A 56,769-nucleotide genomic window follows, 5' to 3' on the forward strand; every position below is an offset into this window, starting at 1 on the left:
GAGCACATGTGCTGCTGATCGGGTTGCGTCCGCTGCGGAGTTTGTCTCTTGAATGGCGCGAAGTTCCGGTCATTCTCTTCAATCGACCGCGCATTTTGGTCCCACAGCGCCCTCGCTTCAGCGGGATGCGCAGTAGCCCACTTCGACGCTTGTTCTTGCTGTTGCTGGAGCTGAAGGTGATAGAGCTGCACTTCTTCGGGGGTCATTTTGTATCTATTTTGGGCGGGTGAGCAGCCCACGATCGCCAATGCCAGCAGGATGACTGCCACCGCCTTGCGCTTTCTCGAAGACATACACTTACCCCCACAGCATCATCGTTATTTGCATGGCCCTCACGAGCGCGCCGGAGATCGTTCTCGCGCTCTGCGCCGGCAATCACCAAGCCAGGTGCCAAATGATACCGATTGGTCTATCTTGAGGTCAAGTCCGAACTCCCTCCATGATTGATGTGCTGTCCTTTGCGCCTACCGCCCAATTGCCGAAGCAGAGATGTTTCGCATTGGCCTCGTCGGCGGAAAGGGGAAACTCGGCAAAGCGCCCCCGAGATTGACCGGCGGAGAGGAGGCGTTCGATTACGATCCCGTCGACCGTGCCGCGTTGCAGATTGCGATGGTGCACCGGAAACGCCGATAGGTCGTCCGTCAGTTATGCTGACGGTCATTCGGCAAATCAGAAAAAACCTGCCGGCTGCGCGGCATCGTCCCAATTAAAAAAATAATCTCTTATCGGAGGGGGTGAACAGGTGCGCCGAGGGTCGGCAGTTCCCCGGCTCCGCGCAGGTGAGTATCGCAGATGTCCTGCAACCAGCGAACGAGCGGGCACTGATAGTCCAACCGCCAGCCGACGGTGAATAGCTTCGCTAGAGAGTCTGAACCGCGAAGAGCCGAAAGTTTGAGAAAGTCGGGCGCCATGTTCGCCGATGTCCGGCCGAGTTCGGCTCGCGCCAACCAAGCGCCCTGTGCGCCGTTGGAGTCCGTCCACATCCGGGCGGACTCGACGAGATGGTCCGTACGCATCCAAGCGCCCGTACGGGCAGACGGACACTCAAGCGTCGGCTCCGCCCGGATAGCGGACTTTCAGTCGTCACTCGAACCCGCGTCGCCATCGTCTGAATCGGCGAACATTCCAGTCTTACTGACTACGGGCTGCGACTTCTGACAGGTTACGTTGCCCGCTCTTTGCAAGGATCTCGCGAAGGCGGGCGATATTGATATAGCCACTTGCTAAGTCGATGATGACATTGTGGTCGAGCGTGAGCTTCATAACTCGGACCTACTTCCGACTGGATTCTGAGCACCGAAGGATATGCACTCACCCACGGTGTGCCGACGGTGCGTCAGTCCACGAAAGGAAGCAGAGCATGACGCTCCAAATCGCGGCCCTGCGAGCGCCGGCGCTGGACCACTCTGTGCGGCACTGTCGGTCAGACAGCGCGAGTCCCCCGGGGCTTTGCAGATCTCACCTGACCGCTTTGAGCTGGCCATGCTTGCATGGCGACATCTGCGATCGCCTTCAGCTTTTGCGGGCCGCCTCCGTCTCGTGCCTGGACGGCCATTCCGCGGGTCACGGCGCTGTAGAAGGCAGCAAGTGCAGGCACGTCGGTGTCAGGCGGTAAGTCGCCGTCTTCGACCCCCTTGCGCAACCGCTGCGCCATCATCTCTTCAGCGTTTGCGCGGTGCTCGGCCATCGTCTCACGAATAGAAGCGAGTTCGGGGGGCAGGTGAGTGCCGGCCAGAGAGATCATGCAGCCCGATGGGTGGCTGTCTCGAGTGAACTCCACGACGGTAGCATCGAGAAGCTTCTTGAATGCTTCTCGCGTGTCGGCCGTGCCGAACAGTCTGCCAGCGAACCAGACTTCGGACATGCTCAGGTATGCGTCAGTCGTTTCCTTATAAAGCTGCTCCTTGCTGCCAAACGAGTTATAGAAGCTCGAGGGGCTGATCCCCATGGCATGGATCAACTGGTCAAAGGAGGCGCCTTCGTATCCCTGCTCCCAGAAGAGCTTCATGGCTCGGTTCAGGGCTTCCGTACGATCAAAGGTTGAGGGTCTGCCGCGGCTGCGCCGGGGTTGGGTATCGTTTTTTGTAGTCATGGCTCCAAAATTAATTGACATGCTGTAGAGATGAACCTATTCTGCCATAACGGAGCGATCGCTCCAATAATCATATGCTTGCGAAAGGAGTCTCTGATGCAGCGAATTGTTCACACCAACCATGGCGAGCCCGCCGAGGTGCTCACGCTGGAAGCATTTTCCGATGCCCCTTCTCTTGTGAGCGGAGCGGCGCTTGTGCGTGTGTCCGCCGCACCGGTTCATCCGGGCGACTTGCTGGGCGTCTCAGCTTCCCCCGCCTTCGGGGCGGCTCCCTTCATCCCGAGGGGGGGGCGAGTGCCCGGCGTCGAAGGTGTAGGGGTGGTGGAAGCGCTGGCCGCTGACATTGCCCCTTCACACCGGATTCAAGTCGGCACACGTGTGGCCTTCTTTCCCGTCAACGGTGCCTGGAGTTCCAGGATCGCCGCGCCTGTCCAGTCGCTGATACCCGTGCCCGATGAAGTGAGCGATGAGGTCGCAGCGCAGATGTTGGTCAACACGTTGACGGCACGCCTTGCGATGAGGGCTGGTCACAACGCGTTGCCCGAAGACAAGCGCGAAGATGTCACGGTTATTCAGACGGCTGCCAATTCCGCCGTCGGAAGGCTGCTCACTCATCTGCTCGTCGAAGCGGGCGTCAATCCGATCCTGCTCGCCGGCTCCGCGGCGAGCGCGCAAGCGCTTAAAGCTGCTCGCCCCAGCCTTTCTATCATCGCCACGGAAAACCAGGGCTGGAAGGACGAACTTCGCGCTGCGCTTGCGAACAAGCCCGTCTACGTGGCGTTCGATGGCGTCGGCGGTGCGCTCTTGCCCGACGTAGCGGGCTTCCTGGCCCGGGGCGGAGCGATCATTAGCTACGGCTCCCTGGGAGGAGCGGCGACGGACATTCGTTCCATCGCCCCTCAAGCGTTGACCATCAAGGGGGTGTCGTTGTTCAGTTGGCAATTCGAAGCTGCGACGGTACGCGAAGCGGACCTGGCCAAGGCGCTCGAGTTGGCACGCAACTTCCCGAGCCTTTTCCCAGTGGCGGAACGATATCAGGCGAGCGACTACCTGCGAGCGCTCGAACATACGTACCGCAGGGGAAGGACCGGCATGGTGCTGTTCGCGTTCTAGCGCTACGCGTCCTGCGCAATGTGAGGCGCTCCTCGTCGTGAGGGGCGGCCTCGTAGCGTTCACCCCGGTCTTTGCACGATTTCGAAATGAGCGCCGAGCGCCGAAGTATTGCCTCTCGGCTTTCCAGCCAAGCATCTTATGAAAGGACGCAAGCCATGCGTGCTATCCAGAACACCGCTTTCGGCGACCCCGTCGAGACTCTGAAACTCGTTGATCTTCCGGAGCCGGCCAGCACCGGCCCGGATGAAGTCCTGATTGCGATGGAGTATGCCCCCATCAACGGCAATGACCTGGCCGTCATCACGAATCGCTTTGCCTACTCGACTCCGCTGCCCTCGATCGTGGGCAATGAAGGCGTCGGGCGAGTTCTGCAGGTAGGCTCGAATGTCTCCAACGTGAAGGTCGGCGACCGCGTATTACCCCCGCTTTATGCGTTGACCTGGCGCGAGCGCCTGGTGATCCCGGCCAAGGGGCTGATTGCGCTGCCTGCCAGCGTCGATCCACGTCAACTGGCCATGCTGCGCATCAATCCTCCTACGGCCGTACTTCTGCTCGGGCGCTTTGTTGACCTCAAAGAAGGCGACTGGATCGTGCAAAATGCGGCCAACTCCGGCATCGGCCGCACGGTGATCGCGTTGGCGAAGAAGCGCGGCCTGCGGACCATCAATTTCGTACGTCGTCCTGAACTGGTCAAGGAACTGGAGGAAGCTGGTGGGGACGTCGTTCTCGTCGATGAGCCGGGCGCCACTGACAAAGCCAAGGCCGCGGTCGGTCCGGGCAACGTCCGTCTGGCCATCGATGGCTTGAGCGGTTCGGCTGCGGTGCGCCTGATCGACGTGCTGTCGCAAAACGGTACGCTGGTGAGCTATGCGTTCACAAGCGGCGAGCTGGTCACTCCGCTCAAGGCCGTGGACCTGCATCTTCGCGGCATCGTCGTGCGCGGCATATACATCGACCTTCCCGAATATCTGCCGTACATCATGGACGCAATCAAGGAGTCTGCCGAGCTGATGGCTCGCGGCGAGCTTGAGCTGCCTGTGGCTGCCGTCTATCCGCTTGCGGACTTCCAAAAGGCCGTCGCGCACGCAATCAAGGGTGGCAAGGTGCTGCTCGACTTGCGCTCATCGAACTGACCTGGCTGTTCTACCAGGTGCCGTGCTCCTGGACGAGCATGGCTTCATTGACTTACGTTGCCGCTGAGGTGTCGAAATGAAGATTGGTTTTATTGGAGCCGGTGCTGTAGCGCAGTCCATCGCCAGGAGTGCCATTCAAGCGGGACATGAGGTTCTCCTGAGTGCTCGTCGTGGGCCGCAGGCTTTGGGCGATGTCGTGGCCGGACTCGGTCCGAACGCGTCGGCAGATACGGTCCAGGAGGTGGCTCGGCTCGAGCTGGTCGTGCTCGCCGTTCCGTGGCTTCAAGTCCCGTCGGCCTTGAGTGGGCTGCCCAATTGGGCGGGCCGCATTTTGGTGGATACCACTAACCCTTTTACACAACTGGAGCCGGAGCTCGTTCTGGCAGACTTGGGGGGCACGGGCGCCAGCGAGATCGTCGCGGCACACGCGCCAGAGGCTCGCGTCGTCAAGGCGTTCAATGCTATCCGCATGGAGCACTACGACAAGGGCCCGAAGTTTCATGACGGAAAACGCGTCATCTTCGTCTCCGGTGACGACAAGGACGCAAAGGCGGTGGTGATCGGACTCGTCAACGATTTTGGCTACGCACCAGTGGATCTTGGCGGTCTGGTTTCGGGCGGTCGCATGCAGCAAGCGGGTGGTCCGATTGCTGGCCGCGACTGGGTCGTCGCATAGGACTGCAAGGTATGCAAACCAATGTCGCGTTATGTCGGGAAGCAGAGCGGCTGGATGTCCGGTTGTCTTTGTGATCTGCCGTTGGCGGGACGCCACTTCGACTGTCGAGGCCAGAGGGGTCAGCCGCGAGCCACCTGGTCCTCGCACGGCAGATGTGTATAGATGGATTGCGGTGATAACGCGGGTTATCGCCGCAAAACTCGCCAAGGCATTGTGGAGCAGAGCGGTGGCGATAACACCCGTTATCGTGGCAAACCTCGGCGAGGCGTTGTAGAGCAGGGCGCTCTAAGCGGTGTTGGCGCGATTTTGCAACGCGCAGGGCATGGAAAGTCTGCTGGTCGGCGAAAGCCGCCACTCGCATGTCGACGCTGGGATGCCCGCTTTCTGCGGTACAGCGGTCGTTCGACAGCAGCCATCGCGAACGACCGCTGTGACATCAACGAATGCGTACTTTCGACCCTCAACTGCCTCTCAAAAGAGGCTTCGGAAGGTCTCAACCTCGGAGTAATGCGGACGGTCGTGAGGGCGACTACGGCGGCTTCGTCAGCCGCGCTTGTCGGGAGGCTCCCTAACTCCTCGCGCGCGGATCGGCCCGGCGCAGAGCTTACGCGCCCCGCACTGTTCGCCAGATGGGCGGCTTGGAATGTTTCGTCCTCGAAAATAAGCTAGCATTCGCAGTGTCTGGTCATGCTGGCGCTGTGGGGGCACGATGGCATAACGTTGAGGACGGTCGCCGAGCGAGTGTTCCTGGCCTCCGCCACGCTCACCCTACTTCTGAAACGTCTGGAAGCGGCTGGGCGCGTCAATCGTTCACACGAATCCACTGACGAACGTCAGGTGCTGATTACCCGGGGCGAAGATGACAGAGCGCTCAAAGCAGCGGTCGCAATCATTTCGACGACTGCCCTGAGAGCCACCGGCATCAACCGTCAGTCATTTGAACAATTGTGGGCTGATCTGATTCAATTACGCCGTAGCCTTGACATCGCCATCTGATGTCGCGCACTGACGAGCAATGTCGTCTGCTGTCAGGGAATGAAGGACGCAGACTTAACATGCCGCTCCAACGTTACCTAATAACGGAGTCTCCATGAGTACAAAGAGTCCGCCTACCGATTCCCGCCCACGCAGGACTGATCCGAGCGGATCGTCCTCATCGACGATCACCTATCACCGAGCGGAAGTTGACGGTGTTGGCGTCTTCTATCGAGAGGCGGGCCCCAAAGACGCACCAACCATCGTGCTTCTTCACGGGTTTCCATCGTCGTCACGGATGTTTGATAGCCTCATTCCGCTGCTCGCGACACACTATCACCTTATCGCACCAGACTATCCTGGCTTCGGCCACAGCGACGCACCACCACCTTCGCAGTTCGCCTACACGTTCGATCACCTAGCCGAAACGATCACTGGCCTGCTCGAACAGCTTCACATCGACCGCTACAGCTTTTACCTGCAGGACTACGGCGGTCCGATCGGATTCCGAATCATGCTGGCACATCCCGAGCGTCTTGAAGCGCTAGTGATCCAGAACGCCAATAGCCACGAGGAAAGTCTCGGGAAAAAGTGGACGGCCATCAAGGAGTACTGGGCTGATCCTGCCGCGCATCCAGAAGTGTTCACCGCGTTCACATCGTTCGACAGTACAAAATATCGTCACGACGGTGAGAGTCCGAACCCCGAACGCTACAGCCCGGACACCTGGACGGACGAGTACGCCTTTCTCAATCGTCCGGACCAGTCTGAAATCCAGGCCGCGCTGCTTTATGACTACCGTACGAACGTGGCGGCCTATGGAGCTTGGCAAGAATGGATGAGAACGCAACAGCCTCCCGCGCTCATCCTGTGGGGACGCTACGACAGATCCTTCATTGCGGCCGGAGCTGCTGCCTACCAGCGTGATTTGCCAAATGCGCAGGTCCATCTGCTCGACGCAGGCCACTTTGCACTTGATGAAAAAGTGGATGACATAGCGGCACTGATGAACGAGTTTCTCGACGCGTTCTATCTGCGACAAGCGGATGAATGACCATCGACTCCGGGCATTGATCGGGCACGTCAGCACCGGCGATTGGTTGCTGACTGACTAACCGCGGGGAGTCGGCGCGGATGCCGGCGGCATGCTTGAGGTGCGCGCCGAGCGTCTAATGCAGCACCAGTGAGAACTCAGTTCAGGGGTAGCAGGTAGCTGGACTGGTCCCACCAACGCGAGGGCTTGGCCACAGAAAGGTCTGCACCCGCAAACAAGTCCACAAATTATCTGGCGCAAGCCCCGAGAAGACAGCTTGCAGCTTATCAGCAGACGTTCACCGGCCCAACCCGAAGGGCCCTTCTTGGCCGATAGCGCCAGTTCGATAAACGTGCCACCGTGAGGACGCTGGAATTGTCAATGGCAGCTTTCCGGCGGTATGTGCGGACGCGTAGTGCCGGCCACGAACAGACGTCCGTCTAAGTATGTCGAACGACCGAAAAGCATTCCGCAAACAGCCATTCAGAAAATCCGGCGATAAGGTGAGTTTGCCGCGCAGTTGGCCCGACGCCGTGCTTTCCATAGTATTTCAGTAAGCTTTCGACTGTATATCTGGCTGCCGAGATTCCAAGTCGCCCGTCGCGAAATTTGTATTGAATCGTGTATAAATACGGAGACCGCAATACGACATAACAACCGATTCATTTGCGCGCAGGACGATGGGCAAACCGATAGACGATATTCCTCTCGCACAACGTAGGGCTCTTGCCGCCAGGCTTCTGTTGAGCGGTGATGGTATTAGCGAAGTTTCCAGGAAGGCTCGACTGAGTCTTCCGACCGTGAGCAAGTACAAGGACCTGGTTGAAAGGGGCGGGGCTGACGCCCTTGCTCGCCTTCGCATCCACGGGGGGCCCTCGCGACTGGATGATGCTTCGCAAAGCTGGCTCGTCAGCGCGATCAAACACTCACCAGGGCTTCACGGCTATCCAGGGCCGACCTGGACCATAAGCCAACTGCGCGAATTGATCTTTCGGCATTTCGGCGTCCAGTTTTCACCTTCGCATGTTGGCTACCTCGTTCGGGGTTATGGCCTCGCCTATCGACTCACCTATTCAACTTCAGAAAAGGCGTCACCTGCTACCGCTCATAAACCACCGAGCGACGTCCATGCCGCGCGCCGAAAGGTTGCTGCGAAAATGTTGCAGCATGGTCGACGTTTTGCGAAGCTTCGAGCCACTCACGCTGACGCGTCATCGCGGCGCGCACCGTTATGACGTCTTCAGTCCGAAACTGGGGCGACGTCTGGCGCTATACAGACGCAGCGCTTTCGATGCGGACTGAATTCTGTACGCGCGAGGCCCCGTCGGTCTGGAAGCGGTGATCAGGACGCTCGCACGCATCTCGTCAATTGTGACCGACGCGGGAACACATTATGAATGCTCAAACAGGGAAAGTTTCTTCGTTTTGACCAAGGATCTGACTTTCGACACGAACGAAGCGTGCGGGTCCAGGGTGCAGGCTTCCATTACGGTCTCTCCCACAGGATGCGCAGTATCGACTACCAGCGTGTCTGTTTCCTTGACGCCGAGTTTGTCGACGCCGGCAACCCAGTAAACCAGGGCCGGTCGATACGCTTCGTCGACTGCAACATAGTCGGCACAGCTCATTTTCGCGGGGCTTACTTTTTTCTCCTGTGCGCACGCTGCTTGAGCAGCGGCTAAGCAAATCAAAACCATGAGAATTTTGGCGGATTTCATAAAACACTCCAAGAAAGGAATAGGTCGAGCCCGTCGCGAGGCTTGCGACTGACGAGATGAAAGACCGACGAATGCGCGTCTGAGCCGACAGTCCTGTGTATCCTAGAGTTCCAGAATTAGGCCAGCGTTAACCGGCGAAGATTTGCCTTCGACCGTGTTGCCCGACTACCTGAAGCTTCGGCGCGCGCTGGTGGTTTGAGTCATGAATCCGGCATGTTCAGGACACACTCAAAAATTTACAGTGGAAAGATATTGACGACGTGGTTGCTTGCTGTCATCATCTTTCCACTGTAAAGCTTATTTCGCGCTGCACGCCGTTGAGCGGACGTGGACGCAAGGTCCGCGGGTAGAAACAATCGTTGCGCTCGGCAAGCCGCATTGCATCGAGGTCCGATCAGGACCCGTCCGCATTTTCCATGCGGATCGGAATGATGCTCCGAAGAGATTCGCTCCAACACGGCGCCAGGTAGCGGGTCGCGCCGATGACGATTGGTCAAAGGAAGATTGCGGTCTGACCAGACAAAGTCATCAAAGGCATTAACGAAAGCTCCGCCGGTATTCAACACCTTAGGAATGCGATGCGATGTCGAATTGAATTTCGACGGAATCGTGTCGCCTGTACGTACGCCAACACATTCTTTCCGATTTGACAGGACATCTCATGTTGAGCTCCAGATTCTTTTCCTCCAGCAGCAACATCGTTCCGTTTCCAATGCGGGCGTGTACGGCGTCAATCCTTCAGTCGTTCGCGCTTCTTTCCATCGCCGGCGCTAGTGCTGGCCTGTTCGCTGTCCCCGCCTTTGCACAAGGCGCATCTGCCAACTCAGCGGCCGCTTGCAGCCCAGCCAGCGGCACGCCATACCAGATCATCCTGTGCGGTAGTGGCGGAGGCAATAGTCAAACCGGACAGTCACCTTCCCCAATCGTTGTATCGGTTACTTCGCCACAGACTTTGACTGCGACGCCCACGTGGGGCGCAATGCAACTGGAGACGTATGGCGGAGCGGGAGGCTCAGGCAACACAGACGGCAGCGACGGCGGCGCAGGCGCGGCGGGAAGCAGTATCACTGCCGCCGTCGGGGCAAGCGTCAACGCGTCCGGGGCGAACCCGGGCGGCATTCTGCAATTCATCTCACAGGGCGGCGCCGGTGGCGGCGGGCAAGGCGCCAAGATTGGAACGGTTGGAAAGGGTGGCGCGGGAGGTGACGGTGGGCAGATTCAGGTGACGATGAACGGTTCTGTTTCTTCCACGGACGCCTCTTCACCAGGGCTGACCGTGCTCTCTCAAGGCGGATCGACGCTGTACGGCGACGACGGCAGCCTTGGCTACTATCCGTCGAAGTCCGGAAACGCTGGAGGTAGCGGGCCGGTGAGCGTTGCGATTGGCGGAGTGATCTCGACGGTCGCGACCGGTGCGATCATTGGAGCCTTCGGCGGCACCGGCGTGAAGGGCGCGGACGATAACGCAGGCGTCCTGTCGGCGGCAGGCAGCAATGGGGGCGATGGCGGCTCGTCCAGTTCGCCCGTAGAGGCTAGCGTGACGGGCACCATTCAGTCCTCGGCCGGGGATGGCATTGACGTCCTTGCGCAAGGTGGCACCGGCGGCCAGGGCGGTTTGGGTCAATATTCGTCGGGAGCAAGCGGTGGCGCCGGCGGGGGCGGCGGGTCGGCTCCGCAGAGCACCCTGACTATATCGGGCAACGTCAGCGCAGCGACACGTCTCTATCTGGGTGTCGTACCGTCCAACGGCGCGCTGGTGCGAAGTGCTGGCGGCCAGGGCGGCGACGGAAATACGGGAAACGGAGGTGACAGTGGTACCGGCGGTAACGGTGGCAACGGCGGTCAAGGCGGTAACGCTACGTTGACGCTTCAGTCCGGAGGATCTGTTACTGGCGGAGTAAATGTTTTGAGCGCAGTTTCAGTCGGCGGAGACGGTGGCGCCGGCGGTGATGCATCTGGCACCACGACAACGGGCGGCAATGGAGGCCTGGGTGGCGTCGGCGGCAATGCAATCGTCGACGTCGGGCAATCGCCCACGGGCGTCGCGGGCGCCGCGACGTCCGTGACCGGCGCGCCGCATCAAGCGACGGTAGGGGTCTCAGCGATCAGCTATGGCGGCGCAGGGGGGGCGGGTGCGTGGGCGGCGGGCAGCAATTATGCGGGAGGTGGCACAGGCAATACCGGGGGACAGGCGGGATCGGCATCGGTCACCATCGAGAGCAACGGCATTGTCATCACTCAAGGCGACGATACACCTACCACTTCATCCACGGTGGCTCCAGCGGTGCTGGTTCGCTCGAATGGCGGGGTGGGCGGGGCGGGCGGCAAAGGCGCAGCGATTGGTACCAACGCCGGTGACGCGGGTCAGGGCGGCGCAGGCAGTACCGCAACCGCCGTTATCAATGGCGCAGTGAGCACGAGTGGCAGTTTCGCGGATGGCGTGCTGGCACAAAGCGTCGGTGGCATGGGCGGTAAGGGTGGCGACGCGAGTGGCATCTTTTATTCGCGCGGCGGCGCAGCCAGCAATGGCGGTGCGGGCGGTGAGGTCTACGTATCGGGCAGTGGCGGCAGCATTACCACAACCGGTACGGGCGCTGATGGCATTCTTGCGCAGAGCGTAGGGGGCGGTGGCGGAAGTGGCGGGAACGCCGCCTCACTCGGCAACCTGGCATTCGGTGGCAATGGCGGTGCCGGCGGCGACGCACAAGCCGTCACGGTCGGCTTCTCAGGCAGCGACTCCAGCTCTGCGGCTCTCAACGACACCATTATCACCCGAGGCGACTCCGCCGCCGCCATTGTCGCGCAAAGCATCGGCGATGCGGGTGGCAACGGCGGCAATGCTTTCGCGGCAGGCATCATCGCGCCTACCCTTGCCATCGGTGGCGACGCCAAGGGCGGCGGTAGCGGCTCGACTGTCACCGTACAGAACGATGGCCTTGTCACGACCTTCGGTCAGCAGTCAGGCGGCATCGAGGCACAGAGCATCGGCGGCGGCGGCGGCAACGGCGGCACTGCCGTTGCGCTCAATGCCGGTGTTCAGGTCTCCACGTCTTTCGCGCTTGGTGGCTCCGCAGGCTCCGGGCAATCCGGCGGCGCGGTGACGGTGACAAACAATGATCAGGTCTCGACATACGGCGCCGATGCTTATGGCATCAAGGCCCAGAGCATCGGTGGCGGGGGCGGTCAAGGCGGTTCGGCGCTGGCAAGCGCCGTCGCTTTGAGTGGCGATCCTGAATTTCCGACGACCTCGGTCAGCGTCGCCATTGGCGGCGGCGCGGGCGCAGGCGGAGACCAGACCAAAAGCCCGGTCACAGTCAATAACGCGGGCCTCGTCACGACCGCCGGAGATGGCGCGATCGGCATCATCGGGCAGAACATTGCCGGCGGCGGTGGCAACGGCGGCGACTCGACTGCATCGTCGTATGCGAAGGCGTCAAAAGACGGCACCAGCATCTCGGCGAGTTCGAGCGTTGGTGGCAAGGGCGGAGCGGGCGGCAGCGGCGGCGCGGTCACCGTCAACGGAAGCGGAGGCCTGGTTGCGACGATGGGTGCTGACGCATACGGCGTCCTTGCGCAGAGCGTGGGTGGCGGCGGTGGCGTAGGCGGCACCGGCGACTCGACGGCGTCCACTAGCGGCGGGACTCAAAGCTTCAGCACGTCGATTACTGTCGGGGGCTCCGGTGGCACGGGCGGCAGCGGAGGTTCCGTCAACGTCAATAACAACGGCAACGGTACCGGCACCAACATAGTTACCGCGGGCGACGGTGCAAATGCCATCCTCGCGCAAAGCATCGGCGGTGGCGGCGGCGCGTCAGGCGGCGGTACGGGCGCGGCAAATGGCAGCAACAATAGGCTGAAGCTGGCCGTAACCGTGGGCGGCAACGCCGGCAAGGGCGGGACCGGTGGACAGGTGACGGTCGACAATAGCGCAGCCTTGCTGACGAAGGGTGCGGATGCCGATGCCATCATCGCGCAAAGCATCGGCGGCGGCGGCGGTAAAGCGGGCAAGGGCGCCTCCACGACCGGCGGCGCGCAAAACCCCGAAACGGTGATCAACAACATGACGAATGCGCTTGCCAACGGGTTGGGCTTCGGCTCGGGCGGTGCGACCAAGGTTGCGGATGGCGTGTACCAGATCAGTAACGACGTGCTGAAAGGCATTAAAAACATCTCGCAGTTGAACTCGGCGATCACCGGCGGTGATTCGGGCGGTGTTCAAGCGGTGCGTGATAGCGATGACGATGACGACGCCGGCTCGGCCGGTAGTCTCACCCTGCAGGCGACGATTGGCGGAAAGGGCGGCACTGGCGGGATAGGCGGAAGCGTCAGCGTCGCCAATACGAACGCCATCGAGACGGACGGCGTTAAGTCCGACGCCATCTTTGCACAGAGCATTGGCGGCGGCGGTGGCGTGGGCGGCGCGACGACCTTTTCTGGCAGCGCTAACGGTGGAGACACCGGAGACAGCAGCAACACTAGCGCGGGACTCACGCTTGGCGGCAACGGCGTAAGCGGCGGCGACGGTAACTCGGTCACCGTCGCCAACAGCGGCTCTATCGTGACGAACGGTGTTTCATCGTATGCGATCGATGCGCAAAGCGTCGGCGGTGGTGGCGGTAAGGGCGCCGTCACCGGCTCTCAGGACGGCGCGCTGAAGAATTTCAACGTGACCGTTGGCGGATCGGGCGGCGCGGGCGGCAACGGCAGCACCGTCACGGTGACCAATGATGGTGTGGTTGCCACCTCCGCAAACGAATCGTTCGGCATTCTCGCTCAGAGCGTTGGCGGCGGCGGCGGAACGGCCCAGGTGCTGTCCAGCGACGTGGGTGCATCGGATAGTGGAAACAACCCGAAAATCAGTGTGACACTCGGCGGAAGCGGCGGTGCCGGCGGAGCAGGCAATACGGTGCAGGTCACCATGGGCCAGGATGCGCCCGGCAGCGTCACCACGAGCGGCGCGGATGCGATTGGCATCGTGGCACAGAGCATTGGTGGAGGCGGCGGCACGCTCACGACCACCAGCGCGACCAACTCGACCACTGGCGGCGTCCAGCAGACAACAATCGTACCGCTTCAAATCGGCGACAAAGATGGCGCGAGCGGCAACGGCGGTGAGGTTGACGTGACGCTCGGCGCAGCGCCGCATTCGAGCGACTCGTATGTCCTGACAACGGGAGCCGGTGCGTACGGCATTCTGGCGCAAAGCGTGGGTGGAGGCGGAGGTTTGTTCGTTGGCGCGACGCCGGGCAGCTCTCTCGCGACGCTGTTTGGCGGTACGAAGCAATCTGGTGACGGTGGCGCCGTCACCGTAAACATGAACAACACGTCCTGGATCTCGACAAGCGGTGCGGGCGCCGTCGGTGTTTTCGCGCAAAGCGTGGGCGGTGGCGGCGGCGTGATCGGCAGTATGCAAAACGTCAATCTGGCTTCCGGGTTGCAAGCGACGCCGACCGTCGAGAGCGGCCAGGGTGGCAATGTTTCGGTCAATATCGGAAGCAACAGCAGCATCGTCACGGCCGGGGACGGTGCCCATGCGATCTTCGCGCAAGCGGTGGGCGGAGGCGGTGGCGTTATCGCAGGCGCGAATAACTCAGGTTATGCGTTCGCAGGAGCGAGCCCGGCCAAGTGCAGTAGTTCGCAGCCCTGCACGGGGAACGTCAGCGTCGCGCTGGGCGGGGGCTCCATCGTTCGGACTTCAGGCCAGGGTGCGTATGGCATCTATGTACAAAGTCGCGGAAACGGCTCAAACAATACGTCGATCAACATTGGAAGTGGCGGCGCTGTCGAGTCGTGGGCCAACTCGGCGGGTGGCATCTTCGTTGACGGCGCGGGGACGAACACGATCGACAACTCCGGCACGATCGACAACGGCACGCTCACGAACAAGAACACGCCGAGTGCCAACGGAATTGTCGTGGCATCGGCATCGACGACACCGGTGGCGATTACCAACGAGGCGGGATCCAGCTTTTACGGCAATACCACGCTTGCCGATGGCAGCACGATCAACGGAAAGCCTTCCTCGACGCTGAGCGCGACGTCGCTCGACCTCGGTGGATCCCATAGCACGTTGATCAACGGCGGCACGCTTGAAGTTGGCGGTTCGGCGATCTCGTCCTTGCAGATCAACGGCAACGTCGTGCAGCAGCAAAGCGGGCAGCTCATGATCGACAGCGACCATGTCGCGGGAACGAGTGACCGCGTGACCATCACAGGTAACGCGACGCTCGCGGGCGAGGTGGTCATGCGTCCGACGCGCCTGACCAACAGCACGCTCGACGTGATGGACGTACACGGCGTACTCGACGCGTCGCAACTGCAGGCGAGCAATCCGTATCTCGTCAACTATACGCTGGCGGCTCGCAACACGCCAAATTCGCAAGACGCGGGTGAGTCGCTGTATGTCACGCCGCACGCGAACTTCGCCGGGAGCGCGGCAGGTCTGAGCGCGAGTGCACAGTCGGTGGCGAACCACCTGCAGGCGAACTTCGATTCGGGTGCAGGCGCCAATGCGCTGGGCACCCTGTTCGCGCAGTTGGCGAACGGCGTTCAGAACCACGCCGCTTATAACGCTGCGCTCAACAGGCTGGGCAATGAAACACAGCAGGCCGTAGGCAATGCAGGTCTCGTGGCAAGCCATGCGTTTGTCGAGCGCATGTATAGCTGCCCGACCTTTGATGGGACCGCAGATACGATGATGCACGAGCACGACTGCGGATGGGGGCGCGTCATCGATAACCATACGAGCGCGGATGGCTCGGACGGCCTCGGCTACAACGCCAACACCTATGCCATGCAATTCGGCGGCCAGCACGGCTTGGGCGATGGCTGGTTCATCGGCGGCAGCGTGGGATACGGCACGACGACTCTGGACGGCTCGGACGGCGTGGGCGACGTCAACGCACACGGTCCGCAGTTGGGTATCGTCCTGAAGAAGGAAATCGGCCGCTGGACGATCTCCGGCGGTGCCGATGCGGCCTATGGTTGGGACGACTCCACGCGCAACGTCACGTTACCGGGTTCTGCAGTTCAGGCGAAAGGTGACTTCAATACCTACGAGGCCGGACTGCACTCGCGCATTGCCTATACGATTCCGATGAATGACTGGTACATGAAGCCGTATCTGGACGTTCATCTCGTCCATTTCCATACGGGCAGCTACACCGAGCAGGGTGCGGGCGCGCTCGATCTCGCTGTCAACAGTTCGAGCGGCACGACGCTTTCGGCCTCGCCGATGTTCGAACTGGGCGGACGATGGGCTTTTGCCAATGGCATGGTGCTGCGCCCGGACGTCGCGGCGGGCGCGGTTTTCCACGACCGGAACCATTGGGCAACGGACGCGCAGTTCGTCGGCAGTGCGCCGGGCGTCGCGCCTTTCACCGCTGTCTCATCGGCTCCGTCGGCGCTGGCGAAGGTGAAGCTAGACATGAACCTCAGCGTTTCGAAAAACACCGAGATCAAGCTGGAATACGGCGGCCAGTTTGGAAGCGGGTATCGCTCGAACGAAGGGATTTTGCGCGTCAATCATCTGTTCTGAGGGGGTAGGTGATTGAGGCGGGCGCGGATATCGCGCGCTCGCCATCAAGACGCGGCGCGAGGTTCGCGTTCATGAGCTGAGATAGATCAGCTCACTCCTGCTACGGGTTCGCTAATTCTTCGCTCATTTTTCGAGCGCATGATGCGTCAGGTGTAATTCAAGTGTCGGGCCGCGTTGTTCGCGGGCAGCCGACGCTCCTACCCCTGCAGCTCTGAACCCTATCCCACTACCCAAGAGGTCGTCATAGAAGACAACGGACACGTAGCCTATCGGTCTTACATCGACGCATTACTCGATCAATTGAAGACGCGAACCGATCAGGGGGTGTTGCGCTATCAAAAGAGCAACGTAACGGGCGATGCGCTACGTCGCGCAATCTTTCGCTATGCGCGTACGCTTGAGGCGCTAGGCATCGGTCGAGACTCGCTTGTCGCGCAGTTTGCCTCGAACTGCCCTGACGCACTCGCGATTCGCTATGCAGCGAACCTCCTGGGCGCAGGGACGATGTTCCTGCCTGCGCTCGCGGACGCCGATCGCCGTACCGTGCTGCTTGAGCGGATCCAGCCTACGCTGCTGGTCGTCTTCGAGCCGACCGCGCAACTCGTCCCCGACGCGGTGAACACGCGCGTCGTTTACGTCGGCACCGGCTCTGAATCTGCCCGACTCGACAAGCTCGCACAGGCGCAGTCCGATCTACCGATGCATAGCCGCGCCATGGCTGACGATCGTGCTGTGATTGTCTCGTCAGGGGGCACGACGGGCGTGCCTAAAGGCAGTCATCGTTCATTTGCGGCCTATTCCGCTATGGTCGGTGAGGCGGATGCGAGAGGCAGGCGTCAACTCATCAATGGCCCGCTCGCGTATCTTTCCCAAGTGCTGGTCGACAGGACCCTCATCGGCGGCGGCACGATTGTGCTGGAGCGCCGCTACGACGCCGCGCAGACGCTCGCGACGATTGAAGCGGAACGTATCACCGATATGTTTCTGGTCGAGCCGCAGCTTTTCGAAGTCATGGATCATCCGGATGTCCGCCGACGTGACCTGTCCTCACTTCGGTCCCTCGCGCACATCGGCGGATCATCGCCCGCGATCCTGCGGCGACGCGCGATCGCGCGTCTGGGGCCTGTTCTCACCCATATGTATGGAGCGAGCGAGGCGGGTCTCGTCAGCGTGCTGCCTGCGGCCAGCTATGGGACGGCCCCTGAACTGCTAGCCAGTGCTGGCCGCGTTCGGCCGGGCGTCGAGGTGCGCTTTCGTCTCGCCAATGGAACGCTCGCGCGGACCGGGCAGCATGGAAAAATCGAGGTAAGGTCCCGCGCGGTGGCGCAAGGCTATTACAACCAGGCAGTCGAATCGGCTGAGAAGTTTCAGGACGGTTACTGCCTGACGGGCGATATCGGCTTCCTCGACGAAGCCGGCAACCTGCATGTTCTCGGTCGCGCAACGGATGTCGCCGAGGTTGACGGACGTGCGATCGGTCCCACTCCGATTGAAGAAGTTCTGTGCGAGCTTTCCGACGTTCGCTATGCAGCGGCTTTCGCGGCGAACGCTGATGCTAGCGAGCACGGATGGATCGCCGCGGTCGAGCCGTGGGACGGAAAACGGGTGGGCGTCGTGCAATGTGTGCGCGCGCTCGAAGCCACGTTCGGCGTGTTCATCGGCAATGCAGTGCGTATCTGCGTTGTTGATCGCCTGCCTCTTACTGAGCAAGGGAAAGTGGACCGCGCCGCGATTGCAAGTCTTGGACTGACACCGTGCAATGCGCACTTCAGGGAACTGGCCGAATAATGGCAGACGCGGCAGATCACGATGCACGAAGACAGGCAGGCTAACGCACCGGTGTCGCGCGCGCTGATTACCGATTCTCCGACGTTATCGACCAGCCAAGGCCCCGGACGTTCCGGATCAAGGATTGCCCGTATTTCTTTCGGATTGCATGGATCAATACATCGACCGCGTTGCTTTCAATCTCTCTGCCCCAACCATACAGTCGCTCTTCAAGTTGGCTACGCGAGAGTACCGCGCCCCGACGTTCAAGCAAGGCGTGCATCAACGTGAATTCACGCGCCGACAGCTGCGACTCGACACCATTCAGGAGAAGGGTGCGCCTTTCAAGATCGAGACCAAGAAATTCGTCGCCGATTCTCGAGGTCGCATAGCCTGTCGTGCGCCGCAGAACTGCGCGAATGCGTGCAAGTAACTCACGAATAACGAATGGCTTGAGTATGCAATCGTCGGCGCCGGTATCTAGACCGCGTGCATGCGTTTCCGGATCATCGTGTGCGCTAAGGAGCAGGACGGGAACCTTGTTGCCGGCAGCACGTGATGCCTTCAACAACGCTATGCCGCCAATGCGCGGAAGACTCAGATTAAGGAGCACGACCGCGTAATAGCTTGCTGCGATTGCAAGGCTGGCGGCACGGCCGTCCCGTACCCAGTCGACGGTGTATTCCGCATCTCTCAAAGCGCAAAAAAGACTTTGACCCGTATGCAGGTCACTTTCAGCCAGTAGTATTTTCATCTTTCTCTCGATGTTGTGCCCCAAGCGTTCCCTTTATCGGGTTCCGAACGCCGTGGGGATTAATAGCCCCGTTCCTTTTGTAAGACGATTTTTTAGATTGATTGCTTCGCTATCCGAGATCGTCTCGTTCTACCGGATAAGACAACCAGGGACTGTCGAAATGCAGTCACCCTCAAACGAGCTCAATGAGCAGAGGTCCAAGTAACGCCAACAGCACGCTTGCGATTGCATACGTGACTGCAAAGGGCACGGTCGGCACCGCGCTTTCAGACTTTTCCAACAGCTGACCGAACGCCGGATTGGCAGCACGTGAGCCGGCCAATGCACCGGCGAGCAAAGCTGAGTTGTTGTAGCGCAATACGTAGCGGCCGAATAGCATGGTAAGAAGCAACGGAAAGAGCGCGACAAAGATACCGAGTAATAAAATGGTTATCCCGCTTTGTCGGATCGTTAAGAGCGCCTGCATTCCGGAATTGAGACCGACCGCGGCAACGAATGCGGACAAGCCAAAATCCTTTAACAGTTGTGCGGCAGCCGAAGGCATTGCCCCATACTTCGGATATTTGCCGCGCACCCAGCCAAACACCAGCCCCATCAGGAGGCAGCCCCCACCTGCACCGAGCGTCAACGCGAAACCGCCGACATAAGTTACGACAAGCCCTAGTAGCAGACCAGAAACCAGACCTAGTCCCAGATAAACGAAGTCGGTTTTATCCGAGCAGGGCAAGTCATAACCCGCTACCTCGACCGCTCGTTTGGTGTTTTCAGGCGTTCCATAGAACGTAATGACGTCACCATGCTGCAACTCGGTTTCCCAAAGGAGAGGCAGTGGCCGCTCAGCCCGCGTTATGCCGAGAATAAACACACCACGACGCAGCGCCCGATCGAGTGAATTGCGGGCCTTCGAAATCGTCACATGGTTCATGCCTTTTCTGGCAAAAACCGCTTGCCGACTCTCCATCTCGACAGATATGCCCTCGGCTTCCGCGACCTCTTCTCCAAGCAGTGCCGCGGCAACTGCCACCCACTTACGCAGGCCCACAATCAGAACGATGTCGTCCTTCTGCAGCACCACGTCCGCCGCCGGATCGATCAGTCTGTCTTCCCGACGAATACGCTCGATATTGATCAAATCCTTTTGGCTTACTTCGATTTCCGCGATCGTTCGGCCTGCAGCTGGCCCCGCGCGGTACGCCCGGCCGACGAGTCCTGGCATTGATGCGCTCCGGCCGGGCCGCAGCCGCATGCCGCCGTCAGCTGCATTCTCGACTTTGATCGCCGCGTCATGCAGACCTTCGCGCATAAATCGCGGCACGATATTCACACAGACAAGTATCGCGCTTAGCAAGCCAGTCACGTAGGTCACGGCAAAGGCGATCGCCACTTCCGATTGCAGAAACTTTACTTCTGTCGGGGGCAGCCCAAGCCTCGCGATTGCGTCTCCGGCCGTGCCGACAATAGCTGACTGTGTCAACGCACCCGCCGCCAAACCCGCGGCGAGGCCTTTATTGAGGTGGAATAGCTTTGCGCAGGCAACCACGGTAAAGAGTGCCGACGCGGCAAGAAAAGCAGCCAGCGCGAATTCGCGGAGCGTCTTGCGATTGAATGACGCAAAAAACTGCGGGCCGGATGAATACCCAACCGCATAGATAAATACGCTCAGCATCAGCGCCTTGACCCCGCTGTCGATGGCGACACCGGCTTGACTGATGAGCACGGCCGCGAGCAGCGTTCCTCCCACGCCGCCTAGCTGGAAAGAGCCGAAATTGATGCGACCGACGTAATATCCGATCGCGAGCGAGAGGAAAAGCGCAACCTCCGGCGACCTCTGAAATAGGGCGTGTAACGCGTGCATTTGACCAACTTTTTAAGGGTCGCTGGCAATGTCTTCATGCCAGTTGAGGATCAGGAAGACGGAAGCTGCGCGGGTAAAGAAATCTCCACATGCGAGCAGAACAAGGCAATCCGGCACCGCTTCTTCGTGGCGGCATGCGATTCGCCCTGGCCGACCAGACTGCTGTATTCAAGGCGTATGAGCCCGGTCTTCTTCAGGATCGCCTTGTTCCATCGGATAAAAGAGCCGCGACCCGGCATCAGCTGTTTAAGGGCCAAATGGGCCGGCAGCGTTGAGGTGAGCGGCAATCTTTCCATCGGAAATATTAAGTGGGATTCTTCGTCGCGTCAACATCTTTCCAATGGGAAAATTTATTCGTCAGATGATTTCGAGGTATGGCGACCGGGTACGCGTCGATGTTCATTCGCCCCTTTCGAGGCTTCAATTGCGGCACTTCAGTGACGCGCAAATGAGCCGATCGCACGCGCCAGCGCGACCGGGTATTGATACATCATCGCGTGTCCTGCTTGCTTAACCAGCAGCAGATGGGCATGGGGCAATAAGCGCGTGAGCGCTGCGGCGTTCTCTTTGACGACGACGGCATCGTCGTCGCCCGACAGCACCAGCGTATCGATACGCACCGAGCGTAGCGCGTCGGGGGCCTTATCATCCGTTTCCCACGCTTCCAGCGCGACGGTTTGACCATCCGTGACCACGCCGGAAATGGCGGGCGACGGGTAGCCGGAGGGCTTGAACATATCCTTGGCGAAACACCGCTCGGCGTCTTTCACGCTTGATGCTGGGAACAGAACGGCCATGACGTCGTTGAACGTGACGCCAGGGCCGCCCGCCAGTTTCGCCATGACGTCCGCAGGCACCGGGGTGCCGGTTCGGCCTGGCGCCAAAGCACTCATCAATACCATTTTGCCGATTGCCTGAGGCTTGTCGATCGCGAGTTGCTGCACGATTGAGCCGCCCATCGACCATCCGACCACCGTCGCGTGCTTCAAGGCCAGCGTGTCGATCAACGCGGCGGTATCGCTTGCCATGTCGTCGATCGTGAAACTCGCCGCATTGGGCATCGAACGCCCGATGCCGCGGTTGTCGAAGACGATGACGTCATGATGTTTCGCGAGTTCGGCGAGGAACGTTGCGTCCCATTCGGACATTGTCGCGCGATAGCCGGTGACGAGTAGAAGCGGGCTGCCATGACCGAATCGGTAATAGGCGAGTGGGCCACGTGAAGTGTCCGCGATTTGTTCGTGATGACTTGCATAGATGGAGGACGTCTCGGGCGGCGCCACGCACGCCGCTTCATGCGGGTAGCTCGCGGTTCGCGCGTGAGCGGTGGTCGATAGTACGGCACACGCCAAGGTAATCGCGAGTACTGCGAATCTTAGCGGCGTATTCATGGGGAGGCTCCTTCGCTCGATGTCAGTAACGCGTCCGCCCAGAGCGCATCAAATGATATCCCGCGATCAGACCCATGTCGTAGGCGGTTTCGAGTGCGCGGACGATATCGACCGGTCTCACCGGGACGCGTAAGTCCGGCAGTTCAGGGTTTAAGGCGTAGGTATCGACATCGAAGCAATCGGTCGCAATTTCGCTCAAGATGCTCAGACGTTCTTCGGTTATCACACTCATTCGTATTCTCCTCTCTTGACTTAAGTACCCCGATACTCGGCACTGTCGCGCGAATCTATGACGTACCTTGACTCGGTTTGCTGGTCCATTGGAACGAAGAATAGGCGAGGAAAGTTAACCAGAAATTAGGCGCTAGAGATATCGATCCACGGACTCGGTTTGGGTCGTGGCTTGCCCTAATTCGCACCTCAGAAACGTGACGGACACTCTATTCCGGAAGCTCGCTTTAGATACCAAACGATGCGTTGCTTTCGATTCCCAACTGTCTGTTTGAAATAGGAGTGACTCATGTCTACGACCAACAAGCTGGATACATCCACGTCTCAAGGTATCAACGCCCTCATTACCACGCATGAAGAAGGATTCAAGGTGCCTGCGGACATCGTCACGGACGGATCGGATCTCGTTCCAACCTTGCAGTATCTGGCCTGAGGTCCAACAGCGGAGCACGTCATGGTTTTGTCGGTTTCAAGGCAATTGACGTGTCTCCGCGCTCCAGTCGCGGAGCCATCCATTCTTATGAAAACCATTTCTGAAACGTTGCAAGATCATTCCGAGTGGCGAGAGTTGGCGCTTCCGCGCCCTGGATCAGGCAGAGCGCTCCGGATAGAACTGCAGAGAAGGCTGAAGGACTCGCTTTTCAAAGTGCTGCAGGAGATTGAACGCGTCATTCCAGAACCGCTCACGCAAGAGCGCGCCCTGGTTGAGGCGCTTGATCCGTCGCGAAGATATGCGCCGGAGCCGTACTTCGCGTATTTCAGCCTGCTGGAGAGCATGGCTCGATCAGACGCGCTTGCTGTCGTTCAACGCTGCAAGGCATTGCGTGACTGTCTCCATGCGCCATATTGCGATGAGTTTGAAATCCGGCAAGGTGTCGACGACATCACGCTCTCTTTCACTCGCGCGCGCCACAACGCTGCCGAGTCCGATGTAAATCGTGCCGACTTCTCCAGTAGCGGGGTGGAGCGTCGAACACAGACCGGCGGTGATTTCTCCGCGGTTGACCCCTCAGTCGCGCAGACGGCCGGACGGCATTGTGCCGCAACGAAGACGCTCATTGCGGCCCGCTATCCCGATCTTGCAGACGAACTTGACAGTATTGTGTCGGTCGTTCAGTTGATGCCGCCGTCGTTTTCGGCGGAAGCGGCATCGAGCTTGTCGAGCTTCGGCATGATTCTCGTTCGACCGCTACAACACGCCAGCGAGCAGCATCAGCGGCTTTTCTATTTCGACCGGCTGGTTCATGAAGCGTCGCATCTTTATTTGAATCTGTTGATGACGTTTGATCCACTGGTGACGAACGGCTCGGCGCTGGCACCGTCGCCAGCGCGACAGACATTGAGACCGGTCAAGGGTGTACTGCACGCGCATTTTGTGTTCTTTCGCCTGCTTTATGCGTATCGAAGCGCACCAGAACTCGAGGGCTACGCGCACGAGCGTGGCAGGTCGGCCGAAACCGCTGCACATCTGCCCATTGGCGCGCTCCCGCTCTCTTTCCACACGCGACAAGCGGCCTACGCTGCAAGGTTCATGCAGGGTGATGCGATTCTTCGATCCCATGCCGAATTCACCGAGCGCGGCCGCATATTCCTGGAATCGATGAAGGAGGCCGTTCAGCATGTGTGATCCTCGCTTAAGTGTTGGTGACCGGCGATTGATGGAGCGCTTGTCACGATTGGAGCCGTTCCCCGCCTCCTTGCTGGAAATGGGATGCGGCGACGGGCACAAACTCGTGGCGCTAAAGCGCAGCCATCACGTCGACACATATGGTGTCGATACGCACGAACCTTCAGTGGTGTCGCTGCAAAGTGCCGGGGTGGACGCGATGGTCTGCGACATGCGACATCTGCCATTCGACGATTGCCATTTCGATTGGGTGCTGATTGCCAATTCGCTTCATCACGTTCCAAACCCCCAGGGAGCCATGCGAGAGGCGGCGCGCGTGACACGCCATGGAGTCGTTATTTGTGAGCCCTGGTGCGATCAGACCATAGCGTCACAGCGAACGACTTATACGCTCTGCCAGTGGTCGAATGCATTGGTTCAAAGTTTGGGTTATTTTCACCGCGAAGGTCTTTCTGCTGGCGAGATTCTGGATCTGGTCGACTTCGAGGCTGCGTCTGCCGATGTCAGTTACGAGTTGGGCATTGCGCGATGGGACGTCAACGAGTGGTTGAAAGACTTTCGCCCTCACATGGATCAGTTAGCCACGACACACTTTCTGCGATGGCGTCTCAAGCATCTCCTCGCGACGTTGCCAACAGAGACGGCAACTGAACCCGGGCAGGTGGTAGTTGTCATCCGGAAGTGTGCGGCATGAGCAAATTTCCCGCACTGCATTCCATTCAGATTCTGGAGAGCACATAACATGAAACAGCAAAGGCAAGCAGTTGTTATCGTTGGCGCCGATTCCAAGGGCTACTATATCGCCCCAACGTTGCAGGGGCGGGGCTATCAATGCATCCACGTCGATGTTGGCGATTTGTCGCGCAAGAAGCCCGGCAACTCCAGCTGTTTTACAACAGAGTTCCGGCTTCCCTCCGACGATGACTGGGCCATCACCGATCTCGTCGCCAAGTTGAACAGGTACAGCGTGAAAGCCGTACTGGCGGCAGGAGATACGGGCGTAGTGGCTGCGAACAAGATAGCCCAGTGTTTCGACGTTCCCAGGAATCCGGCGGGTAGCTGGCGGTTCCATCGACACAAATATCACATGATCGAAGCGCTCAGGCATGAGGGCGTCGCCTGCTCGGAACAGTTCGTGTCGAACAGGATAGACGGATTACTCTCCTGGTATCGCAGCAATGACTTTACGCGGGTCGTCATGAAGCCAAGTCTTGGCGGCTATTCGGACGGCGTGGGAATCTGTGAGAACGAGCGAGAGATTGTGAGTGTCTTCGAAAAGAATATCAACAAGATCAACTGCACAGGAAAAGTGAACGACGAATACGTGATTCAGGAATTTCTTGAGGGACGACACTATGTTGTCAACACGGTATCGGTTGAGGGAACACATTTCGTCACCGATGTCTGGCTGGATGTGAATCACCATGAGAATACCTTTCTGATTGACGAGTACTCCGATTCCGTGAGCCGACAGTCGCCGGAATTCGCCACTGTTTCGAGCTACGTCGGGGAAGTTCTCGACGCGCTGCAGATACGAAATGGTCCGGCTCATTCCGAAGTCATGCTCACTGCGGATGGCCCGCGTCTGATCGAGACAGGGGCGAGGTTGGCCGGCGGACTGGACTTCTCGATTGTTGAAGAGTGCCATGGATACAGCCAGATCTCCGTCCTTGCAGATAGCCTGATCGCCCCGCATCTTTTTTCCAGCAGGACAGCACTCTATTCAGACGCCCCGTCCAGGTTTGCGCGCTTCGTCTATATGTCCGCCGACGTCAGTGGTCGGATCAGATCCGAGATCGGTTTGAATGGATTCTTCGAGATCCCAAGTTTGATGAGCATCAAACTCGCAATCCAGGCGGGTGGGAATCTCGAAAGAACCCAGTATTCACTGGGTCACCCTGGCTATGCCATGTTCCTGGCGGACAGTCGCGAGGAGCTTTGCCGGGACTATGCCAGGTTCCGCGGGCTTGAACGGCGCTTCTTTGAAGACCTGATTGAAGAACCTGTGCGTGAAGATTCACTGACGTCTTGACTTCAGGCACGCTGATCGACGCAGTTCATCCTGCATCCAGGAGAGAAAATGATGCATACCCTGTGGCTACGCGCCGAAACCAAGCTGAACGAACGGCGAACCCCATTGATCCCCGCTCACGCGCGAATACTGGTCAAAAATGGCTATCGTGTGTGTGTTGAAGCGTCGCGGGACCGAATTTTTAGCAACTCGGCATATCGGAAGCAAGGCTGCATTCTTGTCGAAAAGGGTAGCTGGAGATTCGCCAGTAGGGACACGTTAATTCTGGGTCTTAAGGAGCTTCCGGAGGCGTCCTTTCCGCTGAGGCATCGACACTTCTACTTTGCGCATGCCTACGAGAGACAAACAGGTTCAGTTGATTTGCTCGAGCGATTCAAGAGCGGCGGTGGGTTTCTTTACGATCTGGAGCAGATCAAGGACCCCTCAGGCGCACAGCTCGTTACAGGCGGCGCCGGCTACCTGGCTGGATTGTGTGCCGCAACGGCCTGTCTGGACATCTGGAAGCAGAGGCAATGTGAACGCACAGGAGCGTATCGCGTGCCGTTGCAGTTCGCCAGTTGTGCCGAACTGGTCGCGTACGCGCGTTCACTGGTCACTGCGCATGTGCCAATTCCCAGGATCCTGGTCGTCGGACATCGTGGAAAGTCGGGCAGCGGGGTCGCGCATCTGCTCGACGAGGTTGGGCTTGGATTCGATCGGTCGCCGAAGATTACGAATGACTATATCCAGCGAAGGGCGTTGCTGCATCAGTACGACATCATATTCAACTGCATCAAGCTATCCAAAGATACGCCGATATTTTTGTCGAAGGACATGATCAACGCCGATACCCGCATCGCACTGATTGGCGATGTGAGCTGCGAGCCGACACATCCAGACAACCCGATCCCGATTTATTCGGCGCCGACTAACTTTGCGCAACCCGTGTTTCGAACGCCCGAGGGCATCGATGTCATGGCGATAGATAACATCACCGCGATGCTACCGGTGGAGTGCAGTCAAATACTGAGCGAGCAGATTTTTCCGTATCTTTGCTATTTTCTACTGGCTCAGGGCGTGCATGAGGCATCGCCGTTTGTGCGTGTTGTTGATTCGTTCAATTTAGCCTGTCGTGAGTCGCTGGGAAGAGGCAGTGACGATGTATCGGCCGGATCTGCCGACAGACCCGCACGAGCCGCAAAGCTGCCCACCCGTCACGCAAGCGCCTCATTCGGTTAGGTGATTCAGCGTATATTTTCGCCTATGCTAGGGCCAGCGAACGCGAGTTTCAAAACAAGCGTTCAACTCATATTAATCCTGCATGCCAGATAACGACGGTGCCTATGATGAATGGAAACGTATTGATTTCCGGTGCAGGCGTCACGGGACTGGCACTGGCATACTGGCTGGGTCGCGCCGGGTTTGCCACGACGCTGATCGAGCTGGCCCCGGCATTTCGCCGGGGCGGCCAGGCCGTCGACATTCGGGGCGTCGCGCTCGATGTTGTCAAGGAGATGGGATTGCTCGAGGACGCCCGTGCGTTGCGAACGCGCCTGAAGGGCATGTCGATGCTCGACGCCAACGGCAACGAGACACAACGTACCGAAGAACGCACCTTCAGTGCTGGCCGGCTCGACAGCGACGACATCGAAATTTTCCGCGATGACTTGTGCGAGCTTCTGATGGGCGCGATGAGCGAACGCGTCGAATTCGTCTACAACGACAGCATCCGCGCGATCGACGATCAGGGCGACAGCGTGGTGGTGACGTTCGCGAGCGGCGTGAACCGGAAATTCGATCTCCTGATCGGTGCCGACGGCATCTACTCGAATGTCCGCAGGCAGTGTTTCGACGATGAATCCACGGTGGTTCACCCATTGGGCGTAGTTCTCGCCCTTTTTTCGACGCCGAACCTGATCGATCTGATCGATTGGCAACTTGGGTACCGGGAGGAGGGCGTCGGCTACGTGATCTATCCCAGCCACGACAAGAGCGAACTCCGGATTGGCGTTGGCTTCGCGGCTCCGGGATCTGCGATGTCCCGCAGCGATACGAATGCGCAAAAGCAGCTTGTGGCCGGGCAGTGCGCTCACCTGAAGGGCGGATTTCCCCGCTTCATCGACGCAATGAAGACGACCGATCAGTTCTATTACAACGAGCTCGCGCAGATCCGCATGCCGTCATGGTCTAAAGGCCGTGTCGTGCTTGCCGGTGACGCGGCACATTGCGCATCCCCTTTCTCGGGTCAAGGCACGAGTCTCGGGCTCGTCGGCGCTTTCGTGCTGGCTTGCGAACTGGTTCGGTACTGGGATGAGCCGGCGCGGGCGTTTGCTGCATACGAACACCGTATGCGGCCGTATGTGGATCTGAATCAGGCTCTCGTCGATCTCACTCGTAAGGGCCCGACGCCGGATCACCTAATGGCTGAAGCCAAGAACGGTATCGACCTCAGCGACTTGCTGAAAAGGCGGGTATAGCCGTCGGAGGCCAGATGCTTCTGATCATCTGGCTTTCGTCTTTCCTCTATCCACGCGATATAGCGATACTGCCGACCAGAGCTCGGTCCCCGTCGTACCGGCCGATTAAGATCTACCGGAACTGACGATCTAGATTGGTTCGTAGGGACAGGTTAATTCTGGCAAGCAGGCCAAATGCGGTGTGTGGACAATCAGGTCGTGCGCAGGGCGCAGCGCGGTTCGATCATTCCAGGCACGTCCGTTTTCATTGCAAACACGCCGCCTGACAGCGGTAGTGCCTCGAGCTCGGCTGCCGATCGCCCGTGTCGCGCCGTCGTAACGTACAAAGTACGTAGGTCCGGGCCGCCGAACGCACACATGGTCGGGCACCGCGCGGCAAGCTCATACTCGGCAACGATTTTGCCGGCAGGCGAAATCCGCACAACACGACCGGCATCGTATAGCGCGGACCAATAGTAGCCTTCAGCGTCGACTGCGGCTCCATCGGGACGACGCTGGCCCGTTTCGGACGGACCGAAATTGACCCATGGCTCCCGCTCGCCAGCAATACCGGTAGTCGCATCGTACGATCGGCGATAGATGGAAAAGCGTGGCGTATCGGAGTGATAGAGCCAGCGTCCGTCTGGACTGAACGCCAGGCCGTTGGAATTCAGCAAGCCGTCGTCTATCCGGACCAACTGCTCGCCGTCCAGTCGATACAGTGCGGCGGCGTTGCTGACTCGTGTTTCGTCGATGGTGCCAACCCAGAATCGACCGTGAGCATCGCAACGGCCATCGTTGAAACGGGTCGTCTTCGCATCGCCAGGATTGGGACACAGTTGCCGCAGGGGCCGGCCGGCGCAATCGAGTAGCCAGATATCGCTTCGCATCGCGGCTACGAAGCCGCCATCTTCGGTCAGTGCAAAGCTGCCGATGTGTTCCGGCATCTCGATCGACATGTCTTCGCCGCTCTCAGGATCGTAACAATGCAGCGCCAGCGCGAAGATATCCACCCACCAAAGTCGCTGAAGCCTTTCGTCCCAGCGTGGACATTCACCGACCGCTGCCTGCCTTTCCAAAACGCATTCGAAACGTTTCATGCTTTCTTCTAAAGCCTCGGAATCATGGGGGGCACAGCACGGCCTCGGCCTCCGCGCGTATTGCACGTTTGCGAGCCGGTCAGGTATAAACGTGGGCTCCCGGCGCTGAGCGCATTCCCTGCCGTTCATGATGTTTCGCCGAGGGAATACGCAGCCATTTTTTGGTAGCGCTATCATACGCTAGTATCTCGAGCCATTGATATCGGCCAACCGGCATTCTCTGAGGAACAATTCTGTATGTCACAGCCACTCCGCAAACGACGCGGCGCAGGTCGGGTCAGGTTGCACGACGTTGCCGCACTCGCAGGCGTGTCTCACATGACAGTCTCCCGTTACTTCAATAGCCGCGATATGGTGGGACCGGACTTGCAGGAGCGCATTGCGGCAGCCATCGAGAAAACGGGCTACGTGCGTAACGTCTTTGCTGGCTCGCTTGCTTCGGCGCGCGGTAAATCGATTGGAATGGTGATCCCTCATATCGCGGGCGGTGTCTATGCGGAAACCGTTCAAGGCGTGACGGATACCTTGCGTTCCAATGGCTACCAACTGCTCCTTGCCACAAGCGACTATTCCGCGGAGGAGGAAGAGGCGGCCGTGCGCGCATTTCTTGGCTGGTCGCCCGCGGCGATCATCCTGACCAGTCAGCGGCATACGCGCAAGACAGGTGAACTGCTTGCCTCCGCGGGCGTGCCTATCGTGCATACGTGGAGCAACAAGCCCAAGGCCAATCAGATTGCGGTCGGCTTTTCCAACGTCAACGTTGGCCGCGACTGTGTACAGTACCTTCATGGTCGAGGGTATCGCCGAATCGTTTTTGTCCATCCGACGCATCAGCATGATGTTGGGGCCGATCGTCGTGCTGAGGGATACACGGCAATGATGGAAGAGCTGGGGCTCACACCGCTCGAATACCGTCCGACCGTCAAGAGCCCGCTCGATGCCGGGATGATTGCCTTCGAATCTTTGACCCGTGGCCGTCGTCCCGCTGACGCCATCATCTTCGCCAACGACAATCTGGCGGCCGGCGCATTGCTGCACGGTATTCATCAACGCATACCCATTCCCGAGACATGCGCGATCATGGGCTTTGGTGACCTTTCTATTTCGGACAAACTGGTGCCTTCGCTGACGACGGTCCGTCCACCGCGTTACGACATCGGCCGCATCGCCGCGCTGCGCATCCTCCAGGCGCTAGGGGAGGCGGGCAGCGGCACCTCGGCTGATGAACCCGAGCAACTTAGCGATTTGCCCTACGAGATCGTCGAACGGGAAAGCACGTGAGTTCGTAACATCGGCAACCGGGGGCCTTCCCTGACGATGGATGTGGGGCGCCGCAGAGGGGTGGCGGTCCATGTTTGCGGGGCCGTGTCATTCAGCGTCTGTGCGATTAGCGATGCTCGGACACGAACTTTGTGTTCAGATACGCATCGAGTGCCTCCGTCCCTCCTTCCGAACCGTATCCGGAATCCTTGATTCCGCCGAAGGGCGCTTCGGGCAGTCCAAGCCCGTGATGGTTGATCGATACCATGCCGCTTTCGATCAACACCCCCACCGCAGCAAGTTTCTCGCTCGAACGCGTGTAGGCATAGGCGGCTAAGCCGAACGGTAGGCGGTTTGCCTCGGCCACGGCCTCGTCGAAGGTCCTGAAGGTTGAGACAGGCGCAATGGGGCCGAATGGCTCTTCGTGCATGATGCGAGAGGACGAGGCGACATTCGCGAGCACGGTGGGCGCGAAGAAGTAGCCTTTGCTGCCAATGCGCGTACCGCCCGTCAGGACTTTGGCACCGTGGCCGACGGCGTCGGCCACGAGTTCCTGCATCGCCTGAAGGCGCCGCTCGTTGACGAGCGGACCCATCCGCACACCCTCGCCCAGCCCATTGCCGACCATGATGTCGCGCGTTTCGCTGACAAAGTGCTCGACGAATTCATCGAATGCCGCTTCTTCCACGAGAAAGCGCGTGGGCGAAACGCAGACTTGCCCCGCGTTGCGGAACTTGGCGGCGGCGAGTAAGCGCGCTGCCCGAGGCACGTCGGTATCCGCGAAAACAAGGGCGGGCGCATGGCCGCCGAGCTCCATCGTCATGCGCTTCATATGTTTGCCGGCCTGCGCGGCAAGGAGCTTGCCCACCGCCGTCGAGCCGGTAAAGGAGATCTTGCGGATGACGGGATGTGCAATCAGAAAGGCGGACACTTCGGCGGGCACGCCGAAAACGAGATTCAACACACCGGCTGGCAGGTCAGCGTCGGCGAATGCGCGTACGAGGGCCGCACAACTGGCTGGAGTCTCTTCCGGACCCTTCAGGATAACGGAGCATCCGGTTGCGAGGGCGGCGGAGATCTTGCGTACAGCCTGATTGATCGGGAAATTCCACGGTGTGAAAGCCGCGACAGGTCCCACCGGTTCGCGCGTGACGATTTGCCGGACGCCGTCGACGCGCGCAGGAATGACGCGGCCGTAGGTGCGCCGCGCTTCTTCGGCAAACCACTCGACGACTTCGGCTGAGGCGAGCGTTTCGATTCGCGACTCAGCGAGCGGCTTCCCTTGCTCCATCGTCATGGTGCGGGCGATGTCGTCGGCGCGTTCTCGAATCAGTTGCGCAGCACGGCGCATCAGTTTGCTGCGCTCGAAGGCGGGTACCCTGCGCCAGATTTCGAAACCGCTCTGGGCCGCCTTGACGGCTTCAGCGAGATCGGCTTCTGAGGCGAGCGATACCAGGCCGATCTGGACCTCGCTGGAAGGATCAATGACCGGCTGCGTGTGTGCGGTGGCGCGCCAGGTCTGGTTGATATACAGGTGTGTATCGGGATAGGACGGTACGGTAGCGTTCATCGATTGAAAATAGAGGTGAGGAGAAAGTCGAGCAGTGTGGCCTGTGCCCGCAAGCTCATGGCCGTGCGGCTATCTGGCGAGCCAGCGCTTCAATGTCAGGGGTGACACCGATACCCGGCGCATGACCAAGACGAACCCGGCCGTTCACAGGTATCTCGATCGGCCCGCAAAGGAGCGAGCGCAGAGGGTTCGGGTTGGCGTCCACTTCGAGCATGCCGCGGCCGTTGCTGTTTCCCGCCGCGGCGAGCAGGTGCGCCGATGCGAGCAAACCGACGCCGGCTCCCAGATAGTGCGGACAGTAGGTGAGTCCCGCTTGCTGGACGGCTTGCGCAATCGCCAACGTGCCCGAAATGCCACCCCATTTGGCAGCATCGGGCTGGATCACGCCGAAGGCGCCGCTGACTATCGCCTCTACGAACTCGGCCTGGTCCGCCATGTTCTCGCCGGCGGCAATCGGCACCGAACTGCGCGCGCTCAACATCTGCCACTCAGCAATGGGGCGATCGCAACGCAACGGCTCTTCGAGCCAGTCGGGATCGTGCCGCTCGAGCACTTCAGTCATGGCGAGCGCGGTGTCGATATCCCACGCCTGGTTGGCGTCGACCATCAGGCGGCGCTGTGGCCCGATGATTTCGCGCAGCGCCGCCAGATTTGCTGCATCGCGTTCGCGCCCGAAGCCGACTTTCAGCTTGAAGGCCTCAAAACCTTGTTCGAGTCGATCGGCGACGAGCGTTGCCACACCCGTCGGATTGAGGCCGCTCGCATAAATGGCGATCTCATCGCCACTGCCGCCGAGCAACTGCCAAAGAGGAAGGTTGGCGCGCCGTGCCTGCAGGTCCCAAAGGGCAAGATCAATACCGGCGATCGCCTGGGCAATGGGGCCCGGCTCGCCCGATTGCAGCGCGAGGACAGCAGTGTCCTTCGTCAGCTGCTCGAAGATCGCGCCCGGATGAGTGACATGTTGGCCTTGCAGCAGCGGCGCGAACAAGGTTTCGATGAGGGCCGCACGATGCTCGGCGCCGCATGACGGGAAGTTGCACCACACCTCGCCCCAGCCCGTTGCGCCGTCACGGTCGACGACTTTAACGAACAGCGCGGGCCGCTCGTGCATGACGCCAAAGGAGGTTCTCACTGGGGTATCGATCGGGCAGCGCAGAACATAGGTCTCGATACGCGCGATGGTGGTGCGGGTCAGAGGGGGATGGTCGGGTTCAAGATCGGTCATGGCGTGTATCTCACAGTCCGTCGGCGGGTGCGCGGATCCCCATGCAGGGTAGTAAAGTAATAAAGTATGGTTTATAGTACTATACAGGTATTCCAAACTCAACAGCATGCGTGCGTGATGGTGCGAATCGCCCATCGCGTGCAACGCTTCTGTCCACCAGTCTCATGCGAACCATGCGTGCCTCGTCGTCCAGTCCCATTCCTCTTTACGTGCAGATCGCCGGTGATCTGCGGGATCGAATCACGCGCGGTGTCTGGCGCAACGGCGAAGCTGTGCCGACACTGGAGCAGATCGCCGACGAATTCGGGGTGGCGCGTGTGACCGCGCGCCAGGCGGTGCAGACGCTGACGACCGAGGGCCTCCTGATCCCAATGCGAGGCCGCGGTACGTTCGTGAACGCGCCGGCGGCAGTGCACAAACCGGTCCATGTCGTCACCAGCCTCGACGAACTCGCGGACACGTACCGCGCGACCACACCTGAGCTATTGACCATCGAAGAGAACACTCGGGTGCCTCCCATCACTGCCGCAGACGGCGAACTCGCCGCCGCCTACACGTACATGAAGCGCGTGCATTCGACCGGCAACGCGCCCTATTGCGTGATCGCGCTCTATCTCGACGAGCGGCTATTCGCGCGGGCACCCGAGCGCTTTCGCAACGAGACTGTGATTCCGATCTTGATGGAGTTCGATCCCCGGCCGATGGCGCGTGCGCGACAAACGCTGAAGATCGCGACCGCCGACGCCGCGACCGCCCATCTGCTGCGCATCCCTGTCGATGCGCCGGTCGCCCGCATCCAACGGATCATCAACGACACGCAAGGCGTCGTTATCTATTACGCGGAAGTGCTATATCGCGGCGACCTGATCCAGATAGACATGGACATGGACGTGTGAGCGTCTTGCGGCCGTTCCGACCGGGTTCATGCGCTTTCGCACTGATTGTTTCCGTCACGGCCTGAACTGTTTGCGCAGATACGTCACCTGACTAGGGCAAATCCTTAATGATCTTCGTTTGACTTGATGGGAGCGCTAACAGATACTGGAAAAAGTTAGCGCTAACTAGGTCTGTTTCTAAATTCCGCCAGGTTAGCTGCATCTTTTCTCAATCGAAGCCAGGTCAAAAGTGAAGAAGCGTCTCGAAGATCTCCGCAGCCAGCGTTGGTTAGCACCCGATAACACGCGCTCGTTTGCGCACCGGCAGCGGTTGCAGCAAATGGGCTTGCGGCGCGAGGAATTCATGTCGCGCCCGGTCATTGCGATCGTCAACACATGGAGCGATCTCTCGCCATGCCACGCGCATTTGCGTGAGCGTGCGGAAGCAGTGAAGCGCGGCATCCTGCAGGCGGGTGGCATGCCGTTCGAATTGCCGGCTATGTCGCTTGGCGAGGTGCTGGTCAAACCGACTACGATGCTCTACCGAAATTTCCTCGCGATGGAAGTGGAGGAGCTACTGCGTTCGCTGCCCATCGACGGTGCCGTGCTGCTGGGTGGCTGCGACAAGACGGTACCGGGTCTGCTGATGGGCGCGTTCAGCGCCAACCTGCCTTGCATCTTTGTGCCGGCAGGGCCGATGCTCAATGACCGCTACCGGGGTGAGAAGGTCGGCGCGGGAACCCATACGCGCAAGTTCTGGGATGAAAAGCAGGCCGGGCATCTGAGCGGCAAGGAGTGGATTGTGCTCGAATCGCACATGTCGCGAACGCCCGGAACCTGCAACACGATGGGTACAGCGAGCACGATGACACTGATTGCCGAGGCAATGGGTCTCACGCTGCCCAATGCCGCCAGCATTCCTGCGATGGACTCGGCGCATACACGGATGGCGTCCGAAAGTGGTGCCCGCATCGTCGAGATGGTGTGGGAGGACCTGAAGCCATCTTCATTCTTCAACGAAAAGTCGGTGCTCAACGGCGTTGCCGCCTATATGGCGATTGGCGGCTCGACGAACGCGGCGATCCATCTGATCGCCATCGCCGGCCGGGGCAATGTATCGCTCACGCTCGAGGATATCCAGCGGCTGGGGAAGGGGGTGCCGGTGCTGGCCAATGTGCTGCCGTCCGGTTCGAACCTGATGGAAGACTTCTACTATGCCGGTGGCCTTCCGGCACTGCTGCGACGCGTCCACGACCGTCTGTCACTCAATAGCATGACGGTGAACGGTCGCACGCTCGGTGACAACCTCGAAGGCGCGCAATGCGAGGACGACGAAGTCGTGCGGCCGCTTGCGCGGCCCGTCAGCGAAGCCGGTGCGCTTGCCGTGTTACGCGGCAATCTCGCGCCGGCGGGCGCCGTGATCAAGCCGAGTGGTGCGAGCGGGAAGTTCAGCAAGCACAGCGGCCGCGCGCTGGTATTCGATTCGATGGTCGACCTGAACGCGCGCATCAACGATCCCGAGCTCGATGTCGATGAGAACACGGTGCTCGTTTTGCGCAATGGCGGCCCGCTCGGCGGCCCGGGTATGCCTGAGTGGGGCAATCTGCCGATTCCGAAAAAGCTGTTGGAGAAGGGCGTACGCGACATGGTGCGCATCTCGGATGCGCGTATGAGCGGCACGCATTACGGCACCTGTGTGCTGCATGTGGCACCGGAGGCAGCCGCGGGGGGGCCGCTGGCATTGATCCGCACGGGCGATGTCATTGACCTGGACGTGGCGGCGGGGCGTCTTGACGTGCAACTGTCCGACGAGGAGTTGGAGCAGCGCCGCTCGCAATGGAAGCCGGATGTGAAAAAACCGCCGCGCGGTTACACGAAGCTCTTTCTCGAGCACGTCACACAGGCGAACGAAGGATGCGATTTCGACTTTCTGGCGGGCTGGCACGAGCCAGTAGAGCCACCGATCTACTGATAGCAGAGGTTTCCTGATGAGCAAGCACCAGCCTGACACAAACGCGTTTCGCACGTTGCTCGACCAGCCCGCTCCGCCGCTTGGCACGTGGCTGATGGCCGGAACACCGAGTAACGCGGAAGCGCTTGGGCATGGCGGATTTGACTGGCTGCTAATCGATATGGAGCACGGGCCAATCGACTTTCGCGACACCTGGCAGATGCTTCAGGCCGTCGATTGCACGCCTGCAACGCCGATTGTGCGCGTATCGACCAGTGACGATCCTGCCCTCGTGAAGCGGGCGCTCGATCTCGGCGCGCGAACACTGATGTTTCCGTACGTGCAAAGCGCCGAACAGGCACGTCGGATCGTGGCATCGGCAAAATATCCTCCGCTCGGGCAGCGCGGTTTCGCGGGCGTTCATCGCGCGAGCCGCTACGGTACATTCAGTGATTACGGCAAGCTCGCGAACGATCTGACTACGTGCATTGTGCAGCTGGAAACACCTGAGGCCATCGATCGTCTCGAAGAGATCGCTGCAGTCGAAGGCGTCGATGCGCTGTTCATCGGTCCGGGCGATCTGTCGGCGGCGCTAGGTTGTATGGGCAACCTGCAGGATGAGCGCGTACAGACGCTGATGCGCTCGGCGGCGCAACGCGCCCGCGCGGTTGGTATGCCGATTGGCACGCTCGGGCCTTCGCCCGAGATGGTCAAGAGTTTCGTCGAGATGGGTTATGACTACGTCGCCGTCGGCTCCGATCTCGTTTTCATGATGCAGCAGGCGAAAGCGATACTCGCCCGCATGAAGGGCTGTGCCGACCACGCACCGCTAAAGGTGGCCTACTGATGAGCGCAATCTATTCTTCGCTGGAGAACACCGTCGTGTTCGTGTCGGGCGGTGCATCGGGAATCGGCGCGACGCTGGTCGAGGCGTTCGTCGCACAACGCGCACGCGTTGCGTTTTGCGATCTTAACGAAGCCGACGGCCATGCGTTATGCGAGCGTTACCCGGCCGAGTCACGTCCGTGGTTCGCACGCTGTGACATTCGCGACGTCGACGCGTATCGGGCGACACTCGATGCGGCCGCAGCGGCGCTTGGACCAATTCGCGTGCTCGTCAACAACGCGGGGCGGGATGATCGGTGCCCATTGCAGGATCTGACGCCCGAACGCTGGGAAGACATGATCCGCACGAATCTCACGCATCACGTCTTCGCAGCGCAGCGTGTCGCGCCGGCGATGGCGCGCGAAGGCGGCGGCGCGATCATCAACATGGGCTCGATCTCGTGGCTGCGCGGCCGTCCCAACCTCATCGCCTATACCGCCGCGAAGGCGGCGATCAGCGGTATCTCCCGCACGCTGGCGCGTGAGCTGGGTGGCGACAACATTCGCGTGAATGCAGTGCTGCCGGGCCCCATCCTGACGGACCGGCAAAAGACGCTGTGGTTTGATTCCGGCGATGCGCATCAATTCATCGAACTGCAGTGCCTGAAATTTCCGGTCGAGGCGAAGCACATCGCCGATATGGTGCTATTCCTTGCGTCGGACCAGGCTGCGGCCGTTACTGGCCAGAATATGATTGTCGACGCGGGCCTGGCGCAAGTGTCGGTAGTCGGATGAAGGACCGCAGGCGAACGGGGCGCTTCGCGCGTGTTGCTTGCCTGCTTTTTTAGGAGGAAATCGCGGAGGTTAGGATTGGACACGACCTGCATCGCAAACTGACGCTGGAGTCCGGCATATGATCCGGGCCACGCAAATGAAACGAAAACATGGATGAGACAACAGATGGGAACTGACACGCTGACGTATTTTCCAACCAGGTCGCGCAGTCGCGCGCGAATCGCCTACCTTTTTGGCGCGCTTGGCGGCATTCTTTTCGGCTATGACAGTGGTGTCATTGCAGGGGCACTGCTCTTTATCCGCAAGGACATGGTACTGAGTGCGCAGTTGCAAGGGATGGTGGTGGGTGGGCTGTTGCTCGGAGCGATGGTGGGGGCCTTCGGCACGGGGCGTTTCGCAGAACGCTTCGGCCCACGCAAGATGCTGATCGCTGCGGGCAGTATGTTTATCGTAACGTCGATACTGTCCGCGCTTGCGCCGAATCCGCTGAGCCTGATCGTGGCTCGTGTGCTGATCGGCATCACGATCGGTGTGTCTACGGTGCAGGTGCCGCTTTACCTGGCTGAGATTTCGCCGAAGCATACTCGGGGCGGCCTGTCATCCCTAAACCAATTGGCGATTGCAACCGGCATTCTGATTTCATATGTCGTCTGCTACCTGCTGTCCGCGCACGGCCAATGGCGCTGGATGCTCGGTCTCGCGGCGGTGCCTTCAATCTTTCTGACGATCGGCATGATCTTCCAGCCGGATTCGCCGCGCTGGCTCGTGCGCCAGGGGCGCGTGCAGGAAGCGCGTCGCGTGCTCGAGATCACCAATACGCCCGAGGATGCAGCCGAGGCTCTGCGGGAAATCGAGGGGACCAACAAGGTGGGGTCGAAAGTGCGTCTCGTCGATGTGCTGAAATCCAGGGCCTTACGTCCTACCGTCATCGCTGTATTCGGTCTCGCGGTGCTGCAACAGGCACTGGGCATCAACACGATCGTGTACTACGCGCCGACCATTCTGCGCGCGGCGGGATTCGGCGAATCGACCGCATTGCTGAACAGCGTGGGCCTCGGTGTACTGTCGATCATCATGACGATCTTCGCCGCACGTGTGGTCGACCGCATCGGACGGCGTCCGCTTCTGATCGGCGGTTCTGTCGTGATGGGTTTGAGCATGGCGACGCTTGGCTGCGTGTTCCACTTCGGCGGACCGGCTACTGCAATGGGCAGCGTGGTGGCGGTAGGTGCGCTGGCGGTATTCAAGGCCGCGTTTTCTTTCAGCTGGGGACCACTGGTTTGGGTGATGATGCCGGAACTGCTTCCGATGCGCATTCGTGCTCGCACGATGTCGGCTGCGGCTTTTTCGATGTTCGTGATGAACTTCATTGTCGCGTCGACGTTCCCGGTTCTACTCGAGATGGGTGTTGAGTCCGCGTTTGGGACCTTTTCAGTCTGCTGCTTTGGCGCGACGCTGTTTGCGATCTATTGTCTGCGCGAAACGGCTGGGTTGAGTCTGGAAGAGATCGAGAAGGGCACGTGCTAATGAAAGGGCAATCAACCTTGCAGCAGAACGGCATTCGACCAGGCCAACAATTTTAACCTGATTTGTTAGCGCTAACGTAAAGGCGGGCGATTGCAGATCAAATTTGTGGAAAGCGGCTCGGTCGTCGACCCGACCGAGTCAACAAGTACTGAGGAGATCGTTGTGAAAATAAAGAACAGGCTGTTCGCTGGCTTGTCGGCAGTTTGCGTCACCGCAGTGCCGTGCATCGCTCATGCACAAACCAGTGTGACACTCTATGGTGTGATCGATAACGGCATTGCTTACTCAAACAGCCAGACGACACTGGGTTCCACGAGAAACGGCGCGCACAACGTACAACTCTCGCCTGGAATCTGGGAGGGCAGCAAGTTCGGCATGAAAGGGAGTGAGGATCTGGGCGGCGGCCTGTCCGCCATTTTTAATCTCATGTCGCGTTTCAATTCTGCAAATGGCAGCGCGCAGTTTCCGGGTGCTATGTTCGCCCAGCAGGCGTGGGTTGGCTTGCAGGACAAAGCATACGGTAGCTTGACGCTCGGTCGCCAATATATGTCGTACTACTGGATGACTTCGTCGTATTCGCCGACGACTTGGCTGACCGGGTTCTCCGGTGCACATCCTGGTGACCTCGATAACTTCGATACGGATTACAAGACGAACAACACGGCTTCGTATACAACGCCAATGATCCATGGATTGACGGCCAGCGCTTCCTACGCGCTTGGCGGTACGCCGGGAAGTCTGAATACCGGTTCAAGTTGGAGCGCCGGCGCGAAGTATCAGATGGGTCCATTCGGAATTGGGGCAGGCTTCGAACGCTTCAACAATGCTACCCCGGGAGGAGGAGCATGGAACGCAAACTCCACTGCCACAAATAACGGCCAGCAAGGCATCTCGTCTGTCACAAACGGATACCAGACTGCCGCAGCACAAAACCGGTTTGCGGTGACGGCGGGATACGCTTTCAGTCCTGATCTTGATCTTTCGGCGTCGTATTCAAACGTTCAATATAGCCCCGGAGCAGGTTCTTCTTTCAAATCGACTGCCGTATGGAATACGTTTGGCGCGGTGGTTCACGTCAGAGTGGCAGCGGTGTGGAACTTCGCCGCCGGCTACAGCTATACGCGTGCAAGCAAGGCCAATGGAATTACGGACGGTGCACAGTATCAGCAAGCCTCGCTATCGGAGTTCTATAGCCTCTCCAAGCGGACGGGGCTTTATATGGTGCAGGCCTATCAACGAGCTGGCGGACAGACGCTGGGGCCGAATGGAGCTTCCATCATTTCAGCGACTCCCTCCATCGGCGACGGATTTAACTCGACGCCATCGTCCTCACGCAGCATGGTCGCGGTTGCTGCAGGTGTGATTCACCGCTTCTGACGATTGCCCCGCTGTCGCGGGGCGTCATATACGCGGCAGTCTTACGGCGTCTGTCCCGCGGGGGCATCGGGAAGCATCACTGTCCACCCGAGCCCGCGCACATTGCGAATCACCGTCTGGCCGAACTTCTTGCGTACCGAATGAATCAGCACATCCACCGCGTTGCTTTCCACTTCCTTACCCCATCCGTATAAACGGTCTTCCAGTTGCTCGCGCGAGAGGATCGTTCCGGGCCGCTCGAGGAACGCCAGCATCAGTGCGAATTCGCGCGCGGACAGCACGGTTTTCGAACCCTTGCAGGTCAGCGTGCGTTTGCCGAGATCGAGGCATAGGGACTCGTCGCCCAGGCGCGAGGACGCGTAACCGGCTTTGCGGCGGATCACCGCGCGGATGCGCGCGAGCAGTTCGGGCACGTCGAAGGGCTTGATAAGGTAGTCGTCGGCGCCGACGTCGAGGCCCTGAACGCGCGAGTCGAGATCGTCTCGGGCAGTCAGTATTAACACCGGCACGGCGTTTCCCGATGCGCGCGCCGTCTTCAGGAGTTCGATGCCGTCCATGCCGGGCAAGCCCAGATCGAGCAATACGACGGTGTACTCCGTGCCGGTGAGGGCGGTGCGTCCGGCGAAGCCGTCTCTCACCCAGTCGACGCTGAAGTCGGCATCCTTGAGCGCGCGCAGCAGGCTTTGACCAATCTGCAGATCGTCTTCGATTAACAGAATTCTCATCTTTGTCCCCTCGGCAATTGTGATGCGGTGCCAGGCCACAGTGCGGGCGTTGCTCCTGCGATTCGGCTGTCGGCTGAGTGGCGCATCAGGCGGCCTTGTTCGGGGCGATCAGGAAACTGGCCGTGGTGATTAAGGGTTCGCCACGAGCGGGTCAGGTCAACCATCGCGGCGAAGCAGTGCGTCTTGGTTCAGCGGCAGGCGGCGGTACACAGTGCCGCTTGTTGCCGCACGGCGGGTCTCAGATGGCTGTCACCATCGCAACCATCAAGTAGGGAAACATTTCCTCATAAGTTGCCGGCTGGTCAGCGGCCTTCTTTTCATCGCCTGCGTCGAGTGTTGTCGATTGCGTCGCCATTTCACTGACGGAAACCTGGCCTGCGCCGTTGGCAGTTGAACGTGCGGGTTGGTTGAAGAATGAGAACATGATGGACTTCCTGTCGGTTAGGTGATGCGAATCGTCGATCCGCATCACCTATGTTCTCCGAAGGAAATGAGGTGAAAATTAGCGCAGGTCGATGCGCGATCCAACCTGATTCTGCGGTGTTTGCCTACCTGGAGCAGGCAAGTGGGTGCCGCCATGCGCGACACCCTGCAAGGCGGAGGGTTGCCAGGCAGTGGCGGCATTGAACACCGGCCGGTGTTGTGCCGCCGCCTAAAAACTCAAAATAGCGGTCTTTCAGGGCGAATCGCTCGTCTCTGCCTCGGGTTTCGGTCGCTTGCTGGCGGCTTGCCTGGCCTTAAGCTTGAGACTGGCGTCATGAATGAGTTGCATGTGCTCAATCGCGGCATCCACGAGTTCTTCGGTATTGCTGATACCTTCGGCGGACGCGGCCAACGCTTTGAGTCGACCGTCGATGAGCAGCGATGCAAGGCCGTGAACATACGCCCAGCCCGCAGTCATCGCAATAGCCTGCGCGGCATCCAACCGGCCGAACGTCGCGGATTTGCCCGGCGTAGGCTGGGGCTGCTCGTCGAAGGCACCCATCAACGCACGTGCGGATAGCTGTCTTGCGTCGACGAGCGACGCCCGCGTATTGTCGAGCATCTCGCTGCGAAACATCAGGCGAAGCAGATCGGGGTTATCTACCGCGAAGCTGACGTAGCCGCGTGCAATGGCCTTTCGACTGGCCGGCCCGGATGGGATGCCCTCCGCTTTGACTGCCATGGTCGCGGCCAGCCGCCGATGGCCGCTGGCGGCAAGTTCGCTGAGCACGCCTGCAGTGTCGCCGAAATGGTGCTGGGGCGCTGTATGCGAGACGCCCGCCTCACGGGCAATGGCGCGCAACGTTAAGCTGCCTATACCGTCGCGGCGTAAGACGGTTTCGGCCGCCTCCAGCAGCGCGTGCGGAAGCGACCCATGATGATAGGGCTTGTCTTGCACGGGCTCGGCGATATTTTTTCGGGTTTTTGTCTTTGGCGGCACAGGAGTCTTGCGGGCTGTAGACGGTCCGTTTTTCATGGCGGGATGGTGTAGGGGGGCGGTCAAGTTAACGAGTCTTATGTTTCCATGGGAAAGATTGTGGGTAAAAATTCCGCGTTGGTCAAGTGAAGAATGGTCGAAGCGAGCCGCGACCAGCGGTCAGCTCGCTGTTTGTTGGCCGTGAAGAGACGCTCAGCGGCCGGCCCTTGCGAAGACGCGGGGATTTTCACATGCGCACGGTAAACGCATCAGCCCAACGTGCACCGGCACGATGCGCCGATCTCGGGTTGCTCCTCGCGGCCGCGACCTGGATTGGGGTGCCGGAACAGCGTACGACCTCCGATGCCACGTCTTCACCTAACCAGCGCCACGGGGACGAACTCCGTTCGCCGAGAAGAATCAGGTCAGCACCCGTCTCATCGGCAACAATAGCGATCGCGCGACCGATTGTCATTCCGGACGCCGGCAGCGTAACCATGCGGACTTCCGCTGTGCAAGCCTGATTGTCCAGCACTTTCCTGACATGCGTGGTCACTTTGCGACCATGTTCCGTTATTGCCTCGACGATCAGGCCATAGTTACAGTCGGCGGCGGCCAGATAACAGGGCGTTGGGTCGACTACATGGAGTGCGACAATGTTTGCGTTGTACTTTCGCGCGGCTTCAATGGCAGACGTCAGGACGGTGTCGGCGGAACTTGCACTGATTGCGACGAGAATCTTCGTGAACATTCTGAGTACCTCGTAGACGGGTAACTAAGCCACGACAGCGGGCTTTCGCTGTTCGTGATCCCTAGCCGCATCATCACGCGGCAGGGCAAGAAGAAAATGAACTGGGGAAATCGAAAAGACCCGCAGCCGAAGCGTCACGGGTAGCCGTAAACGATGGCGCTTGGTGCGTACGCGGCCGGAACCGTCGTATAGACGGCCGGTTGAGAAATACTGTTGCCCTTTGAGGCCATGCATTGCGCGTAGGCTGCGTTGTATTGCGCCTGCAGGCCGGCCGAGGTGGCTTGCGCGCCGTTTGCACCGGCGGCGCCGCCAAACAGCAGACCCACGCCCGCACCGATCGCTGCGCCGACGCCCGCATCTCCCGCCGCGGCGCCGAGCAGCGCGCCAGCTGCCGCTCCACCCACGGTTCCGATCGCAGTGCTGCCGACGCCGTTCGGTATTTCACTGTGAGCCGGTGTGGCGCGATTGTCCGAGCGGAAGGCGTAGTCCCTGCATGCGTAGTCTTCCTGCTGGAACACGCCTATCGGTTTGCCACTTGGCGGCAATGCGACGACGGACGGGCCAGTCGGCGGAATGACCGCGCAGCCGGTGAGCGCAACGGTGATCAAGCCCAGGGGCAAGGCGATGCGTGTGATTCCTAAGAGCTTCATGATGTTCGTGTCCTCCAATTCGATGAGGCCATCATGAACACGCACAGTTAGCATTGAATTAGCCTGATGCTACGCAGGCCGGCCTGCGGCGGATGCTTTTGGCGTCGTCATAGGCTGGCCAGCCGCTGTTTTTCTCGCGTACCCCTTTGACGTCGAGCTGAGGATAATTGAAATCTAATTCAAGGACAGTACATTGAACTCTCGAACCATTCACAACCGTTGCGGAGAGTACATGATGCTAGACCTGTTTCAGCGAGCCAATTTGATCGATGCTACGAGCCGCGGAATGAGCGAGATCAATCGAACCATACAAAGGTTGAAGAAAGAGTGTCCGCAGGCCTTCCATACGAAAGAAACGTTGGCTTCACGGATGTTCTATCACAGACCGCCAGAGCACACGCCGTGCGGCGGCTTCGTCGATGGGCGGATGAACGATTGAGTACTGCTTTAGCGTTTCCCATCGAGCAGGTGGGGTGTCCATCCTATGAAGGGCTGTGCAGGTTGCCGGTCGCGAGCATCACCGCCGCCAAGACAACGATTCCGGCGAGAATGCCGGATAGCCGCATCAGCGCGGGTAACGGGGCGGCCGACCGATGATGATCCTGTCCACCCGCCGATGGGCAACGCGAGCATGCAGAGCATGGCTTGCCCCTGCATCAGCGGGAGTAGCGCTACACCGAGCATACCGGCCAGCAAGCAGCCGGCCACGCGCTGCACCATCTTTTCCATGACCTGCTGCCGGGTGCTGTCTGCGGCGAGCCCCGGCGGCACAATCAGCACCGCGATCGCCGTGACCATTGCTTGCGCGAAACCCGGCTGATGCATCACGTAAGTGAGGGATCCGAGGATGGGACTCGACAGTGCGGCCTGCAGGACCAGCAGCATGCGGGTCGGGCGCACTGATTCCAGTGGCGGTGTCAAAACCGCCGCGCGAGCGTTTGAAGCGTGTAAGGGCGCCCTGTTCTTTCAGTAGCACTTCGGTCCGAAATGAAACACGCTCGCCACCAGCAGGCAAGCAAGTGTCCCAACCGCGACCTCGGTGATCCGCAGCGCCGCAAATGATGCGGTCGCCCGGATGGACGCGAGGCTATGCGCTTCGTATGTCACCATCAGCGCCGTCACGCCGCCCAGAATCCAGGCGTAGGCCGCGTTGGACCCGTTGGCTCGGTACACCGTGACACCACCGACCCCTAACGCGGGCACGAACAACCACGGATGGTCACCAATCCAGGGGCCCACTACGGTGCCCAGCGCGGCACCGATCGCCGTGCCCATCTGCGGTGCGCGGTCTTGCTCTACGGAGCCGGCAAAACTCGTTTGCATGACAGCGAAGCCGCTAATCGCGGCCCACCCACGTCTCTGACAGCAAGCGCGACAGAGAGTGCGACCGAGAGCATCGCTTCGGTCGCGAATGTCGCGCGCGCTCTGGAATGCTTCCACGCCGCCAGTTCACGCCCGGGTACGAATAGGGGCGTCCGGCAGGTCTGAGCAAATGTGCCGACGGGCGTCATCGATGCCACCGCAGTTTCGTCACGGAAGCGTGAAGGACATGGCGAGAGAGGTGCTTCAAGTCATCTCCCCATGAACTTGAGCGCATCCATCATGGGCGTGTTCGACGCATTCACCATGCCCTGAAATGGCGTGTCGAGATCGAGAACAACATACACAGCTGTCGTGGCCGATACTGCGCAAAGAAGAAATACGACGCACATGCTCCAGTTTCTTGGCGCACTGAAGCCGAATATGCCAAATATGACGGTCAGCCAGCCAACCAGCACTGCAATGAGGGGAGCGGGAATCGAGCCTCTTCTGTGTTCGAGTGCGAGCCATCGACCCGCGAATATGTCGTCCCAGAGTTGCATCGCATGTTCACGGAGTTTGTCCTGCGAGAGGTCGGCGGTCTGCAAGGCGAAAATGCGTCCCTGGATGTCATAGGTACCACTGAGGATTTTCCGCGATTCTGCCTCTGCAGTCGTTCCCGTTTTGTTGGAAAACAGGAAGGAGATCCATTGGGCATAGTCGTTTTTTATGTCGGCGCGTAGACCATCGGCCGATGGGCCAAACTGGGACAAAGTTCGATCCAGTTGGATCATGGCGACACTGTTGTGTTGGAGCGCGCTGTTGACCAGGTCGAGCGAAGACTTTCCGGAAGAAATCAGCAGGCTAAGCACTAAGGCCGAAAGCGTCGCCACCAGACCAACGGCAATGCGCATCGCGGCAAGCGAGTCTTCCTGGAAATGGTGATCGGCGAGGCGTGCACGCACATGCGATCCAAGCGCTGCACTCGCAAGAATGAGCACAAGCACAACGGCGGAAAAGACATAGTGACCCATGTTGAGCCGGCCTCGTTCGATTGCGCGGGTTGTGACGCTGACGTCGATCCTGGCAGCTATGGTGCAGATTATAGGGCTGGAGGCCCACGAGGCCACGCGTTTTCGAGCGCGCGGCCTGGCGGATTCGAATGGGTGGCTAAGCCGGGGTGACAGGGAGCGGCTTCAGGCCGGAACGCGTTTTCGCCATCCCGTCCGGGGTAAAGGCGATGCGCCTGGAAGGCGACACGGCCGGCCCTTCAGTCACTGCACTCGATGCCCGCGCGCGAGCTTGATCAGATCGCGTGGACGGGCACGGTCGGCGTGCTCCGGTAAATTCCACGCAGCGCACAACAGGTAAAGAAATCTGGCTTCTCCCTCGGAGATATGCCTGTCCGCATGAATGGCTTCCTTGCATAGCCAGATGACGTCGCGCCGGATTTGCGAGTCCTGCACGTCGGCCGCGAGTTGGCTGACGATGACGGGATCGAGGCTGCACGCGTCGTCCCAATTCAGATAGGCGGTGGAAGTCAGGTCTTCGCACAGCGTCTGCACGATGGCCAGGACCTGACGCGGGCGCAACGACAATCGCTGTTCGATGCCATGGCGATCGAGCGCTTCAATCACGTCCGCTCCTGCGTGTCCGTCAGACAGCAAGCAGGCCGCGACGATACGTGCCGCGGCTTCGGGACTGTCGCATTGATAGTGACGCATGTCGGTTCTCCTTGTCCGTTGATCGTTCACAGTTCGTTGTCGCGCGGCATAACGCTCGAATGCAGACTGAACGGATAGAAGCCCCTATCGAGATGACGCATGCGGCGCTCGAGATCCACGAGATCGGATGATGACGCCAGATATGCTTCGCGTTGTTCGAAGTGAGAAGGCGGAAACAACGACGTCGGATACGCATGGCGTTCGTCATGGCGAGAAGGCGAGAACAACGCCCCCAGTTTTTCGAAAAGTGCGGCAAACATGATGTGCTCCTTGAGTGGCGCGACGCATGTCGGGCCGGCGGTCCGTATCGTCGCTTCAGTCCGATGCGTGCCGAACGCGCTTTTCGCGTCTGACTGGGGGTTCGAATCTGAACCTGTGCATCGACGAACGGATCGTAGGCGCCGTGAATTAGGCGGAAATGAGGAGCGTGCGCGGCACGCTGCAAATGATCCACGGTGTGATTAAGCGCCTGTTTCATAAAACCACGGTCGCTCATTCTTTCCTAACTCTCAACGACCAGAATGCACGTCAACCGATGCAGCCAATTCGCTGCGCCGAAGGTCAAGGAGAAAAACATGAAAGGGATTCGCCAGATGGTAGTCGCCGCCGCATTAAGCGTCGGCCTCGTGAGTGTTGCTCAGGCGCATGTGTTCGTCGGTGTCGGCATCGGGGTGCCGGCGATGCCGATCATGCCAATAGTGGCGGCGGTGCCTGTCGCGCCCGTACCGATCTATGCACCGCCGCCTGCGCCCGTGTATTACGCGCCGCCACCTCCCGTGTATGTGCCGCCCGTGGTGGTTGGTTATTACGGACACCCGAACTGGGGATACCGGAACTATGGGTATGGATATGCCTACTGGCGCTAGTGCAGGACCACGCGCCACCTGCTGAATCACGTCCAGACGGCATCTCATTCTTTGCAAATTCTTGTCTACAGTGGAGTCCACGGCGTCGTTTGGAAGCGAGAAAGCGCCTGGTCGGGCGTGCAGAATCGCTTCACAAAAAAACCTGTCTCAGCCGTCTCTTGCGTTGCCCTGGGTGTTCCGGCGTCCCCGAATCGCTCGTTGGACGAAACACTTTTCCGCGTCTCTATGATCCAGTCTCTACGAAACCAGCTTGTCTTCGCTCTTTGCGTGCTGGTCAGCATCGTCGGTGTGGTGCAGGGCGTCAGTTCGTTTCAGTTGTCGAAAGCGGGCATGAGCGCGTTGCTGGACCTTCGGCTCGAACAGGTCGCCGGCCGTATGCGCGGCGGTTTCGCTGATTCGCTGCCCACCATTCCCGCGCGCGGCTCGCAACCGGAACGCGACATTGTCATTACGATCTGGAAGGACGATCAGGCCACGCCTTACCGGTCGACTGAACCTTCTCTGGCGCTGCCGCGCGAGGCGCCAGCGGGTTTCATGACGACAGCCGTTAGCGGCGAGGAGTGGCGCATCTACACGCTGCGTGAGCCGTCTATGGTGATTCAGGTCGCGCAACGCTCGGCGGTGCGGCACGAGCTTGCGGAAGAAAGCGCGGTCAATACGCTCTGGCCGATGATCGTACTCGTGCCGCTGGTGTGGATTGCCGTGCTGCTTGTCGTGCGCCGCTCGTTGCGCAAGTTGAATCGTTTGGGTGCGCAAGTGCAGGGCATCGACGTCAGTCATTTTCAGCAGTTGTCGACGGCGGGCGTGCCGATCGAAATACGTCCTTTCATCGACTCGATCAATCGGATGATCAATCGGCTCGCACAGTCGATCGAGTCGGAACGCAAGTTTATTTCCGACGCGGCGCACGAGCTACGCACGCCGCTCACCGCGCTTCAATTGCAGGCGGACAATCTGCAGCCGCTTATCGTGGCGGGCAACCAGCAGCGATTTCTCGAATTGCGCAGCGGCATCACCCGAAGTGGCGGTCTGATCACGCAATTGCTCAGGCTCGCGCGTGCCGATGCGGCGGTGCAAGCCGAGACGTTGACGCGCGTCGATGTGCCCGCCGTGGTCGTCGGCGCGGTGGCCGAAGTATTGCCGATCGCGATGAAGCGCGGCATCGATATCGGCGCCGACGAAATGGCGGGCGCGTTTGTCCGCGCGGTCGAAGCTGATGTCGGCATTGCCGTCCGCAATCTTGTCGGTAACGCGATCCGCTACACGCCGGAAGGCGGCAAGGTTGATCTGAGCGTACGGGTGCGCGACGACATGGTGTGGATCGAGGTGACCGACACCGGGCCCGGTATTGCGGAAGAACTGCTGCCACGGGTGTTCGACCGCTTCTTTCGAGCGAGCACGCAAATCGAGGGCAGCGGCCTTGGACTGTCGATCGTCAAGGCGATCGCGAGTAAATATGGCGGCGCGGCGAGTCTTCGAAATCGTCAAGACGGCACGTCAGGGATCGTCGCGTCCATCGGATTTCCGTCAGCCCCTTAGGTCATGTCAACTGACCCACTCGTCTCCAGTTCGCCGCGTTTAATTTGAATTCGTGGAAGCAGGCCGCATCACAGGCATCGATCCGTTTCCGGCGTTGCCAGCGGCAATCAAAGCTAGTGCGATTCCGTTGCCAATGCCTCGCCCAAACGGACAGAAGTTGAATATCAGCCCCATTCCGGAGCAGGCCCTTGGATTGGGGGCGGCAAATCAGGTAAGCACGATCTCAGGGCCAATCATTGCGGTGGCTGGCGACAACGACGTATTCCTGCGCAAGCAGATTCGTGAGCATGTGTACATTGACCGCGCCGCTTGGCGAGCGTCCCGTGCACTGGCGCACGCATTGTCCTCGCCCTACTGAGCGACGGATTAGAAACGCCGAAAGCCCGATCGATCAGGGTACGTTCAACTTTCAGGATGCGGCTAATGGCAGGAAACCTCAACACATGCGGCGACTATCGAATTGCGACGCATGGCAACTTTGGCGTCGATATCGCGGCATGGTTCAAAAAAGCCGCATTTTACATCGGCGCGTTAATGCGACAGAACCTGACCGGTCACGCACATCATCACTGGCTCACTCTGCTCGGACTCGGGCCGCTTCACCCGCATAAAGGCTAAAGCTCCGAGCTCGCTGGCTTCGCCAAATTAACACGTAATCCTAACGAATCCTGCATTTTTAGAGTGGAACAATTCCGCTCGCCTGTGTAACGCAAAAACAGCTATTTTTGACCCACGCCAAAAGTTTCGTTGGCAACCGCGTGAGATGACAAGACAGGTCGGAACGGGACTCACTAAACCTGAACTGGTTGCCGAGCTTCGAACTCGTTCTGGCAATGAGGTGTGAGTCAGCGGATTTCATCGGGGCCCGCAGCCGCAGTATCGGCTGCAACAAGGCCCGATATACAGCTGCAACCCGTTCTGTCGATGTCGGAGCACACAAAACACTAGCGCAATCGGGACGCGTTCATATACAACCAATTGACCGTCAAAATGGAGAGACGCGAGCGTCATCCAAGGCTCTTTGTGAAGTTTTGTTGTCAGGAATAGGAACGTAAATCTGCATAATTGCATTACAGTCGGCTGGATTCGTCGACGCACAATATCTTGTACCTACCGCAAGAGCTAAAGGCTCTGTACCGGAAGTCCACTGTGGTCCCTGGGGAAGAGCAACAACGTTATCCTTTGGTGTAAGGACCGTCTTGTTTTGCACACCCGCCGTGCCATACACACAATATGGAGTGGACAACCCGAAGGCCCTTTCAGCAGCGTTTTTGGTTGATACTAAAAAAGCCCCCTCAAATGCCGTAGGGATCTTCCTACCAGGCCCCATCCAAGCAAAGCCGTCGGCGTTGACACCGGAAATCATTGAGTGGCCCTGGGAGGTGGTAGTGGAAAGCTTCGCGATGTCTGGGCAAGTAGCCGCTTGCGCGCAAGTAAATCCAATAATAGCGCACACGGTACAAGCAGGCTTTACCACGTACTTCAATAACGTCTTCGCATTTCCGATCATCTTAATAATCTCCACTATCAGGTTGTCTGTAGCACACCAGAGCAACTATATATGTTGATTCTTAGCTGTGAATTAGCGTGCTTTGGGGTGGACAACGCATCCTTTGCATTCGCTGACGTGGCTTTGTCGGGTAAATGGGCGCAGTTATCGGATCTCGTTGGCGAATTCGCCGCCGCGTCCGAGGAACAGAGCAGGAGGATAGAGGTGGCCTCACCCGTTCGGACAGTCTTCTTCATCCTTTTCCGAAGATGCCACAGTGGACGCACCTGCCGCAGGAGGCCCAGCAGGAGACGGTGCGTTTGCTGGCGCAACTGCTGCGGCAACACCGTCACGGCCGGTTCTGTCGCAATAAGAAGGTGATGGCGATGCAAGGCAATCTTGCTAGGATGACCTGATGCGCTCCGTCGTCCAATCGTGCGGAAGCGGCTGTTTCGAAAAAATATTTGTCCACCCCGCCACCGTAGCAATTGCCAGAGAGCCAAGCGCCAAAGGGGTTACAGGCTAGTCGCCTACCGCCGGCGAGCGCGTGCTTGAATACAAAGGTGAAGTCACTTCATGGCGAAATGCGGTGCGTCGTCACCAGCGTGAAGGCGTCGAAGGACATACGTTTCTTTTCGGGTTGTCGGATGGGCGTGTGATCGACGGCAGCCGTGACGGCAATAGCGCGCGCTGGCTCAATCACGCTTGCGCGCCCAACTGCGAGACCATCAAGGACGAGGGACGCATATTCATTCATACGCTGCGGGCAATCGAGCCCGGAGAAGAACTGTTCATTGAATATCTGCTGGCGATTGACGATCCTGCGAGTGAAGAGGCTCGGACCCAGTACGCCTGCCGGTGTGCGGCATCGGGCCGCCGTCAGTCGATGCTGGCGGACGCAGCGTGAGCGGCCAGTTGTCCAGGTAGGAGAGGGCAGCGCCACTCCCGTGGAAAGCGATCTTGTTACGAGGCAGCCGAACGATGGCATTATCCGCATCGGCGTGGATGTGGTTATCCATCTCGATATGCTGAGCCCCCCTTACCAAAGGGAGATGCCTCCGACGGTCCCGTTGGCGCAAATAGGAAGAGAATGATGTCGCTGGATCTCGAAGATTAGCGGTGACGTTGACGCCAGCGCGCATCGTCGACGGATAGAGCGGAGCAGCCTTATGAAGAAGCGGAAGTTTGCACGGACGAGGGAAGATGAAGTGAGTCTGCCTGAACTGCTGGACCGGCTTGAACTGGCATTGACCGAGGTGCCACCCCGCATGTCGGACTGCAAAGTCCTGTCGGATCTGAACCGGCGGCTTGGCTCGACCAACGAGAAAGCTGCTGCGCGGACCGGTCGGATCACGCCTTCGCGACGTCGACGCCAATGCGCTGTCGAATCTCTGCCGCTGTTTTCGTGAACGTCGTAGGATCGGACGACCTGGCGATCTCAGCCAATCACCCAAGACGGTTCAGCGGCCTCCGGCTGTCGATCGGGCACCTCGCGCATGCTGGCAACCAGTGCTACATGGTGGTCAATGAAGAAAGCCGTGCTTCGGTAACCATGGCGGGCGATGAGACCGACGGCGCGCTGATGTGAATGCCCTACGACCCTATCCAGGACGAGCGGCTATAGTCAGTTGCACTATTTCCGTTGGGCCCCCGACGAATTTTGCCTTTCTTGTGATTGCCAATCCCGTCGCTTGGGCTTGGGGGTCCACCAAGGGTCTCACAATCCAGGCAGCACACCGGCTTTCGCGGCAACGACGAAAGGGAGCATCGGTTGGTCCGGCGTCGCGCTAGCCTGGTTCAGGAGATACGGTGATTTTCGTCATGAGCTCATTGCGTTTGCTGTGCGCCACACCGACGGTTTCATATGCAATGCCGGTGCTGTAGCGGCGCGTAAAATCGACCGCGCCAGTCGGTGCGCGGCGGTCCATTTCTTGCAGCATGCGCTTGATATAGCCATGCTCTTCCACGCAGTTACGTTCGTATTCGCTCCATAACGTGGTCAACTCAGCGAGTGCCTTTTCACCTTGGCTACTCGCCAGCGCGTACAGACCGCGAAACGCCCAGTATGCCGAGAGAGTGCCGTACTCGTTGCTGCCCAGCGTGTAACCTGGCGGCAGGACATCCATCGTGTTGAAGAATGGCATATACGGCGCGCCCAGGGGCGTGCTGATGACTTGCCAGATCACGCCTTGCAGTGCAACGGGCATGCTGGCGTCAAGCGTGATGATGTGGCTCTCGGCCGTGGCTTCGTAACCGATCGGCCTCTTGGCCTTTCCTTCGAGCACCGTGCCTTGATAGGTCGCGCGCAGCACGGCCATCACATCCTTGACGCCAAGCTTTCGGTCAGGCTTCAGGAACAGCGGATACTGCGGTTGCCCAGGCTGCTGCACCAGCGACGGCGTCAGGATGCTTTGCGCCAGCCAGATACGGTCTTCATTGTAGGGATTGCCGAGGATGCCGAAGGCGGCCGAAAAATTCAGGTGACGCCGGTCGGGCTGGTCCAGCAATTGATGCTGGACGATGAAAGGAAACAGTTCCTTCGAATGACGTACGTTGACGTCGTCCAGATCCACGCCATGCACGCGCATGCCGTTGGCCACCACGAGATAAGTTTCCGGTAGTATGCGCACGGCGATCCAGTGATGGGCCGAGCCGTTCTCGAAGTACCATGATTCCTCCGGATCGCCGAACAGCACGCCGTTGACTTCGCTGGTGCCGTACGTTTCCACATATTGTCCGAGCAGCTCGACTGCCTGCAGCGCCGTCTCGGCCTGCGGCAGTATCAGCGTCGGGATCACCGACTCCGCGATGCCGCCGCTGGCAAGCAGCGGATCAGCGGCATTGGCCTTGTCGTTGATCGCCAGCGAATTGGTCGCGGATACAGCGACGTTGCGCTGGTTGATACCGCGCTCTTCGTAAAAATAGCGGTCGCCAATCGCGCACACCGCCTCTTCGTAGCCGGCCCAGTCGGGGATCGCGCTGTAGCCATAGGCACGCTCGGGCACAGGCACGGTCAGCCCGTTACCCAACACCCATTGGCCCTGGCTAAGCGCGTGCTTGTCACCGCTGCGGTACTGAGGCAGCGTGCGGTAGACCAGGTATTTGTTCCAGTTGTTGCGCGTGAAATCCTCATTGCGCGAAAGCAGAATGATGCCGTCGGCCATCGCCTTTTTTCCGACCATGACGCTGGTGCACATGGGGTCCTCCGCGACAAAAAAAAGGAACCGCGGCGGTCGCCGCGATTCCTTGCGTCCGAATTATTTCCGGACCGTGGCGATGCGCGAGTTGATCGGAATGTTATTCGAGTTCAATCCTGGCGTCTGGCCGTGCATGTCGAAGTCGAGTTGCACTTCGGGACGGAAAATCAGGCAGTGCGTCGAGCCGCCGAAGTGGAACATGCCTAACTGCTGACCCTTCTGGATCTTCTGGCCTTCGTACACCGCGATCTGGCAGGTGGAGACCTCGGCCATACCGACCGCCATGAAGCACATCAGTCCGATGGCCGGGTTGTCGGCCTGGATAAAAATCAGCGCGCGCGTTGCCACTTCCGTGATGTAGCCCTGCGAATCGTTCGGTCCCGCGGGGTCGAAACCCTCGTACATGGTCTCCGAATAATAAGTGCCGTCCACCACGCGGGCCTTGACGACCCGGCCGCTGACCGGACTGTGCCAGCGATGATAGCTTTTGGCGCTCAGGAAAGCCTGGTAGACCGTACCGCCGTCGAACGCTGGCATAAGGCTGTCGTTGTCCAGCATGTGCGAGAGCGAATACCGCTGCGCCTTGATCCAGAAGTTGTCGCGTTGTTTAACCTGCCGCGCGATCTTGTATGGCGCCGATTCGCAAGCGTTGACGATCACGTCGTCGTCTTGTGGCGCGGCAATCGGGCGCTGGCCGTCGCGGAACTGGCGCGTGAAGAAGTCGTCCCACGAAGTGAAGCCATAGTGCGGCAGCTCGGGGTTGCACTGGAACTGTTCGACGAAATGCGGCATGGCCTTCATGGCGTCCGCGCCGAGCCAGCCGGTGCGCGGATCGGTGTTCAGCACATAGACCGAATCGGGCGAGGCCAGGTAGCGCCCCCATTCGTTGAGCACGTTTTTCAGCGCGCGGTTGACGTCGGCATTCAGAAAGCCAGCAAAGCCGCCCGGCGTGGCCATCGACCAATCGAAGATGGCGTTGATAGGAAAGCCGACCAGGCCGGTCTCATTGAATTCCGGCGCGCGCGTCATGATGGCGTTGACCAGTTGCAGCATCACACGGTAGTCGCGTACCTGTGGCTTGCCGGTCGGGTCCTTGTTGTAGGGCGGTTTGTGTGGCACCTGCTCAAACATCTGATTGAACAGCATGTAGACGGTCGGATCGGTTTCGATTAGCTGGCGCAGCGCGTCGACCACCGGATGCAGCGGCTGCGGTGCGTCCTCTACCTCGGAGATCAATCGGGCTAGCCAATTGTTGAGGAAGGTGTGGTCCGAGGGCAGCCAGTCGGCCACCCGGTATGGCGTTGTTGCAGTCATGGCGAATTCTCCTGTGCGCGCGGAAGAGGGGAGGCCGTCAGGACTGGGCCCAGCGCGGTGCGCCGTTCAGCGCCGCCTGCCAGTCGTCGATCACCTTGCGCGGGATGGCGCGTGTGCGGCAGTGCATGGCGTCGGTGCCCAGCCACGGGAACTCCGGTTTGCCTTCGATTCCGACGATGGTGTAGTCGGGTAGCGCCTCCTTGTAGACACTGAGCGCGGCGCGGTCGTACTGTTCGTAGCCTTTGCCTGAAAGCGGCACGTAGACGTGCTGGTTCAATATCAGGCTGTTGGTGTAAGCCGCGCTGGTGGCCGGCGTGTCCGCGCTGGCAACGTAGCTGTCCTGACACATGACGCGATAGACCTTGAACCCTTCCCTGGCGAACGAGGAGGCGATGCCGTCGAAGGCCTGATTGGTTTTCTCGTCCTGCGAGGACGCGATCAACACCTTGTCTTCCGCCAAAAACTTGCCCCAACAGTCGATATGCCCGATGTACGTGCCGGTCGGGTCGCTCAGCACGTGGTAGGTGTTGATACCCATGAACCGGTTCAGTTGGCTCAACATGTATTCCATGCGCTGCGCTACCACATCTTCGCACTTGCCGTTCTTACCGCCCGGCAGTTCGTTCTGGGTGGCGGCCAGGTAAGACGAGGCCAGCACGCCTTTGCCGTTAACCATGTAGTTGCCGCCCACGTCGAGCAAGCCGAGGTAATACCAGTCGTGCACCGCGATCTCCGGCAGCTTTTTGTCGCCCGGCCATTTAGCCTGATTCCATTTGCGGATCGGGCCGTTGAGGAAGTCCGACAGTTTGACCGCGCTGTAGTCGTCGTTGGGACGGAAGATGCCGAGCCCCTCCATTGGATTGACATTCTCGGCACCCTCGACCAGGCCGACGGCGCCGCCGCCCAGCGTCGTATAGGTATGCTTGGCGATTGCGTAAGTGC

The 56,769-nt window shown here is 59.6% G+C and carries 54 protein-coding genes (2 of these 54 running past the window's edge); 30 read left to right on the plus strand and 24 right to left on the minus strand.

Annotated features, from left to right (window positions below; genetic code table 11):
• The 3 genes from M0D68_RS21050 to M0D68_RS21060 form a co-directional block, all read right to left on the minus strand.
• A protein-coding gene (locus M0D68_RS21050; RefSeq protein ID WP_256457968.1) for a hypothetical protein crosses the window boundary here: on the minus strand, positions 1–293 show its 5' portion. The gene continues 43 nt to the left of window position 1, outside the view; only the first 293 of its 336 coding nucleotides appear in the window; the start codon lies at positions 291–293; its stop codon lies beyond the left edge, outside the window.
• A gap of 838 nt (positions 294–1,131) precedes the next feature.
• Entirely contained in the window at positions 1,132–1,263 is a 132-nt protein-coding gene (locus tag M0D68_RS21055) for a hypothetical protein (RefSeq protein WP_266225249.1), read from the minus strand.
• A 160-nt stretch (positions 1,264–1,423) separates the two neighbouring features.
• The gene (locus M0D68_RS21060) at positions 1,424–2,008 is read right to left on the minus strand and encodes a TetR/AcrR family transcriptional regulator (protein ID WP_266225251.1); all 585 of its coding nucleotides are present in this window, start codon (positions 2,006–2,008) and stop codon (positions 1,424–1,426) included.
• Positions 2,009–2,188: 180 nt separating this feature from the next.
• Here M0D68_RS21060 and M0D68_RS21065 point away from each other — a divergent pair, with 180 nt between their 5' ends.
• The 6 genes from M0D68_RS21065 (at position 2,189) to M0D68_RS36635 (ending at position 8,257) form a co-directional block, all read left to right on the plus strand.
• The gene (locus tag M0D68_RS21065; RefSeq protein ID WP_266225253.1) at positions 2,189–3,205 is read left to right on the plus strand and encodes a hypothetical protein; all 1,017 of its coding nucleotides are present in this window, start codon (positions 2,189–2,191) and stop codon (positions 3,203–3,205) included.
• Between the two features lie 155 nt (positions 3,206–3,360).
• Positions 3,361–4,338: a zinc-dependent alcohol dehydrogenase family protein gene (locus tag M0D68_RS21070; RefSeq protein WP_266225255.1), complete on the plus strand. Its 978-nt coding sequence runs from the start codon at positions 3,361–3,363 to the stop codon at positions 4,336–4,338.
• A gap of 76 nt (positions 4,339–4,414) precedes the next feature.
• A complete protein-coding gene (locus M0D68_RS21075) occupies positions 4,415–5,014 on the plus strand; it encodes an NADPH-dependent F420 reductase (protein ID WP_266225256.1) in 600 nt (199 codons plus the stop codon).
• Between the two features lie 681 nt (positions 5,015–5,695).
• Complete coding sequence (locus tag M0D68_RS21080; RefSeq protein WP_301713969.1) at positions 5,696–6,010, plus strand: MarR family transcriptional regulator; 315 nt, start codon at positions 5,696–5,698, stop codon at positions 6,008–6,010.
• 94 nt (positions 6,011–6,104) lie between these two features.
• The gene (locus M0D68_RS21085; protein WP_266225258.1) at positions 6,105–7,043 is read left to right on the plus strand and encodes an alpha/beta fold hydrolase; all 939 of its coding nucleotides are present in this window, start codon (positions 6,105–6,107) and stop codon (positions 7,041–7,043) included.
• Between the two features lie 659 nt (positions 7,044–7,702).
• On the plus strand, positions 7,703–8,257 hold the full coding sequence (locus tag M0D68_RS36635; RefSeq protein WP_367619320.1) for a helix-turn-helix domain-containing protein: 555 nt from the start codon (positions 7,703–7,705) through the stop codon (positions 8,255–8,257).
• 156 nt (positions 8,258–8,413) lie between these two features.
• Here M0D68_RS36635 and M0D68_RS21090 read toward each other — a convergent pair whose 3' ends face one another.
• Positions 8,414–8,740, minus strand: coding sequence for an HdeA/HdeB family chaperone (locus M0D68_RS21090; RefSeq protein ID WP_256457972.1), 327 nt, complete (start codon positions 8,738–8,740; stop codon positions 8,414–8,416).
• Between the two features lie 979 nt (positions 8,741–9,719).
• Here M0D68_RS21090 and M0D68_RS21095 point away from each other — a divergent pair.
• Together M0D68_RS21095 and M0D68_RS21100 are read left to right on the plus strand one after the other, a co-directional pair.
• Positions 9,720–16,277 (plus strand): autotransporter outer membrane beta-barrel domain-containing protein, encoded by a 6,558-nt coding sequence (locus M0D68_RS21095; RefSeq protein ID WP_266225260.1) that lies wholly within the window; start codon positions 9,720–9,722, stop codon positions 16,275–16,277.
• 300 nt (positions 16,278–16,577) lie between these two features.
• A complete protein-coding gene (locus M0D68_RS21100) occupies positions 16,578–18,065 on the plus strand; it encodes a class I adenylate-forming enzyme family protein (protein WP_266225262.1) in 1,488 nt (495 codons plus the stop codon).
• Positions 18,066–18,132: 67 nt separating this feature from the next.
• Here the strand turns inward: M0D68_RS21100 and M0D68_RS21105 are convergent, their stop codons facing one another.
• Together M0D68_RS21105 and aspT are read right to left on the minus strand one after the other, a co-directional pair.
• Positions 18,133–18,798: a response regulator transcription factor gene (locus M0D68_RS21105; RefSeq protein ID WP_266225263.1), complete on the minus strand. Its 666-nt coding sequence runs from the start codon at positions 18,796–18,798 to the stop codon at positions 18,133–18,135.
• Positions 18,799–18,970: 172 nt separating this feature from the next.
• Positions 18,971–20,653: an aspartate-alanine antiporter gene (gene aspT / locus M0D68_RS21110; RefSeq protein ID WP_266225264.1), complete on the minus strand. Its 1,683-nt coding sequence runs from the start codon at positions 20,651–20,653 to the stop codon at positions 18,971–18,973.
• Between aspT and M0D68_RS21115 the strand changes: the two genes are divergently transcribed.
• A complete protein-coding gene (locus M0D68_RS21115; protein ID WP_266225265.1) occupies positions 20,648–21,094 on the plus strand; it encodes a hypothetical protein in 447 nt (148 codons plus the stop codon). The two genes, aspT and M0D68_RS21115, sit on opposite strands and share 6 nt — an antisense overlap.
• On the opposite strand, the gene M0D68_RS21120 is transcribed toward M0D68_RS21115, so the two are convergent.
• Complete coding sequence (locus M0D68_RS21120; RefSeq protein WP_266225267.1) at positions 21,088–22,044, minus strand: alpha/beta fold hydrolase; 957 nt, start codon at positions 22,042–22,044, stop codon at positions 21,088–21,090. The genes M0D68_RS21115 and M0D68_RS21120 overlap by 7 nt on opposite strands.
• Before the next feature lie 22 nt (positions 22,045–22,066).
• A complete protein-coding gene (locus M0D68_RS21125) occupies positions 22,067–22,276 on the minus strand; it encodes a hypothetical protein (RefSeq protein WP_211701538.1) in 210 nt (69 codons plus the stop codon).
• 288 nt (positions 22,277–22,564) lie between these two features.
• Here M0D68_RS21125 and M0D68_RS21130 point away from each other — a divergent pair, with 288 nt between their 5' ends.
• The 6 genes from M0D68_RS21130 to M0D68_RS21155 all read left to right on the plus strand — a co-directional run bounded on the left by M0D68_RS21130 (position 22,565) and on the right by M0D68_RS21155 (position 28,390).
• Positions 22,565–22,708, plus strand: coding sequence for a hypothetical protein (locus tag M0D68_RS21130; RefSeq protein ID WP_211701537.1), 144 nt, complete (start codon positions 22,565–22,567; stop codon positions 22,706–22,708).
• Between the two features lie 87 nt (positions 22,709–22,795).
• The gene (locus M0D68_RS21135; RefSeq protein WP_211701536.1) at positions 22,796–23,902 is read left to right on the plus strand and encodes an HEXXH motif-containing putative peptide modification protein; all 1,107 of its coding nucleotides are present in this window, start codon (positions 22,796–22,798) and stop codon (positions 23,900–23,902) included.
• Positions 23,895–24,596: a class I SAM-dependent methyltransferase gene (locus tag M0D68_RS21140; protein WP_266225269.1), complete on the plus strand. Its 702-nt coding sequence runs from the start codon at positions 23,895–23,897 to the stop codon at positions 24,594–24,596. The genes M0D68_RS21135 and M0D68_RS21140 overlap by 8 nt, the downstream gene beginning before the upstream one ends.
• A gap of 48 nt (positions 24,597–24,644) precedes the next feature.
• Complete coding sequence (locus M0D68_RS21145; protein WP_266225271.1) at positions 24,645–25,934, plus strand: ATP-grasp domain-containing protein; 1,290 nt, start codon at positions 24,645–24,647, stop codon at positions 25,932–25,934.
• 48 nt (positions 25,935–25,982) lie between these two features.
• A complete protein-coding gene (locus M0D68_RS21150; RefSeq protein ID WP_266225272.1) occupies positions 25,983–27,152 on the plus strand; it encodes an alanine dehydrogenase/PNT domain protein in 1,170 nt (389 codons plus the stop codon).
• A gap of 104 nt (positions 27,153–27,256) precedes the next feature.
• Positions 27,257–28,390, plus strand: coding sequence for an FAD-dependent monooxygenase (locus M0D68_RS21155; RefSeq protein ID WP_266225274.1), 1,134 nt, complete (start codon positions 27,257–27,259; stop codon positions 28,388–28,390).
• 191 nt (positions 28,391–28,581) lie between these two features.
• On the opposite strand, the gene M0D68_RS21160 is transcribed toward M0D68_RS21155, so the two are convergent.
• On the minus strand, positions 28,582–29,469 hold the full coding sequence (locus tag M0D68_RS21160; RefSeq protein ID WP_266225276.1) for an SMP-30/gluconolactonase/LRE family protein: 888 nt from the start codon (positions 29,467–29,469) through the stop codon (positions 28,582–28,584).
• A 282-nt stretch (positions 29,470–29,751) separates the two neighbouring features.
• Here M0D68_RS21160 and M0D68_RS21165 point away from each other — a divergent pair, with 282 nt between their 5' ends.
• Positions 29,752–30,750, plus strand: coding sequence for a LacI family DNA-binding transcriptional regulator (locus M0D68_RS21165; protein WP_266225277.1), 999 nt, complete (start codon positions 29,752–29,754; stop codon positions 30,748–30,750).
• Positions 30,751–30,856: 106 nt separating this feature from the next.
• On the opposite strand, the gene M0D68_RS21170 is transcribed toward M0D68_RS21165, so the two are convergent.
• Together M0D68_RS21170 and M0D68_RS21175 are read right to left on the minus strand one after the other, a co-directional pair.
• Positions 30,857–32,299, minus strand: a complete 1,443-nt coding sequence (locus M0D68_RS21170; protein ID WP_266225279.1) for an NAD-dependent succinate-semialdehyde dehydrogenase — start codon at positions 32,297–32,299, stop codon at positions 30,857–30,859.
• Positions 32,300–32,354: 55 nt separating this feature from the next.
• On the minus strand, positions 32,355–33,659 hold the full coding sequence (locus M0D68_RS21175) for a mandelate racemase/muconate lactonizing enzyme family protein (protein ID WP_266225281.1): 1,305 nt from the start codon (positions 33,657–33,659) through the stop codon (positions 32,355–32,357).
• A 29-nt stretch (positions 33,660–33,688) separates the two neighbouring features.
• Between M0D68_RS21175 and M0D68_RS21180 the strand changes: the two genes are divergently transcribed.
• From M0D68_RS21180 to M0D68_RS21205, 6 genes are all read left to right on the plus strand, one after another.
• Positions 33,689–34,420, plus strand: coding sequence for a GntR family transcriptional regulator (locus M0D68_RS21180; protein WP_266225283.1), 732 nt, complete (start codon positions 33,689–33,691; stop codon positions 34,418–34,420).
• A gap of 229 nt (positions 34,421–34,649) precedes the next feature.
• Entirely contained in the window at positions 34,650–36,371 is a 1,722-nt protein-coding gene (gene araD / locus M0D68_RS21185) for an L-arabinonate dehydratase (protein WP_266225284.1), read from the plus strand.
• Positions 36,372–36,387: 16 nt separating this feature from the next.
• On the plus strand, positions 36,388–37,197 hold the full coding sequence (locus M0D68_RS21190; protein ID WP_266225285.1) for an HpcH/HpaI aldolase/citrate lyase family protein: 810 nt from the start codon (positions 36,388–36,390) through the stop codon (positions 37,195–37,197).
• Complete coding sequence (locus tag M0D68_RS21195) at positions 37,197–37,970, plus strand: SDR family NAD(P)-dependent oxidoreductase (RefSeq protein WP_256457986.1); 774 nt, start codon at positions 37,197–37,199, stop codon at positions 37,968–37,970. Before M0D68_RS21190 ends, M0D68_RS21195 begins: the two co-directional genes overlap by 1 nt.
• A gap of 165 nt (positions 37,971–38,135) precedes the next feature.
• Positions 38,136–39,497, plus strand: a complete 1,362-nt coding sequence (locus M0D68_RS21200; protein ID WP_256457987.1) for a sugar porter family MFS transporter — start codon at positions 38,136–38,138, stop codon at positions 39,495–39,497.
• Between the two features lie 168 nt (positions 39,498–39,665).
• On the plus strand, positions 39,666–40,874 hold the full coding sequence (locus tag M0D68_RS21205; RefSeq protein ID WP_256458321.1) for a porin: 1,209 nt from the start codon (positions 39,666–39,668) through the stop codon (positions 40,872–40,874).
• Between the two features lie 41 nt (positions 40,875–40,915).
• On the opposite strand, the gene M0D68_RS21210 is transcribed toward M0D68_RS21205, so the two are convergent.
• The 5 genes from M0D68_RS21210 to M0D68_RS21230 all read right to left on the minus strand — a co-directional run bounded on the left by M0D68_RS21210 (position 40,916) and on the right by M0D68_RS21230 (position 44,399).
• On the minus strand, positions 40,916–41,599 hold the full coding sequence (locus M0D68_RS21210; protein ID WP_211701526.1) for a response regulator transcription factor: 684 nt from the start codon (positions 41,597–41,599) through the stop codon (positions 40,916–40,918).
• Positions 41,600–41,837: 238 nt separating this feature from the next.
• Complete coding sequence (locus M0D68_RS21215) at positions 41,838–42,023, minus strand: hypothetical protein (protein WP_211701525.1); 186 nt, start codon at positions 42,021–42,023, stop codon at positions 41,838–41,840.
• A gap of 252 nt (positions 42,024–42,275) precedes the next feature.
• The gene (locus M0D68_RS21220; protein WP_256457989.1) at positions 42,276–43,058 is read right to left on the minus strand and encodes a TetR/AcrR family transcriptional regulator; all 783 of its coding nucleotides are present in this window, start codon (positions 43,056–43,058) and stop codon (positions 42,276–42,278) included.
• 187 nt (positions 43,059–43,245) lie between these two features.
• Positions 43,246–43,749, minus strand: coding sequence for a universal stress protein (locus M0D68_RS21225; protein WP_256457990.1), 504 nt, complete (start codon positions 43,747–43,749; stop codon positions 43,246–43,248).
• 134 nt (positions 43,750–43,883) lie between these two features.
• Positions 43,884–44,399 carry a glycine zipper family protein gene (locus M0D68_RS21230; RefSeq protein WP_266225290.1) on the minus strand — a complete coding sequence of 172 codons (516 nt, stop codon included), beginning with the start codon at positions 44,397–44,399 and terminating at the stop codon, positions 43,884–43,886.
• 286 nt (positions 44,400–44,685) lie between these two features.
• On the opposite strand from M0D68_RS21230, the gene M0D68_RS21235 reads away from it, so the two are divergent.
• The gene (locus tag M0D68_RS21235; protein WP_211701521.1) at positions 44,686–44,838 is read left to right on the plus strand and encodes a hypothetical protein; all 153 of its coding nucleotides are present in this window, start codon (positions 44,686–44,688) and stop codon (positions 44,836–44,838) included.
• A gap of 8 nt (positions 44,839–44,846) precedes the next feature.
• Here the strand turns inward: M0D68_RS21235 and M0D68_RS21240 are convergent, their stop codons facing one another.
• From M0D68_RS21240 to M0D68_RS21260, 5 genes are all read right to left on the minus strand, one after another.
• Positions 44,847–45,284 (minus strand): hypothetical protein, encoded by a 438-nt coding sequence (locus M0D68_RS21240; protein ID WP_266225292.1) that lies wholly within the window; start codon positions 45,282–45,284, stop codon positions 44,847–44,849.
• Positions 45,285–45,365: 81 nt separating this feature from the next.
• Positions 45,366–45,722: an FUSC family protein gene (locus tag M0D68_RS21245; RefSeq protein ID WP_266225293.1), complete on the minus strand. Its 357-nt coding sequence runs from the start codon at positions 45,720–45,722 to the stop codon at positions 45,366–45,368.
• Positions 45,723–45,970: 248 nt separating this feature from the next.
• Complete coding sequence (locus tag M0D68_RS21250; protein WP_266225295.1) at positions 45,971–46,732, minus strand: hypothetical protein; 762 nt, start codon at positions 46,730–46,732, stop codon at positions 45,971–45,973.
• 240 nt (positions 46,733–46,972) lie between these two features.
• Positions 46,973–47,422: a TerB family tellurite resistance protein gene (locus M0D68_RS21255; RefSeq protein ID WP_266225297.1), complete on the minus strand. Its 450-nt coding sequence runs from the start codon at positions 47,420–47,422 to the stop codon at positions 46,973–46,975.
• A 26-nt stretch (positions 47,423–47,448) separates the two neighbouring features.
• Positions 47,449–47,682: a DUF3563 family protein gene (locus M0D68_RS21260; protein ID WP_211701518.1), complete on the minus strand. Its 234-nt coding sequence runs from the start codon at positions 47,680–47,682 to the stop codon at positions 47,449–47,451.
• Positions 47,683–47,997: 315 nt separating this feature from the next.
• Between M0D68_RS21260 and M0D68_RS21265 the strand changes: the two genes are divergently transcribed.
• The 7 genes from M0D68_RS21265 to M0D68_RS21295 all read left to right on the plus strand — a co-directional run bounded on the left by M0D68_RS21265 (position 47,998) and on the right by M0D68_RS21295 (position 52,904).
• Positions 47,998–48,288, plus strand: a complete 291-nt coding sequence (locus M0D68_RS21265; protein ID WP_266225300.1) for a hypothetical protein — start codon at positions 47,998–48,000, stop codon at positions 48,286–48,288.
• A gap of 225 nt (positions 48,289–48,513) precedes the next feature.
• Positions 48,514–49,827: an ATP-binding protein gene (locus tag M0D68_RS21270; RefSeq protein WP_266225301.1), complete on the plus strand. Its 1,314-nt coding sequence runs from the start codon at positions 48,514–48,516 to the stop codon at positions 49,825–49,827.
• Positions 49,828–49,984: 157 nt separating this feature from the next.
• On the plus strand, positions 49,985–50,185 hold the full coding sequence (locus tag M0D68_RS21275) for a hypothetical protein (protein WP_211701515.1): 201 nt from the start codon (positions 49,985–49,987) through the stop codon (positions 50,183–50,185).
• Between the two features lie 65 nt (positions 50,186–50,250).
• Entirely contained in the window at positions 50,251–50,445 is a 195-nt protein-coding gene (locus M0D68_RS21280) for a hypothetical protein (protein WP_266225303.1), read from the plus strand.
• Positions 50,446–51,863: 1,418 nt separating this feature from the next.
• Positions 51,864–52,223 carry an SET domain-containing protein gene (locus tag M0D68_RS21285; protein WP_266225304.1) on the plus strand — a complete coding sequence of 120 codons (360 nt, stop codon included), beginning with the start codon at positions 51,864–51,866 and terminating at the stop codon, positions 52,221–52,223.
• A gap of 262 nt (positions 52,224–52,485) precedes the next feature.
• The gene (locus tag M0D68_RS21290) at positions 52,486–52,725 is read left to right on the plus strand and encodes a hypothetical protein (protein WP_266225306.1); all 240 of its coding nucleotides are present in this window, start codon (positions 52,486–52,488) and stop codon (positions 52,723–52,725) included.
• Positions 52,722–52,904: a hypothetical protein gene (locus M0D68_RS21295; RefSeq protein ID WP_266225308.1), complete on the plus strand. Its 183-nt coding sequence runs from the start codon at positions 52,722–52,724 to the stop codon at positions 52,902–52,904. The genes M0D68_RS21290 and M0D68_RS21295 overlap by 4 nt, the downstream gene beginning before the upstream one ends.
• 199 nt (positions 52,905–53,103) lie before the next feature.
• Here M0D68_RS21295 and M0D68_RS21300 read toward each other — a convergent pair whose 3' ends face one another.
• The 3 genes in view from M0D68_RS21300 to M0D68_RS21310 are tightly spaced (at most 60 nt apart) and all read right to left on the minus strand, a layout consistent with a single transcriptional unit that may run on beyond the window.
• Complete coding sequence (locus M0D68_RS21300) at positions 53,104–54,513, minus strand: C69 family dipeptidase (RefSeq protein WP_256458004.1); 1,410 nt, start codon at positions 54,511–54,513, stop codon at positions 53,104–53,106.
• 60 nt (positions 54,514–54,573) lie between these two features.
• Positions 54,574–55,827, minus strand: a complete 1,254-nt coding sequence (locus tag M0D68_RS21305; protein ID WP_266225310.1) for a phosphatidylserine decarboxylase family protein — start codon at positions 55,825–55,827, stop codon at positions 54,574–54,576.
• Between the two features lie 37 nt (positions 55,828–55,864).
• Positions 55,865–56,769: the 3' portion of an agmatine deiminase family protein gene (locus M0D68_RS21310; RefSeq protein WP_266225311.1), read on the minus strand. Its footprint extends 475 nt past the window's final position; only the last 905 of its 1,380 coding nucleotides appear in the window; the start codon falls outside the window, past its right edge; its stop codon occupies positions 55,865–55,867.

The sequence above is a fragment of the Paraburkholderia sp. SEWSISQ10-3 4 genome (assembly GCF_030464785.1).
Classification (GTDB): domain Bacteria; phylum Pseudomonadota; class Gammaproteobacteria; order Burkholderiales; family Burkholderiaceae; genus Paraburkholderia; species Paraburkholderia aspalathi.

What these genes read in the sequence shown, in the direction of transcription:
- M0D68_RS21055 (WP_266225249.1), bottom strand. Translation starts at nt 1,263, where the DNA reads ATGAAGCTCACGCTCGACCACAATGTCATCATCGACTTAGCAAGTGGC.
- M0D68_RS21060 (WP_266225251.1), bottom strand. Translation starts at nt 2,008, where the DNA reads ATGAAGCTCTTCTGGGAGCAGGGATACGAAGGCGCCTCCTTTGACCAG.
- M0D68_RS21065 (WP_266225253.1), top strand. Translation starts at nt 2,189, where the DNA reads ATGCAGCGAATTGTTCACACCAACCATGGCGAGCCCGCCGAGGTGCTC.
- M0D68_RS21070 (WP_266225255.1), top strand. Translation starts at nt 3,361, where the DNA reads ATGCGTGCTATCCAGAACACCGCTTTCGGCGACCCCGTCGAGACTCTG.
- M0D68_RS21075 (WP_266225256.1), top strand. Translation starts at nt 4,415, where the DNA reads ATGAAGATTGGTTTTATTGGAGCCGGTGCTGTAGCGCAGTCCATCGCC.
- M0D68_RS21085 (WP_266225258.1), top strand. Translation starts at nt 6,105, where the DNA reads ATGAGTACAAAGAGTCCGCCTACCGATTCCCGCCCACGCAGGACTGAT.
- M0D68_RS36635 (WP_367619320.1), top strand. Translation starts at nt 7,703, where the DNA reads ATGGGCAAACCGATAGACGATATTCCTCTCGCACAACGTAGGGCTCTT.
- M0D68_RS21090 (WP_256457972.1), bottom strand. Translation starts at nt 8,740, where the DNA reads ATGAAATCCGCCAAAATTCTCATGGTTTTGATTTGCTTAGCCGCTGCT.
- M0D68_RS21095 (WP_266225260.1), top strand. Translation starts at nt 9,720, where the DNA reads ATGCAACTGGAGACGTATGGCGGAGCGGGAGGCTCAGGCAACACAGAC.
- M0D68_RS21105 (WP_266225263.1), bottom strand. Translation starts at nt 18,798, where the DNA reads ATGAAAATACTACTGGCTGAAAGTGACCTGCATACGGGTCAAAGTCTT.
- aspT (WP_266225264.1), bottom strand. Translation starts at nt 20,653, where the DNA reads ATGCACGCGTTACACGCCCTATTTCAGAGGTCGCCGGAGGTTGCGCTT.
- M0D68_RS21120 (WP_266225267.1), bottom strand. Translation starts at nt 22,044, where the DNA reads ATGAATACGCCGCTAAGATTCGCAGTACTCGCGATTACCTTGGCGTGT.
- M0D68_RS21125 (WP_211701538.1), bottom strand. Translation starts at nt 22,276, where the DNA reads ATGAGTGTGATAACCGAAGAACGTCTGAGCATCTTGAGCGAAATTGCG.
- M0D68_RS21130 (WP_211701537.1), top strand. Translation starts at nt 22,565, where the DNA reads ATGTCTACGACCAACAAGCTGGATACATCCACGTCTCAAGGTATCAAC.
- M0D68_RS21135 (WP_211701536.1), top strand. Translation starts at nt 22,796, where the DNA reads ATGAAAACCATTTCTGAAACGTTGCAAGATCATTCCGAGTGGCGAGAG.
- M0D68_RS21140 (WP_266225269.1), top strand. Translation starts at nt 23,895, where the DNA reads ATGTGTGATCCTCGCTTAAGTGTTGGTGACCGGCGATTGATGGAGCGC.
- M0D68_RS21145 (WP_266225271.1), top strand. Translation starts at nt 24,645, where the DNA reads ATGAAACAGCAAAGGCAAGCAGTTGTTATCGTTGGCGCCGATTCCAAG.
- M0D68_RS21150 (WP_266225272.1), top strand. Translation starts at nt 25,983, where the DNA reads ATGATGCATACCCTGTGGCTACGCGCCGAAACCAAGCTGAACGAACGG.
- M0D68_RS21155 (WP_266225274.1), top strand. Translation starts at nt 27,257, where the DNA reads ATGATGAATGGAAACGTATTGATTTCCGGTGCAGGCGTCACGGGACTG.
- M0D68_RS21160 (WP_266225276.1), bottom strand. Translation starts at nt 29,469, where the DNA reads ATGAAACGTTTCGAATGCGTTTTGGAAAGGCAGGCAGCGGTCGGTGAA.
- M0D68_RS21170 (WP_266225279.1), bottom strand. Translation starts at nt 32,299, where the DNA reads ATGAACGCTACCGTACCGTCCTATCCCGATACACACCTGTATATCAAC.
- M0D68_RS21175 (WP_266225281.1), bottom strand. Translation starts at nt 33,659, where the DNA reads ATGGGCGATTCGCACCATCACGCACGCATGCTGTTGAGTTTGGAATAC.
- M0D68_RS21180 (WP_266225283.1), top strand. Translation starts at nt 33,689, where the DNA reads ATGCGAACCATGCGTGCCTCGTCGTCCAGTCCCATTCCTCTTTACGTG.
- M0D68_RS21190 (WP_266225285.1), top strand. Translation starts at nt 36,388, where the DNA reads ATGAGCAAGCACCAGCCTGACACAAACGCGTTTCGCACGTTGCTCGAC.
- M0D68_RS21195 (WP_256457986.1), top strand. Translation starts at nt 37,197, where the DNA reads ATGAGCGCAATCTATTCTTCGCTGGAGAACACCGTCGTGTTCGTGTCG.
- M0D68_RS21200 (WP_256457987.1), top strand. Translation starts at nt 38,136, where the DNA reads ATGGGAACTGACACGCTGACGTATTTTCCAACCAGGTCGCGCAGTCGC.
- M0D68_RS21210 (WP_211701526.1), bottom strand. Translation starts at nt 41,599, where the DNA reads ATGAGAATTCTGTTAATCGAAGACGATCTGCAGATTGGTCAAAGCCTG.
- M0D68_RS21215 (WP_211701525.1), bottom strand. Translation starts at nt 42,023, where the DNA reads ATGTTCTCATTCTTCAACCAACCCGCACGTTCAACTGCCAACGGCGCA.
- M0D68_RS21220 (WP_256457989.1), bottom strand. Translation starts at nt 43,058, where the DNA reads ATGAAAAACGGACCGTCTACAGCCCGCAAGACTCCTGTGCCGCCAAAG.
- M0D68_RS21225 (WP_256457990.1), bottom strand. Translation starts at nt 43,749, where the DNA reads ATGTTCACGAAGATTCTCGTCGCAATCAGTGCAAGTTCCGCCGACACC.
- M0D68_RS21230 (WP_266225290.1), bottom strand. Translation starts at nt 44,399, where the DNA reads ATGAAGCTCTTAGGAATCACACGCATCGCCTTGCCCCTGGGCTTGATC.
- M0D68_RS21235 (WP_211701521.1), top strand. Translation starts at nt 44,686, where the DNA reads ATGAGCGAGATCAATCGAACCATACAAAGGTTGAAGAAAGAGTGTCCG.
- M0D68_RS21240 (WP_266225292.1), bottom strand. Translation starts at nt 45,284, where the DNA reads ATGCTGCTGGTCCTGCAGGCCGCACTGTCGAGTCCCATCCTCGGATCC.
- M0D68_RS21245 (WP_266225293.1), bottom strand. Translation starts at nt 45,722, where the DNA reads ATGCAAACGAGTTTTGCCGGCTCCGTAGAGCAAGACCGCGCACCGCAG.
- M0D68_RS21250 (WP_266225295.1), bottom strand. Translation starts at nt 46,732, where the DNA reads ATGGGTCACTATGTCTTTTCCGCCGTTGTGCTTGTGCTCATTCTTGCG.
- M0D68_RS21255 (WP_266225297.1), bottom strand. Translation starts at nt 47,422, where the DNA reads ATGCGTCACTATCAATGCGACAGTCCCGAAGCCGCGGCACGTATCGTC.
- M0D68_RS21260 (WP_211701518.1), bottom strand. Translation starts at nt 47,682, where the DNA reads ATGTTTGCCGCACTTTTCGAAAAACTGGGGGCGTTGTTCTCGCCTTCT.
- M0D68_RS21265 (WP_266225300.1), top strand. Translation starts at nt 47,998, where the DNA reads ATGAAAGGGATTCGCCAGATGGTAGTCGCCGCCGCATTAAGCGTCGGC.
- M0D68_RS21270 (WP_266225301.1), top strand. Translation starts at nt 48,514, where the DNA reads ATGATCCAGTCTCTACGAAACCAGCTTGTCTTCGCTCTTTGCGTGCTG.
- M0D68_RS21280 (WP_266225303.1), top strand. Translation starts at nt 50,251, where the DNA reads ATGGCAGGAAACCTCAACACATGCGGCGACTATCGAATTGCGACGCAT.
- M0D68_RS21290 (WP_266225306.1), top strand. Translation starts at nt 52,486, where the DNA reads ATGAAGAAGCGGAAGTTTGCACGGACGAGGGAAGATGAAGTGAGTCTG.
- M0D68_RS21300 (WP_256458004.1), bottom strand. Translation starts at nt 54,513, where the DNA reads ATGTGCACCAGCGTCATGGTCGGAAAAAAGGCGATGGCCGACGGCATC.
- M0D68_RS21305 (WP_266225310.1), bottom strand. Translation starts at nt 55,827, where the DNA reads ATGACTGCAACAACGCCATACCGGGTGGCCGACTGGCTGCCCTCGGAC.